The sequence below is a fragment of the Jeotgalicoccus coquinae genome (assembly GCF_014207425.1).
Taxonomy (GTDB): domain Bacteria; phylum Bacillota; class Bacilli; order Staphylococcales; family Salinicoccaceae; genus Jeotgalicoccus; species Jeotgalicoccus coquinae.
The window spans coordinates 1-57,671 of sequence record NZ_JACHFF010000001.1 but is presented as its reverse complement, the minus strand read 5'-3'; the positions used below and the strand labels follow the sequence as shown (position 1 = coordinate 57,671).

General features: G+C 42.3%; 56 protein-coding genes, 6 tRNA genes, 1 rRNA gene and 1 pseudogene. 20 read left to right on the top strand and 44 right to left on the bottom strand.

Annotated features, from left to right (window positions below):
- Positions 1 to 133 precede the first annotated feature (133 nt).
- Genes argF through HNR41_RS00300 form a run of 5 tightly spaced genes read left to right on the top strand, consistent with a single transcriptional unit; the run spans position 134 to position 5,569 of the window.
- Positions 134 to 1,141, top strand: a complete 1,008-nt coding sequence (gene argF, locus HNR41_RS00320) for an ornithine carbamoyltransferase (RefSeq protein WP_184280641.1) — start codon at positions 134 to 136, stop codon at positions 1,139 to 1,141.
- Between the two features lie 22 nt (positions 1,142 to 1,163).
- Positions 1,164 to 2,204, top strand: coding sequence for an N-acetyl-gamma-glutamyl-phosphate reductase (argC, locus tag HNR41_RS00315; protein WP_184280639.1), 1,041 nt, complete (start codon positions 1,164 to 1,166; stop codon positions 2,202 to 2,204).
- A gap of 14 nt (positions 2,205 to 2,218) precedes the next feature.
- Positions 2,219 to 3,442 (top strand): bifunctional glutamate N-acetyltransferase/amino-acid acetyltransferase ArgJ, encoded by a 1,224-nt coding sequence (argJ, locus tag HNR41_RS00310; RefSeq protein ID WP_184280637.1) that lies wholly within the window; start codon positions 2,219 to 2,221, stop codon positions 3,440 to 3,442.
- A 10-nt stretch (positions 3,443 to 3,452) separates the two neighbouring features.
- Positions 3,453 to 4,358: an acetylglutamate kinase gene (gene argB, locus HNR41_RS00305; RefSeq protein ID WP_184280635.1), complete on the top strand. Its 906-nt coding sequence runs from the start codon at positions 3,453 to 3,455 to the stop codon at positions 4,356 to 4,358.
- A complete protein-coding gene (locus HNR41_RS00300; RefSeq protein WP_184280633.1) occupies positions 4,355 to 5,569 on the top strand; it encodes an aspartate aminotransferase family protein in 1,215 nt (404 codons plus the stop codon). The genes argB and HNR41_RS00300 overlap by 4 nt, the downstream gene beginning before the upstream one ends.
- 65 nt (positions 5,570 to 5,634) lie before the next feature.
- Here the strand turns inward: HNR41_RS00300 and HNR41_RS00295 are convergent, their stop codons facing one another.
- The 6 genes from HNR41_RS00295 to HNR41_RS00270 all read right to left on the bottom strand — a co-directional run bounded on the left by HNR41_RS00295 (position 5,635) and on the right by HNR41_RS00270 (position 11,156).
- Positions 5,635 to 6,408, bottom strand: coding sequence for an SDR family NAD(P)-dependent oxidoreductase (locus HNR41_RS00295; RefSeq protein WP_184282787.1), 774 nt, complete (start codon positions 6,406 to 6,408; stop codon positions 5,635 to 5,637).
- Between the two features lie 33 nt (positions 6,409 to 6,441).
- The gene (locus HNR41_RS00290; protein WP_184280631.1) at positions 6,442 to 7,161 is read right to left on the bottom strand and encodes a YebC/PmpR family DNA-binding transcriptional regulator; all 720 of its coding nucleotides are present in this window, start codon (positions 7,159 to 7,161) and stop codon (positions 6,442 to 6,444) included.
- A 48-nt stretch (positions 7,162 to 7,209) separates the two neighbouring features.
- A complete protein-coding gene (locus tag HNR41_RS00285; protein ID WP_184280629.1) occupies positions 7,210 to 8,124 on the bottom strand; it encodes a Rossmann-fold NAD(P)-binding domain-containing protein in 915 nt (304 codons plus the stop codon).
- A gap of 10 nt (positions 8,125 to 8,134) precedes the next feature.
- A complete protein-coding gene (locus tag HNR41_RS00280) occupies positions 8,135 to 9,286 on the bottom strand; it encodes an MFS transporter (RefSeq protein ID WP_229714942.1) in 1,152 nt (383 codons plus the stop codon).
- Between the two features lie 106 nt (positions 9,287 to 9,392).
- Positions 9,393 to 10,583 (bottom strand): dicarboxylate/amino acid:cation symporter, encoded by a 1,191-nt coding sequence (locus HNR41_RS00275; RefSeq protein ID WP_184280627.1) that lies wholly within the window; start codon positions 10,581 to 10,583, stop codon positions 9,393 to 9,395.
- Between the two features lie 69 nt (positions 10,584 to 10,652).
- On the bottom strand, positions 10,653 to 11,156 hold the full coding sequence (locus tag HNR41_RS00270) for a GNAT family N-acetyltransferase (protein WP_184280625.1): 504 nt from the start codon (positions 11,154 to 11,156) through the stop codon (positions 10,653 to 10,655).
- Positions 11,157 to 11,269: 113 nt separating this feature from the next.
- Here HNR41_RS00270 and HNR41_RS00265 point away from each other — a divergent pair, with 113 nt between their 5' ends.
- Positions 11,270 to 11,554 (top strand): hypothetical protein, encoded by a 285-nt coding sequence (locus HNR41_RS00265; protein ID WP_235964632.1) that lies wholly within the window; start codon positions 11,270 to 11,272, stop codon positions 11,552 to 11,554.
- Between the two features lie 60 nt (positions 11,555 to 11,614).
- Here the strand turns inward: HNR41_RS00265 and HNR41_RS00260 are convergent, their stop codons facing one another.
- Positions 11,615 to 12,256, bottom strand: a complete 642-nt coding sequence (locus HNR41_RS00260) for a DsbA family oxidoreductase (RefSeq protein WP_184280623.1) — start codon at positions 12,254 to 12,256, stop codon at positions 11,615 to 11,617.
- Positions 12,257 to 12,427: 171 nt separating this feature from the next.
- Here HNR41_RS00260 and trhO point away from each other — a divergent pair, with 171 nt between their 5' ends.
- From trhO to HNR41_RS00240, 4 genes are all read left to right on the top strand, one after another.
- Positions 12,428 to 13,411 (top strand): oxygen-dependent tRNA uridine(34) hydroxylase TrhO, encoded by a 984-nt coding sequence (trhO, locus tag HNR41_RS00255; protein WP_184280621.1) that lies wholly within the window; start codon positions 12,428 to 12,430, stop codon positions 13,409 to 13,411.
- Between the two features lie 258 nt (positions 13,412 to 13,669).
- Positions 13,670 to 14,671: an MsnO8 family LLM class oxidoreductase gene (locus HNR41_RS00250; protein WP_184280619.1), complete on the top strand. Its 1,002-nt coding sequence runs from the start codon at positions 13,670 to 13,672 to the stop codon at positions 14,669 to 14,671.
- Complete coding sequence (locus tag HNR41_RS00245) at positions 14,668 to 15,978, top strand: LLM class flavin-dependent oxidoreductase (RefSeq protein WP_184280617.1); 1,311 nt, start codon at positions 14,668 to 14,670, stop codon at positions 15,976 to 15,978. The genes HNR41_RS00250 and HNR41_RS00245 overlap by 4 nt, the downstream gene beginning before the upstream one ends.
- 199 nt (positions 15,979 to 16,177) lie before the next feature.
- Positions 16,178 to 17,617, top strand: coding sequence for a carbon starvation CstA family protein (locus HNR41_RS00240; protein WP_184280615.1), 1,440 nt, complete (start codon positions 16,178 to 16,180; stop codon positions 17,615 to 17,617).
- A 70-nt stretch (positions 17,618 to 17,687) separates the two neighbouring features.
- Here the strand turns inward: HNR41_RS00240 and HNR41_RS00235 are convergent.
- From HNR41_RS00235 to HNR41_RS00200, 8 genes are all read right to left on the bottom strand, one after another.
- A protein-coding gene (locus tag HNR41_RS00235; protein WP_184280613.1) for an IS3 family transposase occupies positions 17,688 to 19,015 on the bottom strand; the annotation gives its coding sequence in 2 pieces (ribosomal slippage) (positions 17,688 to 18,649 and positions 18,649 to 19,015; 1,329 coding nt in all).
- 151 nt (positions 19,016 to 19,166) lie between these two features.
- Entirely contained in the window at positions 19,167 to 20,120 is a 954-nt protein-coding gene (locus tag HNR41_RS00230; protein ID WP_184280611.1) for a C40 family peptidase, read from the bottom strand.
- A gap of 280 nt (positions 20,121 to 20,400) precedes the next feature.
- Complete coding sequence (locus HNR41_RS00225) at positions 20,401 to 21,798, bottom strand: GntP family permease (RefSeq protein ID WP_184280609.1); 1,398 nt, start codon at positions 21,796 to 21,798, stop codon at positions 20,401 to 20,403.
- A 70-nt stretch (positions 21,799 to 21,868) separates the two neighbouring features.
- Entirely contained in the window at positions 21,869 to 22,867 is a 999-nt protein-coding gene (pdxA, locus tag HNR41_RS00220; protein ID WP_184280608.1) for a 4-hydroxythreonine-4-phosphate dehydrogenase PdxA, read from the bottom strand.
- Between the two features lie 12 nt (positions 22,868 to 22,879).
- Entirely contained in the window at positions 22,880 to 24,163 is a 1,284-nt protein-coding gene (locus HNR41_RS11460) for a four-carbon acid sugar kinase family protein (protein WP_184280606.1), read from the bottom strand.
- A 12-nt stretch (positions 24,164 to 24,175) separates the two neighbouring features.
- Complete coding sequence (locus HNR41_RS00210) at positions 24,176 to 24,925, bottom strand: DeoR/GlpR family DNA-binding transcription regulator (protein ID WP_184280604.1); 750 nt, start codon at positions 24,923 to 24,925, stop codon at positions 24,176 to 24,178.
- Positions 24,926 to 25,500: 575 nt separating this feature from the next.
- Complete coding sequence (locus HNR41_RS00205) at positions 25,501 to 25,911, bottom strand: hypothetical protein (RefSeq protein ID WP_184280602.1); 411 nt, start codon at positions 25,909 to 25,911, stop codon at positions 25,501 to 25,503.
- Between the two features lie 109 nt (positions 25,912 to 26,020).
- On the bottom strand, positions 26,021 to 26,659 hold the full coding sequence (locus HNR41_RS00200) for an NAD(P)-dependent oxidoreductase (RefSeq protein WP_184280600.1): 639 nt from the start codon (positions 26,657 to 26,659) through the stop codon (positions 26,021 to 26,023).
- Positions 26,660 to 26,760: 101 nt separating this feature from the next.
- Here HNR41_RS00200 and ybaK point away from each other — a divergent pair, with 101 nt between their 5' ends.
- The gene (gene ybaK, locus HNR41_RS00195) at positions 26,761 to 27,246 is read left to right on the top strand and encodes a Cys-tRNA(Pro) deacylase (RefSeq protein WP_184280598.1); all 486 of its coding nucleotides are present in this window, start codon (positions 26,761 to 26,763) and stop codon (positions 27,244 to 27,246) included.
- A 41-nt stretch (positions 27,247 to 27,287) separates the two neighbouring features.
- Here ybaK and HNR41_RS00190 read toward each other — a convergent pair whose 3' ends face one another.
- The 4 genes from HNR41_RS00190 to HNR41_RS00175 all read right to left on the bottom strand — a co-directional run bounded on the left by HNR41_RS00190 (position 27,288) and on the right by HNR41_RS00175 (position 31,775).
- Complete coding sequence (locus HNR41_RS00190; protein WP_184280596.1) at positions 27,288 to 28,067, bottom strand: cytochrome c oxidase assembly protein; 780 nt, start codon at positions 28,065 to 28,067, stop codon at positions 27,288 to 27,290.
- Positions 28,068 to 28,069: 2 nt separating this feature from the next.
- Positions 28,070 to 28,531, bottom strand: coding sequence for a DUF2243 domain-containing protein (locus HNR41_RS00185; RefSeq protein ID WP_376698637.1), 462 nt, complete (start codon positions 28,529 to 28,531; stop codon positions 28,070 to 28,072).
- Positions 28,532 to 28,646: 115 nt separating this feature from the next.
- Complete coding sequence (locus tag HNR41_RS00180) at positions 28,647 to 30,779, bottom strand: ATP-dependent Clp protease ATP-binding subunit (protein ID WP_184280592.1); 2,133 nt, start codon at positions 30,777 to 30,779, stop codon at positions 28,647 to 28,649.
- Positions 30,780 to 31,025: 246 nt separating this feature from the next.
- Positions 31,026 to 31,775: an SDR family NAD(P)-dependent oxidoreductase gene (locus HNR41_RS00175; RefSeq protein WP_184280590.1), complete on the bottom strand. Its 750-nt coding sequence runs from the start codon at positions 31,773 to 31,775 to the stop codon at positions 31,026 to 31,028.
- 171 nt (positions 31,776 to 31,946) lie between these two features.
- On the opposite strand from HNR41_RS00175, the gene HNR41_RS00170 reads away from it, so the two are divergent.
- Genes HNR41_RS00170 through HNR41_RS00160 form a run of 3 tightly spaced genes read left to right on the top strand, consistent with a single transcriptional unit; the run spans position 31,947 to position 33,877 of the window.
- Positions 31,947 to 32,315 (top strand): GntR family transcriptional regulator, encoded by a 369-nt coding sequence (locus HNR41_RS00170; protein ID WP_184280588.1) that lies wholly within the window; start codon positions 31,947 to 31,949, stop codon positions 32,313 to 32,315.
- Positions 32,308 to 33,189 (top strand): ABC transporter ATP-binding protein, encoded by an 882-nt coding sequence (locus tag HNR41_RS00165; RefSeq protein WP_184280586.1) that lies wholly within the window; start codon positions 32,308 to 32,310, stop codon positions 33,187 to 33,189. Before HNR41_RS00170 ends, HNR41_RS00165 begins: the two co-directional genes overlap by 8 nt.
- Positions 33,176 to 33,877, top strand: a complete 702-nt coding sequence (locus HNR41_RS00160) for a hypothetical protein (protein WP_035807282.1) — start codon at positions 33,176 to 33,178, stop codon at positions 33,875 to 33,877. The genes HNR41_RS00165 and HNR41_RS00160 overlap by 14 nt, the downstream gene beginning before the upstream one ends.
- A 13-nt stretch (positions 33,878 to 33,890) precedes the next feature.
- On the opposite strand, the gene HNR41_RS00155 is transcribed toward HNR41_RS00160, so the two are convergent.
- From HNR41_RS00155 to HNR41_RS00125, 7 genes are all read right to left on the bottom strand, one after another.
- Positions 33,891 to 34,994 carry a PDDEXK-like family protein gene (locus HNR41_RS00155; RefSeq protein WP_184280584.1) on the bottom strand — a complete coding sequence of 368 codons (1,104 nt, stop codon included), beginning with the start codon at positions 34,992 to 34,994 and terminating at the stop codon, positions 33,891 to 33,893.
- Positions 34,995 to 35,206: 212 nt separating this feature from the next.
- Positions 35,207 to 35,356: a hypothetical protein gene (locus HNR41_RS00150; RefSeq protein ID WP_184280582.1), complete on the bottom strand. Its 150-nt coding sequence runs from the start codon at positions 35,354 to 35,356 to the stop codon at positions 35,207 to 35,209.
- A 189-nt stretch (positions 35,357 to 35,545) separates the two neighbouring features.
- Positions 35,546 to 36,505 (bottom strand): VOC family protein, encoded by a 960-nt coding sequence (locus HNR41_RS00145; RefSeq protein ID WP_184280580.1) that lies wholly within the window; start codon positions 36,503 to 36,505, stop codon positions 35,546 to 35,548.
- Positions 36,506 to 36,542: 37 nt separating this feature from the next.
- Positions 36,543 to 37,484: a DMT family transporter gene (locus HNR41_RS00140; RefSeq protein ID WP_184280578.1), complete on the bottom strand. Its 942-nt coding sequence runs from the start codon at positions 37,482 to 37,484 to the stop codon at positions 36,543 to 36,545.
- A gap of 89 nt (positions 37,485 to 37,573) precedes the next feature.
- The gene (locus tag HNR41_RS00135) at positions 37,574 to 38,548 is read right to left on the bottom strand and encodes a tRNA dihydrouridine synthase (protein WP_184280576.1); all 975 of its coding nucleotides are present in this window, start codon (positions 38,546 to 38,548) and stop codon (positions 37,574 to 37,576) included.
- A gap of 112 nt (positions 38,549 to 38,660) precedes the next feature.
- The gene (locus HNR41_RS00130; protein ID WP_184280574.1) at positions 38,661 to 38,990 is read right to left on the bottom strand and encodes a GRAM domain-containing protein; all 330 of its coding nucleotides are present in this window, start codon (positions 38,988 to 38,990) and stop codon (positions 38,661 to 38,663) included.
- Between the two features lie 214 nt (positions 38,991 to 39,204).
- The gene (locus HNR41_RS00125) at positions 39,205 to 40,695 is read right to left on the bottom strand and encodes an MDR family MFS transporter (RefSeq protein ID WP_184280572.1); all 1,491 of its coding nucleotides are present in this window, start codon (positions 40,693 to 40,695) and stop codon (positions 39,205 to 39,207) included.
- 115 nt (positions 40,696 to 40,810) lie between these two features.
- Between HNR41_RS00125 and HNR41_RS00120 the strand changes: the two genes are divergently transcribed.
- From HNR41_RS00120 to HNR41_RS00110, 3 genes are all read left to right on the top strand, one after another.
- The gene (locus HNR41_RS00120) at positions 40,811 to 41,626 is read left to right on the top strand and encodes a MerR family transcriptional regulator (protein WP_184280570.1); all 816 of its coding nucleotides are present in this window, start codon (positions 40,811 to 40,813) and stop codon (positions 41,624 to 41,626) included.
- A 106-nt stretch (positions 41,627 to 41,732) separates the two neighbouring features.
- The gene (locus HNR41_RS00115) at positions 41,733 to 41,888 is read left to right on the top strand and encodes a hypothetical protein (protein ID WP_184280568.1); all 156 of its coding nucleotides are present in this window, start codon (positions 41,733 to 41,735) and stop codon (positions 41,886 to 41,888) included.
- Between the two features lie 71 nt (positions 41,889 to 41,959).
- Positions 41,960 to 42,379: a hypothetical protein gene (locus HNR41_RS00110; RefSeq protein WP_184280566.1), complete on the top strand. Its 420-nt coding sequence runs from the start codon at positions 41,960 to 41,962 to the stop codon at positions 42,377 to 42,379.
- 48 nt (positions 42,380 to 42,427) lie between these two features.
- Here the strand turns inward: HNR41_RS00110 and HNR41_RS00105 are convergent, their stop codons facing one another.
- From HNR41_RS00105 to gcvPA, 3 genes are all read right to left on the bottom strand, one after another.
- The gene (locus HNR41_RS00105; RefSeq protein WP_184280564.1) at positions 42,428 to 43,231 is read right to left on the bottom strand and encodes a SurA N-terminal domain-containing protein; all 804 of its coding nucleotides are present in this window, start codon (positions 43,229 to 43,231) and stop codon (positions 42,428 to 42,430) included.
- Positions 43,232 to 43,466: 235 nt separating this feature from the next.
- On the bottom strand, positions 43,467 to 44,933 hold the full coding sequence (gene gcvPB / locus HNR41_RS00100) for an aminomethyl-transferring glycine dehydrogenase subunit GcvPB (protein WP_184280563.1): 1,467 nt from the start codon (positions 44,931 to 44,933) through the stop codon (positions 43,467 to 43,469).
- The gene (gene gcvPA, locus HNR41_RS00095; RefSeq protein WP_184280561.1) at positions 44,926 to 46,278 is read right to left on the bottom strand and encodes an aminomethyl-transferring glycine dehydrogenase subunit GcvPA; all 1,353 of its coding nucleotides are present in this window, start codon (positions 46,276 to 46,278) and stop codon (positions 44,926 to 44,928) included. The genes gcvPB and gcvPA overlap by 8 nt, the downstream gene beginning before the upstream one ends.
- Positions 46,279 to 46,759: 481 nt before the next feature.
- Between gcvPA and HNR41_RS00090 the strand changes: the two genes are divergently transcribed.
- Positions 46,760 to 47,380: an NAD(P)-dependent oxidoreductase gene (locus HNR41_RS00090; protein ID WP_184280559.1), complete on the top strand. Its 621-nt coding sequence runs from the start codon at positions 46,760 to 46,762 to the stop codon at positions 47,378 to 47,380.
- A gap of 35 nt (positions 47,381 to 47,415) precedes the next feature.
- Here the strand turns inward: HNR41_RS00090 and glmS are convergent, their stop codons facing one another.
- Both glmS and HNR41_RS00080 read right to left on the bottom strand, forming a co-directional pair.
- Entirely contained in the window at positions 47,416 to 49,218 is a 1,803-nt protein-coding gene (gene glmS / locus HNR41_RS00085) for a glutamine--fructose-6-phosphate transaminase (isomerizing) (protein WP_184280557.1), read from the bottom strand.
- Positions 49,219 to 49,737: 519 nt separating this feature from the next.
- The gene (locus tag HNR41_RS00080; protein ID WP_184280555.1) at positions 49,738 to 49,932 is read right to left on the bottom strand and encodes a YwbE family protein; all 195 of its coding nucleotides are present in this window, start codon (positions 49,930 to 49,932) and stop codon (positions 49,738 to 49,740) included.
- 170 nt (positions 49,933 to 50,102) lie between these two features.
- Between HNR41_RS00080 and HNR41_RS00075 the strand changes: the two genes are divergently transcribed.
- The gene (locus tag HNR41_RS00075; protein WP_184280553.1) at positions 50,103 to 50,636 is read left to right on the top strand and encodes a metal-dependent hydrolase; all 534 of its coding nucleotides are present in this window, start codon (positions 50,103 to 50,105) and stop codon (positions 50,634 to 50,636) included.
- 57 nt (positions 50,637 to 50,693) lie between these two features.
- On the opposite strand, the pseudogene HNR41_RS00070 reads toward HNR41_RS00075, so the two are convergent.
- From HNR41_RS00070 to HNR41_RS00050, 5 genes and pseudogenes are all read right to left on the bottom strand, one after another.
- Positions 50,694 to 51,182 (bottom strand): annotated as a pseudogene (locus HNR41_RS00070) (MDR/zinc-dependent alcohol dehydrogenase-like family protein); the annotation flags it as partial.
- A gap of 89 nt (positions 51,183 to 51,271) precedes the next feature.
- Positions 51,272 to 52,624 carry a phosphoglucosamine mutase gene (gene glmM, locus HNR41_RS00065; protein ID WP_184280551.1) on the bottom strand — a complete coding sequence of 451 codons (1,353 nt, stop codon included), beginning with the start codon at positions 52,622 to 52,624 and terminating at the stop codon, positions 51,272 to 51,274.
- A 24-nt stretch (positions 52,625 to 52,648) separates the two neighbouring features.
- Positions 52,649 to 53,596, bottom strand: coding sequence for a CdaR family protein (locus HNR41_RS00060; RefSeq protein WP_184280549.1), 948 nt, complete (start codon positions 53,594 to 53,596; stop codon positions 52,649 to 52,651).
- Complete coding sequence (gene cdaA / locus HNR41_RS00055) at positions 53,583 to 54,404, bottom strand: diadenylate cyclase CdaA (RefSeq protein ID WP_184280547.1); 822 nt, start codon at positions 54,402 to 54,404, stop codon at positions 53,583 to 53,585. Before cdaA ends, HNR41_RS00060 begins: the two co-directional genes overlap by 14 nt.
- Before the next feature lie 22 nt (positions 54,405 to 54,426).
- The gene (locus HNR41_RS00050) at positions 54,427 to 55,374 is read right to left on the bottom strand and encodes a helix-turn-helix domain-containing protein (protein WP_184280545.1); all 948 of its coding nucleotides are present in this window, start codon (positions 55,372 to 55,374) and stop codon (positions 54,427 to 54,429) included.
- Positions 55,375 to 55,515: 141 nt separating this feature from the next.
- On the opposite strand from HNR41_RS00050, the gene HNR41_RS00045 reads away from it, so the two are divergent.
- On the top strand, positions 55,516 to 55,974 hold the full coding sequence (locus HNR41_RS00045; protein WP_184280543.1) for an ArsR/SmtB family transcription factor: 459 nt from the start codon (positions 55,516 to 55,518) through the stop codon (positions 55,972 to 55,974).
- Between the two features lie 11 nt (positions 55,975 to 55,985).
- On the opposite strand, the gene rocF is transcribed toward HNR41_RS00045, so the two are convergent.
- From rocF to rrf, 8 genes are all read right to left on the bottom strand, one after another.
- Positions 55,986 to 56,897, bottom strand: a complete 912-nt coding sequence (gene rocF, locus HNR41_RS00040; RefSeq protein ID WP_184280541.1) for an arginase — start codon at positions 56,895 to 56,897, stop codon at positions 55,986 to 55,988.
- A gap of 134 nt (positions 56,898 to 57,031) precedes the next feature.
- Positions 57,032 to 57,104: transfer RNA gene (locus HNR41_RS00035), tRNA-Lys, on the bottom strand.
- Positions 57,105 to 57,117: 13 nt separating this feature from the next.
- Positions 57,118 to 57,189: transfer RNA gene (locus tag HNR41_RS00030), tRNA-Gln, on the bottom strand.
- 7 nt (positions 57,190 to 57,196) lie between these two features.
- Positions 57,197 to 57,280, bottom strand: a tRNA-Tyr gene (locus HNR41_RS00025).
- 10 nt (positions 57,281 to 57,290) lie between these two features.
- A tRNA-Val gene (locus HNR41_RS00020) sits at positions 57,291 to 57,363 on the bottom strand.
- A gap of 25 nt (positions 57,364 to 57,388) precedes the next feature.
- Positions 57,389 to 57,463, bottom strand: a tRNA-Glu gene (locus tag HNR41_RS00015).
- Positions 57,464 to 57,476: 13 nt separating this feature from the next.
- Positions 57,477 to 57,551: transfer RNA gene (locus tag HNR41_RS00010), tRNA-Asn, on the bottom strand.
- Positions 57,552 to 57,577: 26 nt separating this feature from the next.
- Positions 57,578 to 57,671 (bottom strand): 5S ribosomal RNA (gene rrf / locus HNR41_RS00005); the annotation flags it as partial.

Here is a 57,671-nt window from a genome sequence, read left to right as displayed (position 1 = left end):
GTCTGCGGGAATTCATACGATAAAAGACTTGATTTATGAATTTATTTTGTATATTATAAAAAACAACCATTAATTATATTTATACAGTATATCGAATATTAATTAGCTAAATGGACTAAAAAGGAGTGTTTTGATGCATTTTCAGGGTAAAAGCTTTTTAAAAATAAGTGATTTTAACAAGAAGGAAATCGAGTATCTGATTGATTTCGCTATTCACTTAAAACAATTAAAGAAAAATAATATTTCCCACCAGTACTTAAAGGGACAAAATATAGCGCTGCTGTTTGAGAAATCTTCGACGCGTACACGAGCTGCTTTTACAGTCGCAGCTAATGATCTTGGAGCGTCACCTGAGTTTTTAGGTTCAGGCGATATCCAGCTCGGTAAAAAAGAATCGGTATCCGATACAGCAAAAATTCTCGGCAGTATGTTCGACGGCCTTGAGTTCAGAGGCGCAAGCCAGGCAGTCGTTGAAGAACTTGCAGAACATTCCGGTGTTCCTGTATGGAACGGTCTGACAAATGACTGGCATCCGACACAGATGATCGGTGACTTCATGACGATTAAAGAAGAGTTCGGCACATTCGACGGTATTAAACTTGTTTATGCTGGTGACGGACGCAACAACGTGGCGAATTCACTGCTCGTAACAGCGGCGCTCCTTGGTGCTGACATCACAATAGCAGCTCCGGAATCACTTTTCCCTGAAGATGCATATGTGAATCTTGCACGGGAGTATGCAAATGAATCAGGTTCATCAGTTGAAATTACATCGGACATCAAAGCAGCTGCAGAAAACGCCAACGTTATTTATACAGACGTCTGGGTGTCGATGGGTGAAGAAGAACACTTTGAGGAACGGGTTAACACACTGCTCCCCTATCAGGTAAACAAAGAACTTCTTTCAAACGTCAGCGCGAACTTTATCTTCATGCACTGTCTGCCGGCATTCCACGATACAAACACGGTATACGGTAAAAACGTTGCCGAAGAGTTCGGCATTGAAGAAATGGAAGTGACATCCGATGTATTTAATGCAGATTACGCGAAGCAGTTTGAGCAGGGTGAAAACCGCATGCATTCTATTAAAGCAATTATGGCAGCAACGAACGGTCACTTATTCATACCGGATTTAAATTGATAAATAATCAGGAGGTCATTATATGATCAAAGTCAGTATTATCGGTGCAACAGGTTACACAGGAAGCGAGCTCTTACGTTATTTAATTCCACACCCTGAAGTTGAACTCGTGCATTTAACATCACGCAGCCATGTTGATACGAAGGTGGACAGCTATTATCCGTTCTTAAAAGGCAGCATCGACAAACAGTTTTCAGAACTTAAACCGGAAACAGTATTCGGCGAGAGCGATGCAGTATTTATCTGTCTGCCCCACGGCCATTCAATGGAACTTGCGGCAGCTGCCTCAGCGTATGATGTAAAGGTGATTGATTTGGGCGCAGATTTCCGCCTGAAAAATATCGATGTCTATGAAGCGACGTATAACGTTGAACAGGCTGCACCAAACTTACTGAAAGACTTTGTTTACGGGCTTCCTGAAAAATACAGAGATGATATTAAAAATGCGAAGTACATTGCCAATCCGGGCTGCTTCGTCACCAGTGCACTGCTCGGCATGCTCCCGGCAGTCAATAATGCACTGGTCGATGAACAGTCGATTATTATCGACAGCAAAACAGGTGTCAGCGGTGCCGGACGCAGTGCTTCGGTGGATAAACTGCTGACGGAGCTGATGGGCAGCTTTAAAGCATACAATCCCCTCGCCCACCGTCACATTCCGGAAATCGAGCAGGAACTGAACAGCGCTTCTGAGAATGCGGTGCAGGTGCAGTTTACGCCTCACTTAATCCCTGCAGAACGCGGGATATTCTCTACTATTTACGCCACTGTTAAAGACGGTATTACCGAAGCAGATATTATTGAGAGCTACACGAGAGCATATGAACATGAACCGTTTGTTCACGTCCTTCGACCGGGTGAACTTCCGCAAATGAAACACGTTGCAGGCACTAACAGCTGTCAGCTTGCAGTACAGCTGGACGAGCGTACAGGCCGTCTCATTGTTTTATCGATTATTGATAACTTAGGAAAAGGCGCAGCGGGACAAGCGGTACAAAATATGAACATCATGTTTGGATTACCTGAAAAATCAGGCCTCAATACCATTGCCATGATGCCTTAGAGAGGGTTTTTGATATGCAGATTACAGAGAAAAAAGTATCGGTAATATCAGGCGGACTGTGTGCAGTTGAAGGTGTTGAAGCGAACGGTATACATACCGGCTTTAAAGCGCAGGATAAAGATCTTGCGCTCATTTATTTCCCGGACGGCGCAACCGTCACAGGAGTGTTCACAAGAAATAAAGTAAAAGCCCACTCGGTGCTTTACGATATGAAAATGATTAAAGCCTATACGGACTTTAAAGCTATCCTGGTCAACAGCGGCAATGCGAATGCATGCAACGGGCTGAACGGCGAAGAAGATGTACAGTCGATGACTTCGGCTGTTGCACAAAAGCTTAATATTGACGCACATGAAGTGCTCGTCAGTTCAACAGGAGTGATCGGTGAACCGATGAATTTAAAACCGTTCTATGCAGGCCTTGAATCACTTGTCGGCGGACTTAATACAGCCGGCTCCACGTCGGCTGCAGAAGCAATTATGACGACGGATACTGTGCCGAAAGAGTTATCATTCGAAACTGAAATCGGCGGAGAGACAATTCATTTCGGTGCCATCATTAAAGGTGCGGGTATGATTCACCCGAATATGGGAACGATGCTCAGTTATATTGTGACTGATGCAGGACTGTCTCAAAATGCATTGAATACTGCTCTGAAATCGGCAGCTGATGACAGCTTTAACGTGATGACAATCGATGGGGATACAAGCACGAACGATACAGTACTTCTTGCTTCTACGAATAAAGTCATGCTGGATGAGTCTTATTTAGATGAGTTCACGGCAGTACTGACGGCGATGTGCCAACAGCTATCACAGATGATTGCACGCGACGCTGAAGGTGCGACAAAGTTCGTCACAGTAAAAGTTGTTAATGCAGCAACGAAGAGCGATGCTGTCAGCGTTGCTAAAACTGTCGCAACTTCAAGCCTCGTTAAAACCGCTGTCTACGGTCAGGATGCAAACTGGGGCCGCGTCATTATGGCAATCGGCAACAGCGACGCTGAAACACTTAATCCGAATGCGATTACGATTAAGTTCGCTTCAGGTGAAGGTGAAGTGCTCGTCTGCCATGAAGGACTTGCCGTCCCTTTCGATGAAGGTCGCGCATTCAATATTTTAAGCAATACAGATGTTGAGATCTTTATCGATTTAAATACAGGTGATTATTCCGGTGAAGTATGGACCTGCGATATGTCGGTCGATTACGTAAAAATCAATGCGGACTACAGAAGTTAGGATGATAACTATGAATGATACACAGAAAATAGATACACTCATCGAAGCCCTCCCCTACATTAACGTGTTTCAAAATAATATTATCGTGTTAAAATACGGCGGCAATGCCATGGTCAGCGACAGCTTAAAAGAGTCCGTAATGCAGGATGTTCTGCTGATGAAATCGGTCGGCATTAAACCGCTTATCGTGCACGGCGGCGGTCCGTTCATCAATGATATGCTTTCCAGTCTCAATATCGAATCGGAATTTAAAAAAGGACTCCGTGTAACTGATGATGCGGTTATGGAAGTTGCTGAAATGGTACTCTCGGGCCAGGTGAATAAGGATATCGTTAAACACTACAATAAGATTGGCGGCAATGCGGTCGGCATTTCCGGTAAGGACGGCAATCTGATTAAAGTGACGAAGAAGTTTATTGAAGAGACTGATGATAACGGTGAGGTTAAGCACGTTGATATCGGGCTTGTCGGTGAGATTGAATCGATCGATACGACACTCTTAACGATGCTGATTAATAATGACTTCGTTCCTGTTATTTCACCGGTCGGTGTGGATATGAACGGCGACACGCATAACATTAATGCAGATTATGTCGCGGGAGAAATCGCCGGTGCCATCGGTGCTGATAAATTTATTCTTTTAACGGATACTAAAGGGGTATACAAAGATAAAGACGACGACACAACGCTGCTGTCGGAACTGACACTTGCACAGGTCGATGAACATATCGAATCCGGTGTCATTTCAGACGGTATGATTCCCAAAGTGGAATGCTGCTCGCATGCAATTAAAAAAGGCGTTAAACAGGCGCATATCGTCGACGGACGCATTAAACATTCATTATTACTGGAACTGTTCTTTGACGCAGGAATCGGCACGATGATTATACCGCATGAAGGAGGAAGAGTTTTATGACTGCAAAAGATTTGATTGAACTCGGAAACTCGGCACTGTTTAATACGTATAACCGCGGCGATAAATTATTCGTCTCCGGTAAAGGGGTATACCTTACTAATAGCGACGGCGAAGAATATCTGGATTTTGTCTCCGGTATTGCGACGAATATTTTAGGTCATTCCAATGAAAAAATTATTGCTGCAGTATCAAAACAGGCTGCGACGCTGATGCATATTTCAAACATATACTGGAACAAACCGTCGATTGAACTTGCTGATAAGCTTGTGAATTATAAAGGTGCAGGCAGCCTGGAAAAAGTGTTCTTCTCGAACTCCGGTGCCGAAGCGAATGAAGGGGCGCTCAAACTTGCCCGTAAATACGGCAGGGAAGTTAACGGGGAACAATGCAGCGAAGTCATTACACTGACGGATTCATTCCACGGCCGGACGATGGCGACACTGTCTGCGACAGGACAGCCGGATATGCATAAAGATTTCCAGCCGCTGCTGCCCGGATCAAAGTACGTTGCGCTGAATGATTCGGATGCACTGAAAGCAGCTGTTAATGATAATACATGCGCAGTGCTCGTTGAAACGATTCAGGGTGAAGGCGGTATTAATCCGCTGAGTGACGAATTCGTGCAGACACTGAAAGAACTGCAGGCTGACGGGCTGCTGTTAATTATCGATGAAGTGCAGACCGGCATTGGCCGTACGGGCACTCTTTACTCGTTTGAACAATTCGGACTCGGACCGGATATCGTGACACTCGCCAAAGGACTTGGCGGCGGCTTCCCGATCGGTGCGTTTATGGCGACTGACAAAGTTGCAGCACACTTCAATCCGGGAGACCACGGCACAACGCTCGGCGGTAATCCTCTCGGCACGGCAGTCGGCAATGTAATCTTTGATGAGATTATAGATGCCGGGCTGCTGGATAATGTTGCGGCACGGGCAGAACAGCTGAATGCAGGATTGCAGAAAATTGCGGATAAGACAGGTGCCATTGCAGAACTTAAAGGCCTTGGATTACTGGTTGGTATTGAGTTTAAAGATGGAGTACAGGCTGCCGATGTTATTACGGCATGCTATGACGAGAAGATGCTCGTCGTTGGTGCCAAGCACAACGTCGTGCGTCTTCTACCCCCGCTTAATGTAACTGCCGCGGAAATTGATGAAGCTCTGGAGAAGTTCGGGGCGGCAGTTGGTAAAGCTGGTAAACAATATTAAAAAAACATCAAATCCGTGTTGGATTTGATGTTTCTTTGTGTAATGACTCCTGCAAATATTATTCCTTACCACGCGTGGCCGCTGCCGCCGTCTATGTTCACTGCGGTACCGCTCACGTATGATGCCAGGTCCGAACACAGGAATGTAATCACATTCGCGGCTTCAGCTGTATCGCCGATGCGCCCGAGCGGAATATTTCCTGCGCTTTTCACGGAGAATTCTTCCCATGATAATTCCGGCGCCTGTTTCTGCCAGCGTTTTTCTATCTGGTCGCTGCGGATTAATCCGATACACACAGCGTTGACACGGATATTGTACTTACCGAGGTCTTTACTCATCGCTTTCGTCAGCGCAAGTCCTGCACTTCGCGATACTGTTGTCGGCAATGAATTCGCCTGGGGTGTTTTACCCATGACTGCTGTTAAGTTTAAAATTGCGCCGCCCTGCTGCTTCAAATGTGGCAGTGCTGCTTTAGACATCTTCACTGCAGCCATGACTTTAAGATCAAGGTCCTGTTCCCAGTCTGCCAGTTCAACATCTTCAAAGCTTTTCGCAAATGAACTGCCTGCATTATTTACAAGTACGTCCAGACGGCCGAATTTTTCCACAGCCGCTTCAACGATTTTCTCACCCGCACCAGTTTCGGTAATATCCTGTGCAATGTAGTCTGCTTCACCGAATTCACTCAGTTCAGAAACCGCTTCTTTCAGTGCATCTTCGCCGCGTGCTACCAATAATACTTTCGCACCAAGCTTCACCATCTGCTCTGCGGTTTCACGTCCGATACCTTTACTTGAACCTGTAATGACCGCAACTTTACCTTCATAGCCGAAATTCATTAACTCTGACACAGTACCACTCCCTCATATTGTTTACTCACCTAAGTTTACATTATGAAACACGTTTGATACATCTTCCAGATCCTCTAAAGCGTCAATGAGCTTCTCAAACTGCTCAAGGTCTTCGTCGTCTAAAGTTACTTCGTTCTGTGCAAGCATCGCGTGCTCTGCAACTTCGAACTCTTCAACACCAAGTTCATCCAGCGCCGTTTTAATGTCGTTATATGCCTGCGGCTCGCCGTATACTACTGTCATACCGTTTTCTTCTGCCACATCTTTAACATCTACTTCCGCTTCCATTAAGTGCATCAGCACTGTTTCATCGTCGTAGCCGTTAAATACAAAGACGGATACACTGTCGAACATGTAGCTGACTGCACCGCTGACACCCATGTTCCCGCCGTTTTTACCGAATGCTGCACGGACGTCGGATACTGTACGGTTCACATTATTTGTCAGTGCGTCGACGATAATCATTGAACCGCCAGGTCCGAATCCTTCGTAACGGAGTTCGTCGAATGCCTCGTCGTCTCCGCCTTTAGCTTTTTCAATTGCTTTGTCGATAATGTGCTTCGGCACTGAGTAGGTTTTAGCACGTTCCAGTACAACTTTAAGCGCCTGGTTTGATTCCGGATCGGGGTCGCCCTTACGCGCTGCAACGTAAATCTCTCTGCCGAATTTCGCATAGATACGGCTCGTGTTCTGGTCTTTCTGTGCTTTTTTCTCTTTAATGTTATTCCATTTTCTTCCCATCGGTCATCTTCCTTATTCCAGTATAATTTCTATTATATTTTACCACTTTTATTTATTGTTGTGCGGACGGTGTTCAGGTACGTCCTTATTAATAATCATTTCGACCTGATAAATTCTGCTTACCAGTGAGTGTACCGGTGCCTGAGTCATTTTAAATACCGGCCACGGCAGTGACGGTTCAAAGTCATGCAGTGCCATAATGAACTCATCGCGTCCCGGCAGTTTTCTGAATTCAAAACGCTGTTCTTTATTCGTCGTGCGTTTTTTCAGACTGCCTCCTGTAATTTCAAAAATTACAATATCATCTTCCGAACGTTGCTGATTAAACGTCAGCTCGAGCACGGGTTTCGGTTTATCGAGCACTCTGATATATACTGTATTATTTTCTATTGTCGTATTCACCAGTCCGTAGACAATTTCATCAAGCCACGTGAAGTAGTACCATGCAACATCCTCAACCGACCATCCCGGCGGCAGCGGCGCGCGCTGCACACTGCGTACATTATTATAGTCTTTCGTTTTGTATGTCAGATTTTTACCATAGCGGCGTATCGGTGTTTCTGTATTCTTAACGTCTGCACCGTACGCACCAAGTATTTCTATAATACTGCCGTCCGACAGCTCATCAGCAATATAGATAATCTGTCCGACATTATTCGTTTTAGCTGCACGTGCAATATTATCGGCAATCAGCGTATACAAATCGTCGAATTTTCCCTGCGTCAGTCTGTTGAGACGCATAATCGGATCTTCAAAAAAGATGACTGTGTCGATGCCTTCAAGCGCCTCTTCGACTTCAGGCAGAATGAATAAGTCTTTCTTAATAAATGTAATATTATCGAAGTCCGGTTCCTGATTCGGACTCGAGAAAGCGAACAGATTCGCCGCTTCATTCAGCTCCAGATACAGATGCTCCCCGATTCTTCCGTGAACACCCATGAGCAGTACGTTTTTATTTATCATGACAATCCTCCTATGAACGGTTCAGTTCCAGTCTGTAACGGATAAACAGTAAAGCCATCAGCATTATGAGCGTCACGATACCGATACCGAGAAACGGCAGATTAAACACTGTTGCAAGGTATCCTGAAATTACGGAACCTGCCACGGACCCGAGTGAAAAGTACGAGTAGAAAATCCCGTTGGCCTTGCCCCGCTCGTTCATTTCGGAATGCTCCGCAACGATTTTATTCATCGAAGGGAAAATAAAGCCGAAACCGAAACCGTAAATTACCATTACGATAAAGATAAAGGCCGCTGACGGTGCGAAGTGCAGCAGCATCATGCTTCCGCTTAAAATCAGTATGCCGATTGCAACAAGACTCTCGCTTTTATAAACTGAATAGATTTTATTAATCGGTGACGCAAAGACGATAATCGCAGTAATTCCGAAGACGCTCAGCATCATTCCTGTCATGGATGCTTCAAGTCCGAGGAGACCGGTTTTTATCGGCAGACCGAATGCCAGTGTCCCCTGTGCAATCATCAGTGTAAATGATGAAATATACGCAACGTTTAACGCCGGACGGAGCAGCAGCTCTTTAAACGGTGTTGCCGCATGATGTGTTCTGCTGTCGTCTGTCGAGCTTTCTTTAATTCCGAAGAATGTCAATATCGTTCCGAATACATATACCCCGGATAAAATGTAGTACACCATTTCGTAGCTGACCGCACTTGAAATAATCCCGCCTGCAGCAGGTCCGAGTATTGCAGCAGTACCGATTGCGACACCTGTCAGCGCCATCGATTTCCCGATTGCAGACTTCCGTGAAATATCAGCGATTAAACTGAATGCCGCCGGTGTCAGGAGTCCGCTTGAGAATCCGTGGATTGCTCTGACTGCGAGCAGAATGCCAATTGATGGTGCCGTCGTATATATCAGCACGAAGAATATCTGCATAATCATACCGAACAGCAGTGTGTTTCTCCGGCCAAACTTATCAGACATATAGCCGCCCGCAATGTTTCCGACCATATTAAACAGCGAATACATCGCAACGACGATACCCGCCATAAATTCAGATGCGCCGAGTTCAAGAGCAAACGGCGTAATGATCGGGAGCTGTATAAATAAATCCAAAAAACAGATTACGATAACTAAGTATAAAATAATTTTTGATTTCACATTATTCCCTCAATCTTAAATTCACATTTTCTTTCCCTTTAATTATAACGAAAAAAAGACAGCAGGGCACGTATGCCAGGCTGTCTTTCCATTTATAGTTCAGACTTTAAGATTTTTTGTTCAATTTTTGTTCATAAGCATCGATAATACCTGCAACAGCACCGTCACCGGTAACGTTAGTTGCAGTTCCGAAGCTGTCTTGTGCGACGTAAAGTGCAATCATAAATGCAACCGCCGCTTCGTTGAAGCCGAGGTTTGCCATAAGCACTCCGCTCGCTGCCATAATCGCACCGCCCGGTACACCCGGAGCTGCAATCATTACAACACCTAACAGCAGAATAACACCAAGCATTTCCCATAATCCCGGCATATCGTAGCCAGGCAGGATTGACATTACTGCGATTGAACAGCTGACGATTGTAATCGTACTCCCCGACAGATGAATCGTCGCTCCGAGAGGAATGACAAAGTCTGCGATACGTTCCCGTATGCCGTTTTCTTTCGCACGTGCAAGCGTTACCGGAATTGTTGCTGCACTCGACATTGTTCCGAGCGCTGTAAAGTATGCCGGAAGCATTGTTTTAAGCATTTTGAACGGGTTCTGTTTTAACAGTGAACCTGCGATTGTGTACTGAAGTGTAAGCCATACCCAGTGAAGGATAATTGCTACAAGCAGTACGACCCCGAATACAAGAAGCGTATCAAATACTGTACCTGTTGCCGCCATACCTGCGAATACACCCGCTATGTAGAATGGTAAAATACGGATAATGACTTTTTCAATAATGAACTCTGTAATGTCTTTACCCTGATCAAAGAACTTAATCATTAAGTCCAGTTTAAGTATGTTCATTACAATACCGACCGCGAAAGCCAGTACAAGTGCCGGTAAAATATCCATTACAGGCGGAATATCAAATTCCAGGAAAGGTGCCATTTCGGCGCCCTCAGCCGGGACCTGGCTGTCCCCTGTAATACGCGGCATGATAAAGCTTGCCACTGCATATGCCAGCAGTCCGGCACCAAGTGTTGATAAGTATGCAATACCTAAAGTTGCCCCGACAACTTTACCTGAACCCGAACCGATTTTTGAAATACCCGATGCAATGAAAAATAGAATAATAAATGGAATCGTAAAGAAGATAAACGCTCCTAAAACTGATTGCATCGTCACGAATACTCTAACAACAAACTCCATAACAGAGCCCATTGCTCCGCCGTCACCAACGAGGTAATAAATGCCCCCGACTGCGATACCAGCGATGATACCCGCGATTAATTTTGCTAATAATTTCACTCTGAAATCCCCCTTGATTTTATCATCTCAATAAACATATCTTTTTACACTATAGATTGCAACCGTTTTCTAAAAAACTTTCTCGTATGCTGCATACCAGTTATCCAGATTGTCATCCAGGTTTAAGTGGCCTTTATAATCGAAGCCGAGCTTCTGGAATAACTGCTGCATCGGCTTATTTTCCTGTGAAGTATCTGTATGTATTCCCAGATATGATTTTTCCTGTCCAATCCCGATAATGCCCCGTAAAATCTTCTGTGCAATTCCCTGTCCCTGGAACGTTGGATCAACAGCAAGTCTGTGCAGTGCAAGACAGTCCATTCGTGCAAGTTCCCACGGAATATCATCATAGGCAAATGCGTGGTTATCGTCCGCAACGATACATCCTTTAATTTCACTGTCCTCTTCATACACATAAAGAGTACTGTTCTTTATATCTTTTTTGAATGTCGCGTCTGTCGGATAATATTCATCCCACTGATAATTTCCTGCTGCGTGCATTCCTGGTATGACCTTTCTAATAATTTCCATTATATAAGGTACATCATCGCTCTCTGCTAAACGTAAAGACATTTAATTTCCTCCATTATTTGCTAATAATTTTATTAAAATACCTTCGATAAGCTGTGCATTCAATTATACATTGTTGTATACTATGTTAAAAGACTAAAAATGTAAGGGGTTTTATGATGTTCAAGTTTGATAAAAACACTGTTCCGTACCATATTTCAAATATGATATTTTACGTCGTTACACTCGCAGTTGTCGGACTTATTTATTATTTCGCATTTTTACCGCCGTTATTGGAAGTAACGACAGATGAGTTCTTTGCGAACTTCGGCCTTGGTGAATTCATCGGCGCACTGTTTTTCCTGATCTTAATCGCTATGCCGATTCTTCTTATCATCGGTATTGTTTACCACTTAATCAAACTGATTAAGCCGAACAAAAACGTTCCGGTACAAAACTGATTTCCATGGGGATGGAAGTTTTAAAAAGCTCCGCAGTCACGTGACTGCAGAGCTTTTTATTTATTTTTCCGGCTGCAGTGTTTTGTTTAGAGCAATTGTGTAGTGACGCGGTTCGCGTGCACCGCTGATTGCAAACTTGTCATCGAATATATAATACGGCAGCGTGCGGACTTTGTTTACTTTTGCCATATTAAAATCGCCGATTACATTTTCCAGGAACAGGCTTGGATCATTAATTACTTCAAGTGCGGGTACTTCAGGTATCCCGTTCGCTTTCGCCACTTCAAGAAGAACGTCTTTGTCGCTGACATTTTTACCTTCTGTAAAATATGCTTTATGCAGAGACTCAAGAACGGAATCCCCGAGATCGAACTCATACGCCAGTTTTAATAATCTGTGCGCATCTCTCGTATTCGCAGGGATTACTTTATCCATATTGAATTCAATGCCGGCAATCTTGCCCTGTTCGACGATATGGCCGACCATCTCATTGATTTCCTCCATCGGCTGTTCGTGCTTCTCAGCCAGTACTTCATAAATATTTTTCTCAGGCATTTTCGGCGCCTGGTTATCCAGTTCATAACTTGCGTATTCTATATTAACTTTCGCATCTGTTTCATATTCAGCAAGTGCTTTTTCAAAGTTCTTCTTGCCGATATAACAAAACGGACATGCGATATCAGTATAAATTTTAACGTCCATCAGACCACTCCTTATCTTCTTTAAATTTTAACACATTTATCGGTAAAAATAGCAGTCTGTCACTATCTTGTAGATTTTTTTCGTATTAAATAGTGTCAAAATCTGATACAATAATCTCTGTAAAACTATCAGGATTTATCCTGCAAATAAATTTGATAGGTGGAAAATATAATGAAATATCGAGTTTTACTTTACTATTACTATGTGGATGTAGAAGATCCGGAAACATTTGCCGCAGATCACTTAAGATTCTGTAAGGACTTAGGTCTGAAAGGCCGTATTCTTATTGCTTCTGAAGGTATTAACGGAACAGTTTCAGGTGACTACGAGCAGACTGAACGCTATATGGAATACATGAAAGCACATCCGTTATTTAAAGACATCGTCTTTAAAATCGACGAAGCAGAAGAACATGCATTTAAAAAAATGTTCGTCCGTCCCCGTCCCGAGCTTGTTAACTTAAGCCTGGACGCTGACATTGACCCGCGCGAGCAGACAGGTGAATACTTGTCACCTGCAGAGTTCTATGAACAGATGCAGCGCGAAGATACAGTCGTACTGGATGTACGCAACATTTATGAATATGATGTAGGCCACTTCCGCGGTGCAATTAAACCTGAAGTGGAAACATTCAGAGACACGCCGCAATGGGTACGTGACAACAGGCATTTATTTGAAGGCAAGAAAATCCTGACATACTGCACAGGCGGAATCCGCTGTGAAAAATTCTCAGGATGGCTGAAAAACGAAGGCTTTGATAATGTAGCTCAGCTCCACGGCGGCGTTGCAACATACTCTAAAGACCCGGTTGCCAAAGGTCAGCTTTGGGACGGTCAGATGTACGTCTTCGATGAAAGACTTACAGTACCAATCAACCAGGTGGAACACGTAGTTGTCGGGCGCGACCACTTTGACGGTGAGCCATGCGAACGTTACATCAATTGTGCGAATCCTGAATGTAATGCGCAGATTTTATCATCTGAAGAAAACCAGCATTACCACCTCGGCGGATGCTCAATCGAATGTGCCGAGCACTCACGCAACAGATTCATCGTTGAGCACAACATGACGGCTGAATTTGTTCAAGAACGCATTGAAGAATTAAAACAGACAGACTTTGCTAAAACAGAACCTGTACTGAGCCATAAAGGCTAATATATTATATAGAAGAAACCGGTCTCCCTGGAGACCGGTTTTTTTGTGTTTTATGGAGACAGTGCGGAGCTTTGGGATTGGTAAACAGCACCCTGTTTTTCTTTCGATTTTTTTAATTCATAGTAAATAAGTAAGTTTTCAGCCGTAACTTATTGAATTATTAGAAATAAGTGATATCATTAATTTTAATTCATAGTTATTAAGTAGGAGAATACGGCTTACATATCTGGAAAACATATATATCGGAAGGAGAATTTCATGGAGTTCAATATTTTAAATCAAAGTCCAGTTCTTGACGGGCTTTCTGTCTCGAAGTCACTCAGTCATACAGTGGAGCTTGCAAAGCTCGCAGATACACTTGGCTACAAACGTTATTTCGTATCGGAGCATCACAATATGGAAAATCTTATCGGTACGGCACCGGAGGTTTTAGTGACACATCTTATTAATCATACGAAAAATATCAGTATCGGTGCGGGCGGTGTGATGCTGTCGCATCATAATCCGTTCCACGTTGCGGAACAGTTCCAGCTGATCAGCCATCTTGCACCGGACCGTGTAAATCTTGGTGTCGGCAAGGCTCCGGGCGGTACACCGCTCTCGACTGCTGCACTGCAGCATGAACTCCGTCCTGATATCGATTCTTTTAATGACAGATTCCTGAGTCTGAAATCATATATCGACGGCACACATGAGAACAATAAATCGCTTAAAATATCGGTGGACACTGTTTCTTCGAAACCTGACCTTTTCCTGCTCGGCGGCAGTTTACCGTCTGCTTTGTTCGCAGCAGAAAATGGCGTGAACTTTATATTCGCCCACTTCATTAAAAACGATGAAGTACTGCTGAAAGAAGTTTCAGCCGCATACAAAGAATTGAATCCGGATGGTAAATTCATTACAGCGTTATCAGTACTGTCAGCAGAAACCGAAGCCGATAAGAAAGCTGCAGCAAAAAAGAACTCAGTATACTCTCTGAAATTTAAAGATGGTAAAACATTGCGTGTCACGACTGAAAAACAAGTGAATGATTTTATTAAAAATACTGACGAAAAAATTGAAGTCGAGAAAAAACAGCTGGATATGATTCTCGGCACCAGAGATGAAATTATCTCGAAACTGGATAAGCTTGCTGAGGAAAGTCCGATTGACGAGTTCATGTTCCACATTCCGTCATTCGATCCGGCTCTTCGCAATCATACAATTGAAACACTCGCACCGATTCACACCATACACAAAGAAAAGGCTGGGATATTATGAGTAAAAAAGTACAATTCGGAGTAATGCTGCACGGTCCGGGCGGACATATGAACGCCTGGAGAAGCGCTGACGTACCAAGCGATGCGAGCGTTAATTTCGAGCACTATAAAAACATTACGTTAAAAGCTGAAGATGCAGGATTTTCATTTATCTTCGTCGCGGACGGTCTTTTTATTAATGATAAATCAATTCCGCACTTTTTAAGCCGTTTTGAACCGCTGACTTTACTTGGTGCACTTGCTCCAATTACATCTCATATCGGCCTGGTGGCAACTGTATCCACTTCGTACAGCGAACCGTTTACGATTGCACGCCAGCTTGCAACTGTTGATATGATGAGTGGCGGACGTGCCGGCTGGAACGTTGTTACCTCACCTCTTGAAGGCAGTGCAAAAAACTTCAGCAAAGACAAACACCCGGAGCACAGCCTCCGTTACGATATCGCAGACGAACACCTTTCAGTTGTACAGGGTCTGTGGGATTCATGGGAAGATGATGCATTTATCCGTAATAAAGAAAGCGGACAGTACTTCGATAAAGATAAAATGCATGAGCTGAATTACGAAGGTGAATTTTTCAAGATTTCTGGCCCGTTGAACATCGAACGTTCACCTCAGGGTCAGCCGATTATTTTCCAGGCAGGTGCATCACCGAAAGGTTCAGCATTCGCAGCAAGAAATGCAGACGCAGTATTCACACATGCTGGCACGCTTGAAAAAGCACAGAAAACATATGCTGATCTGCGCAAACAGGCAGCTGACAATGGACGTAATCCTGACGAAATCAAAGTATTTCCGACATTGCAGCCGATTGTTGGAAAAGACGAACAGGAAGTCCGTGAACGTTACGAGTACATTAAAAACCTGGTGACTGTCGAAGAAGCCCTTGCCTATCTTGGCCGTTACTTCGATCACCATGATTTCACCCAGTATGATGTTGATGCGCCGTTCCCTGAACTTGGCGACATCGGGAAGAACAGTTTCCAGTCAACAACGGATGACATCAAAGCACGTGCGAAAGAAAACAATATGACACTCCGTGAAGTAGCGCTGGAGGAAACAACACGTGAAAGTCCATTTATGGGTACGTACGAAGAAGTTGCCGATCAGATAATAGAATGGATTGAAAACAACGGTGCAGACGGATTCGTTCTGACACCTCACATCCTCGGAGATTTCTTCCACGACTTCATCGACAAAGTAGTTCCGATTCTGGTAGAAAAAGGATACTACGACACATCATACGAAGGTAAAACATTACGCGATGAACTTGGACTGCCTTTTAAAGAAAACAGATACAGTAAATAAATGATTATATTGAGCACCTGACTCCATTCGGATCAGGTGCTTTTTTATTGTGCCGGCACCCATTTTTTTCCTCATTTCACAATGTAAACGCTTTAATTTTCTTTTTAATCTAAATTGTCTGAATCCTCATTGACGTAACCGCTGAGCCTTGCTACACTTACAACTTCATTCATTTATTCGACTTCACAGGAGGACTGCTATGCTGACTTTATTTATTTCTCTATTCTTACTCGTAACAGGATATCTGGTTTACGGGAAGATTGTAGAACGTATTTTTGTTATTGATGATAAAAACCCGACACCTGCATACAATAATAACGATGGTGTTGACTATATGCCGATGCACCCATTTAAAGGATGGCTGATTCAGCTGTTAAATATAGCCGGGCTTGGTCCCGTATTTGGTGCTGTAGCAGGTGCTGTTTACGGACCTCCGGCTCTAATCTGGATCGTACTCGGCAGTATATTCGCCGGAGCTGTTCACGATTACTTCTCCGGTATGCTCAGCTTAAGACACGGCGGCTCACAATTCCCGGCAATTGTAGAAAAGTATCTGGGCAAAGGTGTTAAAGTGTTCATTTATATTGTTTCACTCGCACTGATGATTCTTGTGACGGCTGCATTTACTGCAGGTCCTGCAGAGTTAATTGAACTTAAATCAGGCGGCGCGATTCCATTCTTTGTCGCTTTAATTATTATCTTCACATATTTTGTGATCGCAGCTGTTTTACCAATCGATAAAATTATCGGAAAAATTTATCCGTTCTTCGGCGCGGTACTGATTATAATGGCAGTTTCGGTGTTACTCGGATTAATATTCTCAAGTACACCGATTCCGAACCTGACTTTTGAAAACCAGCATCCTGAAGGGCTTCCCGTATGGCCTCTTATTATGGTTACCATCTCATGCGGTGCCATCAGCGGATTCCATTCAACACAGAGCCCTATCATTGCCCGTACTGTTAAAAAAGAATCAGACGGACGCAGAGTGTTTTTTGGTGCAATGATTGCAGAAGGTGTGATTGCCTTAATCTGGGCAACTGCGGGTATGACGTTTTTCCACGGTACAAGCGGACTTGCTGAAGCACTTGCAGTCGGCGGACCGGCTGGCGTAATCGACACAATCTCTATTGAAATGCTCGGTTCAGCCGGTGCAATATTAGCATTCCTTGGTGCGATTATTTTACCAATCACAACTGGTGATACAGCACTCCGTTCTTCACGCATGATGCTTACTGAAGCAGTAGCAGGCATGAGAAAGAGCAAGAGAGCACCTAAGATGTTCTGGATGACAGTATGCGTCGGCATTCCGGCATTTCTGCTGTCTACGATTGATTATATGTTCTTATGGCGTTATCTTGGCTTTACGAACCAGATGGTGGCAGCGACAATGTTATGGGTTGCGACAGTTTACCTGTTAAGAGAAGCTAAATTCCATTACATTGCAGGTATTCCGGCACTATTCATGACAGGTGTAGTCGGAACATACTTCCTGTACGCACCTGAGACGCTGAACCTCGGTTATAACATCTCCATCATCGGCGGACTGATTCCGGTCGCTGTGACAGGCTATCTGTACGTTAAAGCGATTCTGAAACTACGAACTGCCGAAGTTAAAGATCCTGCATATGAACACTAGTATCGTATAAACAAAAAGAACGCCCAATCTTTGAACTGTAACCTATAAAATAGACAATTGAATAAAAGCGTTACGCTGTGAGTAGATGACCCCGGTATTGTACCGGGGTCATCTTATTTATTCCCCATTGATAGCGCTCATTATTATACTTATTAATATATTCATTTGTTTGATGTTTGAGTTCGTCTAAGGATTCACAAGATTTATGGTCGACCCAATCTTTGAAAGTCCCAAAAAATGATTCCATTGAAGCATTGTCCCAACAGTTCCCACGACGTGACATTGATTGTACTAATCCCATTTGTTTCACTTTAGCTTGGAACTCTGGATGCGTATAGTGAAAGCCTTGATCGGAATGAATGAGTGCTTCTGGATGGAATTCACCCACCGCATCCGAAAGTTGTTTTAAAGTCCGGTACACGATGTTCATTTTTAATGATGTTGTGATCACGTGCGCAACAATCTCTCGAGTCGCACCATCTTTCACGCAGGACAAATATGCTTTCTGACCTTTACCGTAATACAGGTAGGTGATATCAGTTAATAGAACCTTGCCTGGCTCTCCCTGGTCAAACTCACGTTTCAATAAGTTTTTACACGTTTTATGCTCCTGTGTTGCCTTCATCATTAATTTATAAGGATTCGCTCTACGAATCTGTGCGATTAGATTATATTTTTTCATCAGTCGTCTAATCTTTTTATGATTCATAATAATATGATAATCATTGGCTAAGATGATCTTCATTTGTAAGGCCCCGACTTTACCTTTCTCAGTGTCATAAATTTTCTTAATGAGTACAATGTCTGCTTCATCACTGATTTGTCTGATTGATCTGTTTGTTTCATTCTTTTTCCACGCATAATAACCACTCCTCGAGACCTCTCTCAGCATACAGAGGTAAGTAATCATATTTTTGAGTTGATGATTTCGACAAATCATTTCAATTAATTCATAAGTTTCACATGGTTTTAACTGCGACGGTTCTGTTTCGCCTGTCTTTCTTTCATCTCGAGCTTTTTTAGAAATTCGTTTTCGGCTTCCAAATATTTAATCCGTGCTTCGGCTTTTCTTAATTTTTCATCACTGTTCAGTGTTTTATTCGCCGGACGGCCTGTCGCACCTTTCCCGCGCTGATCTCGTTCCAGGCCGCTTTGGCCGTATTGCGCATATGTTTGACGCCATCGTGACAGGCATCGTCTCGGTTGTTCTTTACCGACGACAGACAAATCAAATCCATGGTCGAGGAAGATTTGTGTGGGATTAAAGCCTTGTTCCTGGGCTTCTACTGCGCGTATTTTAAATTCTGGATGATACGTAATAGATCGATCAAATACCCTCAATACATTTGGATTTTGTTCCAATTCTTTAATTTCAAAAGACGTAAAATGTCTAGCCATGATAGCCCTCCGTACAGATAGTTTATTTAAGTATAAACAAGATAATCTTTAGGGCATAGAAAAACCCGAATAAGAGACGCTTTTTATAAGCTGTCTATTATTCGGGTTACAGTTCACTTCTTAGATTGGGCGTTCTTTATTGAAATAGTTATTAGAATCTGTAGTAACCGTCAACGTGACCGTGTACGTATGATACTGCGCGCTGTCCAACACCTTCAGAAGGGTTAAGAGCATCTACCATTTGGCCGTTTCCGATATAAACTCCTACGTGTGAGTAGTTGTTAAAGAATACTAAGTCACCTGGCTGAGGGTTAGATACTTGCGTACCTGCTGCTCTTTGACCGTAAGTGTCTCTAGGAATTGATTTACCGTTGAATGCTGCCATGAACTGCTGAGCGAATGATGAGCAGTCTACTGCTGTTGCAGAGTTTCCGCCGTAAACGTAATGTTTACCAGCTGCTAATGAATTAGCTACTGCTGCTGCGTTACCGCCGGTTACTGCAGGTTCAGCTGCCGGAGCTGCCTGTGGCTGTTCTGTTTCTTCAACTTCCTGTACTTCTTCTACAGCCGGTGCTGCAGTTTCCTGAGCCGGAGCCGCTTCTTCTACTTCCTGAACTTCTTCCACTTCTTCAACAGCCGGTGCTGCAGTTTCCTGTGCAGGTGACACTTCTTCTACTGCTGTAACTTCCGGTGCTGCTTCTTCAGCAACTACAAGAGTTTTACCAGCAATGATAAGATCTGAAGATAAGTTGTTCCATGCTTTAAGTTCGTTCATAGATACATCAAATTTGTCAGCGATAGCGAATAAAGTGTCGCCAGCTTCGATAGTGTATGTAGCAGCATTTTCTTCTGTGTCTGCTTCTACTTCTTCAGCAGGTGCTGCACTTGGTGTTTCAGCATCTACTTTAAGAACATCGCCGGGGAAAATAAGTTCTGAAGTTAAGTTGTTTAATGACTTAATTTCATTTACCGATTGTGATGAACCTTCAGAAATACTCCAAAGAGTGTCGCCAGATTCTACTGTAACTTCTGATGCTGATATATTAGCTGCTGCTATTGCTGATAATGCTGTAAGCGATGCTGCAGAGATAATTGTTTTTTTCATGTTTAAATCCTCCATAATTTGGGAATATATTTATTGAACTCTGTCCGAGTCATTTCCACGAGTCTTACTATAGCATATGAGTCAACGGATTTGGCGTTTGTAATTTACTTGTAATCAAATAGATAAATTAATGATATTAGAGTTATATAAAGTAAGCGGCTTCATAATTGTAAATTTCATATAAAACACCCGTAACCCTTGATATAAAAGGTTTACGGGTGTTTTATCGTATATTTTAAATTCAAAGTTATCAAACATTTGTAATATAATTGTAATGTTATTAATAGAACACTAAATCGATTAAAACCAGTGTGACACCGGCAACAAACCAGCCGATTGTAGTCGGAATTGACCAGACCATGATTTGTTCTTTTACTTTAGTAATACCGAGCATTCTGTTTACTACCCAGAATAAGCTGTCATTGAAGTAAGAGAAACACATTGCTCCAAAGGCTGCTGCCTGAGCTGCAAGAACCGGATCAAGACCCATGTTCGATACGATTGGTGCTGCGATTGAAGCTGCTGTAATCATTGCCACTGTTCCGCTTCCCTGCACCAGACGTACGAATGTCGCAATAAAGAACGGGATAAGAATTGCCGGCACACTCCATGTTGCAACGTATTCCGCAATAACTTCTCCTGTTCCGCTGGCACGCAGTACTTCTCCAAGCGCTCCGCCTGCACCAGTAACAAGCAGGATAATACCCGCACTTTTAATTCCGCTTTCCAGTTCTTCAAGTGTCGCATCTTTTGAATATCCTTTAGTCAGAAATAAAAGCGAGTATAAAAGACCGAGTCCGACAGCGATAATAGGGTTTCCTATAAACGTAATGTACGATAATACTGTCTCTGAAAGATTTATAATTCCGCTCTCCTGCAAAGCATTAATTCCCGTATTACCGAAAATTAAAATTAGCGGGATTGCAATAGGCAATACAGATAAAATAAATGATGGCAGTTCTTTTTCACGTACTGTAACAGCATCTTCAAATTCTTCAAAAGCTTCTTTTGCAGAAGGACGGTAATATCCTTCACCTTCTGCTTCAGGCAGCTGGTAAATTCTGCGTCCTATCCATTGTGCGTATAATACTCCCGAAATAACTACAGGCACAGAAACGATTAAACCTACAATTACCATTTTTCCAACATCAGCACCGAAAATCCCTGCGACACCTAACGGTCCCGGAGTTGGCGGCACTGCATGGTGTGTTGCCGCAAGACCTACTGCAAGCGCAACGCCAAGTGTAATAACAGATTTTCCTGTCTGACGTGATAATGCTTTAACCAGCGGATGTAATATAACAAATGCCGAGTCAACAAAAATTGGTATCGCAACGATATAACCACTTACCGCGATTGCCCATTCTTCTTTTTTACGACCAATCAATTTAATCATTGTGTAAGCCAGTTTCTCGGCTGCACCGGAAATTTCCATAATTTTACCCATCATAATTCCAAGACCGATGATAATACCTATTGAGGCAAGTGTTGAACCGAATCCGGATGAAATAGTACCGATTGTATCTTCCGGTGACATACCTCCGATAATTCCTGTTATTACAGCGGCGATAATCAATGCGAGAAATACGTGAATGCGTGTTTTAAGTACTAAAAAAATAAGCAGTGCAATACCAATAACTAATCCGACTATCATTTGTGTCGTTGAAACATCTGCCATGTTGTTTTCCCTCCAGCAAAAGCGTTTTCATTTTATATTAATTAAAAGGGCGGTTTAACCGCCCGGTAAATTAGTTTCTGAATGTTAATGCGTATTCTCCTGCGAGTTTGATACATTCTTCCATACTTTCACTTGATGCAATGTTTTGTCCTGCAATATCGAATGCTGTTCCGTGGTCCACAGAGCTTCTCAGGAATGGTAAACCGTTTGTGATTGAGATTGTTTTATGGAAATCTGTCATTTTAGCTGCGATATGTCCCTGATCGTGATACAGGGAAATTACCGCATCGTAACGTCCGTTAAGTGCCTGGAAGAATACAGAGTCTGCCGGAACCGGACCTGCAACTTCATAGCCTTCTTCACGGGCTCTCTCAATCCCCGGAGTAATTTCGTCAATTTCCTCATTACCGAACAGTCCACCTTCACCGCTGTGAGGATTTAATCCTGCAACTGCCAGTTTCGGTTCTTTCACCCCAAGTTTGATCAGTGCATCATATGAACGTTTAATATAGTCGTGAACACGTTCAGCAGTCATCTGATCAATTGCTGCTTTCACTGAAAGGTGACGTGTCAGGAAGAATATACGAAGACTTCTTACCTGGAACATTGTTAACGGATCATGTGAGTTTGTAAGTTCTTCAAGCATTTCAGTGTGTCCGATAAACGGAACTTCAGCTGCTTTAAGTGATTCTTTGTTAATTGGAGTTGTTGCCAGTGCATCAACTTTCCCATCCATCGCAAGTTTAATTGCATGCTCAATGTATTCAAATGCCGCTTTGCCGCATTGCTTCTGTACTTCACCGAATTTAAATGTTTCTGTATCGACGTTATTTAAATCGATTAAGTTAATTACACTACTTGAGAAGTCAGCTTCTTCAACTTCTTTAATTACGTTGACCTGTAAATCAGTGCCTGTAATTTCAAGTGCTTTGTCGATAATCTTTTTATCGCCGACAACGATTGAATTCGCTGCTTCAAGTACCTCACTGTTTAAAAATGATTTCACTGTAATTTCAGGGCCGATTCCTGCCGGATCTCCCATTGGTACTGCAATAATTGCTTTAGTCATTTATATTTCCTCCTATTTTGATTTTAAATATTGTACAGCTTCATACAATGTATATCTGTTGCCAATCATGCCGCCTTTAGTTACGAGAGGCAGTCCCTCATATTTACCGCCCAGCAGATGCCCGTATGCGATCAGCGGTCCAACCTCATCAATCAGCTTAATACCGCTGGCAAGTGTAATACTCGCAAGTGATGCTGTGACATCCCCGCCGCTGACATAACATCCTTTAATCTCGTGCACTGATTCATCAAGAAGGCGTTTAGTAATTGTAGCCAGCCCGTCTGTAATTCTTTTAGCTACACGGTCCGGTGTAACGCCATGCGAAGCTGCTATTTTTTTAATATCGATAATTACGAGGTTTTCTTCGTTTGTAGTAATAACTACAACTTCATTTTCTTCCATACGCGCCTTGGCGAGCTCCACGCTTCTGTCAACTTCGTCGTGCCAGTTTTCATCGAAAGTCGCAAGCTTATTTATGTCAGGTATAACAGGTGTTAGTTTTAATCTGTCGATTAGATATACCAATTGTCTTTCCGACACTTTCGTCGCACTGCCAACGGTAACGATAATTTTTCTATCATCACCGACCTGGTCTGCACGATATTTTGAATACAGCGAAGTAAATGGCCCCGGATCAATTGGTACAATTTTTTTATCAGTATAATCGCAGAGTGTTTCAGCGATAAACTCGATATCATTGTTAGTTACTGCATCCAGCACGATAATCTTATTACCTTCGTCTATCAGCTTTGTAAAACTTCGGATAAATATATCCTTGTCATCTGTCATATCGTTAATTGTCAGCACACCGACTTTATGTTCAGTCTGTGATGAGATAATTTCCGGTACATAAGACGTTGTAATTGGTGTGATCGGATCATTTGCTGCATCGGTTTTATGTAATGGAAGATTGTCGACTAAAAGATAACCGCCTACTGTCACTCTCCCCGAGTCCGGGAATGATGGGACAACGACGCCAATTGAATCTTCACCGACAGTATCAAGTATCATATCTATTTCAACACCGACATTGCCGCGCAGTGTTGAGTCAACGCGTTTGCACAAAATATCCGCACCCCAGCTTTTCAGCCTGTTTAGCGAACCGCCCACTCTGTAATCGAGTACTTTCTTCGAAGCGTAGCGGCTGTCTGTATCAACTATAATTGCATCGGTTTTATCGTCCTGAATTAAATCGTTGTAATGGAAATATGTTGCCGGATGAAAACCATTTTTACTGAGACGGACACCGGTAGCATTCGCCCCCGTCAAATCGTCCGCAATAATTCCTATTTTCACGATTCACCCTCCTTATATTACAGTCGTGTGTTCAGCAAGCTGTTTGAGCTCTTCTTCTCCAACGTTGTTATCTGTAATAATTCCTGTAAAATCCTTCAAATCACAAATTTTAGAAAATGCAGTGTGGTTCAATTTGCTTGAATCCACAATCAGATATGCAGTCTGACCGCACTTCATCATTAAACGCTTTACTTTTGCTTTCTCAATCGTAGGAGCGAAAATACCTTCATCTATTTTCATTGCCTGTGTCCCGACGAAAGATACGTTAACTTTAATATCATTGAGTACATCAATTGTCTGCGGCCCGTAGATTGAGCCCACATTCTGCTGAACCGTACCGCCTAGAATAATTACTTCATGACGACTGTCGATTAACTCTGCCGCCGCCTTAATATCATTCGTTACAACGCGGACTGTAAAATCCTCATTTTTTAAAAGTTTGCAAATTTCAAGAGTAGTTGTCCCGGCATCAAGCAGAATCGTTTCATCCGGCTTGATAAACTTCATCGCTTTTTTAGCAATCAATCGCTTCTCTTCTATATTAACCAGCTGTTTCTTAACGAACGGCACTTCGTTTAGGAAGGAATCCTTTAATAAAATAGAATTCGATGTTCTGATAATCTGTTCATCATCTTCAAGTTCCTTCAAATCCCGGCGCACTGTCATTTCAGAAACATTGAGTTCGTCAGCAAGTTGCTCAATCGTTACACTGCTGTCCCCCGCTACCCGGTTTATAATATATTTCTGTCTTTTACTCTTCATATTTATCACCTTGAGATTCATTATATTGTTTGTTTTTCACATTGTAAAGGTAAATGTGTGATTTTTTAACATTATTAATGTTAATTTGTTACTTTTTAACATTTAGAGATTATGTATGTGGAGCTGGGGGTGGGGAGCTCTATGAGAGCTGTTCATAGAACTTCTAAACTGTTGGGATTTCTATGAGAGCTGTTCATAGAGCTTCTAAAACGCTCGGAGCTCTATGAGAACCGTTCATAGAACTTCTAAATACCTCGGAGCTCTATGAGAGTTGCTCATAGAGCTTCTAAACTGCTCGGAGCTCTATGAGAGCTGTTCATTGAACTTCTAAACTGCTCGGAGCTCTATGAGAGCTGTTCATTGAACTTCTAAACTGCTCGGATCTCTATGAGAGTTGCTCATAGAACTTCTAAACTGCTCGGAGCTCTATGAGAACCGTTCATAGAACTTCTAACAGGTCATGATAGTTATTGTTCCGGTCCGATGAATACTCGTCACACGACCGCTGCACATATCATCGCAAAAACAAAAAGTAAAACCCGGCTTACCGGATTTTACTTCCCGCTTCATCTATTCTATTTCTTTATAATAACACCGTGTTCTTTCAGCCATACAGCAATTTCTTTCATTTTCCCGGTGTCACCGGCTTCTTTCGCTGCATGGTATTCGCTCAGCATATCTGTAATCTCATTCTGCTCGCCGCGAATTTTTTGACCATCGTCACTATCCGATGTTTCATCGTTATAAATCATCTCAACTTTGAATGTTACGAACAGCATAATAATCCCGAAGATAATCGCAAGGCCGATGCTCGATACTCCGGCGATGTTTTCCAGCGTATTGTTTCCAATTACATTTTCGGATAAAAACCGCGCTATTTCCGGGATAATAAATCCGACTGCCGTTCCAATCAGCACCTTCGTTGGATCGAAATGGTATTTCTTACGGTCCGGACGTCTGTCGTCTTCTTCTGATTTTAAAAACATATTAAGCTCCTCATCAATCTCTTTATCATGAATTATACTAGATAAAATCCTCCGGAGCGAAAAATAATGCCGTTATTTATACAAAATAATGGCATCTTATATAACAAGTTTACTCTTTCTCCCCAACGACTGTAAATCGTGCATTAACATGGTCTGCATTTTCAGCTTCATCGATTACCGCAATCGCGAAGTCGGCATAGCTGATATAACTTTCGCCTGCGTTATTCACCAGCAGCACGTCTTCACCTTTTTCATATGTGCCTGTGCGTTTTCCTTCCGCATCAAAGTCTGCTGACGGACTGATAAATGTCCATTTCACATTGGTCGTCTGCTCAAGTTCTTCCAGGTTTTCACTTTGTCCGCCCGCTGTCGGTTTAAATATATCCGGGAAGTTTGGCGTATCGATAACTGTCATCGTTTTGCTGTCATCAATATATAAGCTGCCTGCCCCGCCGACTACAATCAGACGTATGCCGGTTCCTGCCAGTGCGTTAATCAACGCGCGTCCCGCTTCAACGTGTGCATCTTTCTCACCGAGCGGTGCACCGAATGCGTTGATCACAACTTCCAGTCCGCGGAAGTCTTCTTCATTTGTATCATGTACATCCTTTTCTATGACACTGACATTATCGCTAGTTAATTTCGCAGCGTTTCTGACAATCGCTGTGACTTCATGTCCTCTGCTTACTGCTTCATCTAATATTAAACTGCCGGCTTTACCCGTTGCACCTACGATTCCAATTTTCATTTAAAATCCTCCAATTATGATATGATTTTAACTACTATATTATATACCCGACACTTACTTTTTGAAACTAAGTCTATTTACTGAGCAGGAGTGCAGATACTATGAAGAAAAAGAAAATCCAGAAGACCAATGCAATGCGCGTGCTGGAGAACTACAGGATAAACTACGACGTCCATGAGTACGCATGGAACGAAGAGCATACAGATGCGAAAACAGCGGCTGATAAAGTTGCTATGCCGTTTCAAAAAGTTTATAAAACACTGGTTGCTGTCGGTAATATCACAGGTGTTATCGTTGCCTGTATTCCCGCGTCCAATGAACTCGACTTAAAGAAGTTTGCCAAAGCGAGCGGCAACAAAAAAGTCGATATGCTTCATATGAAAGATCTTGAAAAGACAACCGGCTATATCCGCGGCGGCTGTTCACCTGTCGGCATGAAGAAACTCTTTCCCACTTATATTGCAGCTGAAGCTGAAGCGATGGAAACTATTATTGTATCCGCAGGCAAACGCGGCATGCAGATGGAGCTGCCGACTGGTGATTTAATCGAAGTTACCAGCGGTGATTTTGCTGATATAACAGAATAAATAAAGCTCTGATCCCAATTCGGATCAGAGCTCTTTATCTATTAAGTCAGTTTTTGGATGTAACCTCTTCCGGCAGCTTTATACCATTCGAGGCAGAGTATAATAATCAGTGCGATGTCCGCAATATCTCCACCGTAATACATCAGCATCGCACCCGTTTCGCCATCAGGACGGGCAATACCTTCCGGTGGTGAAGCGTATATCAGTTTCGATAATATTTTATGAAATCCAAGGGCAGCGACAAGCACTGAGGCGCGATATAAAAAGCTGTAACGGTGCGTAACGATATCGATATATATAATCGACATTGTAAAAAGGTATCCCGCAAGGAAAACATGCAGATGTACCAGAGCAAACCACAGGACGGATGTATGCATAAATTCAAACAACCCGGCTTTATAAATGAGGAATAGTCCGCCGATATTAAGTATAGAAGCGATCAGAGGATTGCTGATAAATTTTACATATTTTATATTCAGTATTTTACTCAATTTTCTCGCATAGGAAACATTCAGCGTCCGCATTATAAGAGTCATCGGTTTACCGTGAAGTATAAAGAGCGGTCCGAACATTCCAAGCAGCAGATGACCGAGCATATGGACAGTAAAGTCTGTATGTGACAGACGCGCCATTGGTCCTGTCAGCGCAGAAGCTGCAATGATTACACCGGCTGCAAACAGAAAATATCGTCCCCAATGCCAGCTGCGATTTTTCTTTTTCGAATAATACATTGCCGCCGGATAAAGTATTAATGCAGCAATTGCGATTAAACCTGCAATAACTTCCAGTATTAAAAAATGTGTGATATTCGTATGATGCATGCTTAAGAACCTGCTCTTTCCTGTTTAGACTTAAAAAGCAGCACGATGCCGATGATCAAAAGAAGAGCTCCTGAAATATTCCATGCTAAATCATACGGCAGCACGTTAACATCATACCGTACCTGATGAATACGCAGAAGCTTATGATTAATAATTCCGTCAAACAGCTGGAAGCCTCCTAAACCTGTAAAAATCCCGCCTGTCCATTTACGTTTCTGAACTGATTGTTTCCGCTGTAAATCTGCAAACATAAATAATCCGATAACAAGTGCAAACAGCGCAAATGCATTGAGCAGCCCGTCAGATAAAATACCGATAAACGTCGTAGAAAGATCATAGAAATGATGCCACTGCAGCAGCTGATGGAAAATGATTTCGTCGACAAGTGCCATTAAACCAATGCCGAAAAGTATTCCCGACCATATGTTTTTCCTGCGCTGCGAATCAATATTTTCAGATTCCATAGACATTCCTCTTCCGCATAAATTTATATATAAAATACCTTTGTTCTGTATGTAATAATCTGTGTAAAGCAAAAAAACCTTAAATCCACTGCGGATTTAAGGTTTACCTCTATATCTAAGCTTTTACAACAACGATTTCTCCGTCTTTGATGTGAGCTTTTACAGTTTCAAGGTTTTCTTCTTCTAAAATTAAGTCTGTCAGCTGGTCTTCAATCTTATCCTGAATGACTCTGCGCAGCGGTCTTGCACCGAAGCGTTTGTCGTAGCCCAGGCTGACGAGTTTTTTCTTAGCGTCATCTGTAATTGATATCTTAATTTCGTTTTCTTCCAGTGCGTCCTGTAATTCAGTCAGCATCAGATCGACGATTTCCATTAAGTTTTCTTCTGACAGCTCGTTGAAGTTAATAATAGCATCAAATCTGTTTAAGAATTCCGGTTTGAAATAATCGCTTAAGTTTTCAAGTGTGCTGACTGATTCGTGCTGGTCTGCGTTAAAGCCGACGCTCGCGTTATTATCTCCTGTACCGGCGTTACTTGTCATAATGACAACTGTTTCTTTAAAGCTGACTGTTCTGCCGTGGGAATCCGTTAACTGACCGTCTTCCATAATTTGCAGGAACATGTTCTGCACGTCAGGGTGCGCTTTTTCAATTTCATCTAAAAGAATAATTGAATAAGGGTTGTGACGTACTTTCTCTGTCAGCTGTCCAGCCTCTTCGTGGCCAACATAACCCGGAGGCGACCCGATAATTTTAGAGATTGAATGTTTCTCCATGTACTCACTCATATCGAGTCTGATCATTGAATCTCTTGAACCGAATAACTCTTCAGCAAGTGCTTTCGTTAATTCAGTTTTACCGACACCAGTCGGACCGACGAACAGGAATGAACCAATTGGACGGTATTTAGATTTAAGACCGGCGCGGCTTCTTCTGACTGCCTTCGCGATCTTTTCGACTGCTTCCTGCTGGCCGATCACTTTACTGCTCAGGTTCGTACCGAGATCTCTCATCTGTGCCTGTTCTTCAGACTGGAGTTTCGTTACAGGAATACCTGTTTTCTCTTCGACAATCAGCTGAATATCAGCGATATCTACATCCATGACCTGTTTGTCGTCTGCTGCAGCCTCCAGCTGTTTTTCAAGCTGCAGTTCCTGATATTTCAGGCGTGCTGCCGTTTCGTAATCTTCCTGCTCTGCTGCTGCATCTTTTTCTTCAGCAATTTTTTCGAGCTTCTGTTTAATGGATTCAGTATCGTTCTCCGCATTCGCAAGATTTAATCGTGCACCGACTTCATCCATTAAGTCGATTGCTTTATCCGGCAGGAAACGGTCCTGAATATATCTGTGCGATAAATTCACAAACGCCTCAACCACTTCGTCGGAATAACTGACTTCGTGGAATTTTTCATAGCGGTCTTTAATACCTTTAAGGATTAAAACCGATTCCTCGAGCGTCGGCTCTTTAACGATAATCGGCTGCAGACGGCGTTCAAGGGCTGCGTCTTTCTCGATTTGACGATACTCTTTCAGTGTTGTTGCACCGATAATCTGCAGTTCACCGCGTGCTAATGCCGGTTTAAGAATGTTACCCGCATCCATCTGTGAACTTTCAGCAGAACCTGCGCCGACAATCTGGTGAATCTCATCGATGAAAAGAATGACATCCTGACGTTCTTTAAGTTCTGCAATAAGCTGTTTCATACGTTCTTCAAACTGGCCGCGCATTGAAGTGTTCGCAACGAGTGATGCGACATCCAGAACATAAATTTCTTTATCCATCAGTTTCGTTGGCACATTGCCTTCTACGATTTTCAGTGCCAGCCCTTCAGCAATTGCTGTTTTACCGACACCCGGCTCACCGATTAATACCGGATTGTTCTTATTGCGTCTGTTTAATGTTTCAACGACGCGTTTTACTTCTTTGTCCCGTCCGATAACCGGATCGATATTACCCGCTCTTGCCTCGTCCGAGATGTTATTGCCGAGCTGGTCTAAGAGACCGTCGCGTTTATTTTCACGTTCTTTAGTTTGTGTACTCGTTCCTTTGTTTCCTTGTCCATTGAAATATTTATTGTTCATATTATTATTTTGGAAAGATGATCCTTTAAAGAAGTCATTTGAATTCATCATTTGACCCTGGATATCCTGGAAACAGCTGTCACATAAATGAACCTGCATTTTTTGATTGTTAAAATTCATTGCAAGGTTTACATTCGCTTCGTTTAATCCGCAATTTTGACATTTCATATGTGTTTCCTCCTATTGATATATTCGCGTTCACAGTCAATTTGACTTTGACTATATTTGACTATGAATACAGTATAAAGGCCTCAAAAGATATTTTCAAATATGATGCTTACAAATAACTTTTCATCTGACTATCTTTGACCTTATATTTTTATTATACATTGACCTTCTTTGACTTTCAAGTATTTTATTTGTTTTTTTAATATAAAAACCGGCTTTCCAAAAAAGGAAAACCGGTCGTAATCATTACTTGGTATTTGTGAACCCGCCGTCGATACGGATAACTTCACCATTAATATATTCTGCTTTCGATGTTAACAGGAAGCTGACAAGCTCTGCCACTTCTTCCGGTGTACCGAGACGTTTTTGCGGGATGCCCGCTTCTGCGTTCTCTTTCATTTCCGGGTTATCAGCAAAGAACTGTTTCACCATAGGTGTTTCAGTTGGACCTGGAGCGATAGAGTTTACACGCAGTCCGTCTTTTGCGTATTCAGCTACAAGGCTTTTCGTCATGCCTACGATACCGTGCTTCGTTGCCGAATAAGTCACAACAGAATCCTGACCTGTTACTCCGGCACTTGAAGCTGTGTTCACAATAGAGCCGCCGCCCTGTTTCAGCATTACTTCTGCAACGTAACGGATACCGTATAAGGCACCCAGCATATTTATACCGACTATTTTATCGATTTCATTGATATCTGTTTCAAGGAAGTATTTGCCGCTTCCTGAAATACCTGCGTTATTAAAGAAGTAGTCAATCGTACCGAACTTCTCAACAGTCTGATCAACGTAATTTTTGACATCTTCTGCTTTAGATACATCCGCTTTAATGAAAATCGCATCTGCACCCGCTTCTTTTGCCTGTTTAACCGTTTCATTTCCTCCTTCTGCGTTAACATCGACGACTGCGATATTAATGCCCTGTTCAGCAAGACTCAATGCTGCCGCCTGGCCGAGACCGCTCCCGGCACCTGTAATAATAGCTGTTTTTGTCATTAAATTACCTCCTGTAATTTCTTTTCATTACCAATTGTAAACCTTTTAAATTTAAATTAAATTATTTCGCTCGCAGGAAAATTCATTATTTTTATTTACAAAATCTTTTTCACATAGTATAGTTGATTACACAACTAATCAACCGAACACCAACAGAGGAGGCGGGAATTTGTGAAAGCCGTATTAGATGACTCCAGACCAATATTTCAGCAAATATACGAAATGATAGAAGACGACATAATTGAAGGTGAACTTGCAGAAGGTGATCAGATTCCTTCTACAACAGAAATTTCGAAGTTTTATCAGGTAAACCGTGCAACTGCACAAAAAGGACTCGGGGTGCTGGTCGATGAAGGTTATGCATATAAACAGCGCGGTGTCGGTATCTTCGTCGCAGAAGGCGCGACGAAGAAATTGATAGAACAGCGTAAAAAAGAATTCCGTCTGCAATTTGTTAAACCGCTGCTTGAAGAATCAAAGCGGCTTCGCATGACGAAAGAAGAAGTAATCAAATTTATAGAGGAGGGCAATAATGATTAAAGTAAATAATTTATCTTTTGCCTATGACAAAAAGAATATCTTAAAAGATGTTAATTTAACAGAAACTGAACCGGTGATTATCGGATTGTGGGGACGTAATGGTTCCGGGAAAACAACTCTAATGAAAATTTTATCCGGTATGGAACAACCGAACGACGGCACTGTCGAAGTAGACGGTATTGAGCCATATAACAATAGTGATGCAATGAATCACGTTGCATTTATGCAGGAGGATCATCCCTATTCCGATATGTGGGATATAAACGATGCACTTAGATTCGGACGTGACTTCAATGAAAATTGGGATCAGGAGCTGGCTGATAAACTGATAGATATTTTTCAGCTGCCAAGGAAGAAAAAAATACGTACCTTCTCAAAAGGTATGAAGACGATGATTACGATTGCTATCGGTCTTGCGAGTAAAGCACCGCTGACAATTTTTGATGAGCCGTCAAATGGTCTCGATGCACATATGAGAAAGCAGTTTTATGATGTGCTGCTCGATTCCTACGATGAACACCCGCGTATGATTTTACTGTCGTCCCATCACATTGAAGAAGTAGAACCATTATGTGAAAAGATTGCAATTATCGATAACAATACACTGATGCACTATGAAGAAACTGATGTTTTGAAAAATAACGGAGTTCATATTAGCGGGACAGCAGAAGCAGTACGCGCCGTAGTTGGCAGTAAGCGGGTGCTTGAGGAACGCAAACTCGGTAAACAGCTGAATATCATGCTGGATACGCCGCTTACAGATGACTTAAAACGCGAGGCTGAACAAGCAGGCGTCATGATAGAAAAAGCACCATTCCAGGATTACCTTGTTAATTTAACTACAAAGGAGGCTGAATTAAATGAACACGCTTAAAGGACCTTTTAGTGTTGTCTTTAAAGAAATGAAACTGACATTTTATATTAATACCGGAATTACAATCGCGCTATTCGCACTTTATATTTTTCTCAGCACTCAGCTTGATGGAAATGAAATGCTCGGATTAATATTCGGACCGTTCTACATTGTGTTTCTGACATATGCGTTTATATTTTTTAAGAGCTATAAATTAATACTGTCATTCGGCGGAACACGCAAGCAATTTATGCTGTCATCGTTTATCGCGGCTTTTCTGTACATTACCGCAGGAACTATTGTTTTAACCGCTTTGCATTATATCGGTGAAGTAACATTTCAAGATGGGTATGTATTTCACATGGCAGACATACTCAATGATGCAAATCCTGCAATGTATTTCTGGGTAGATTTTCTGTGGCTGTTTATCCTATTCGGAATAGGAATGTTCGCTCAAGTTATTAACTTCAATCTCGGTGCACTACGCACACTGATTTTAGCGGCAATAATTATACTCGGCTCAGTATCAGCATACTTCTTTATAAATTTAACACCGCTGTTTGAATTTATTATCAATGAATATCTGCTGTTTCTTCATCTGCTTGCGCTCGGTTCATTAGTACTGCTGGCAGCATCTTATTTCATGATGAGAAATGCACCACTTGAACGCGGCGACAGAAAAATATTTAAAGCCAATACTGTAAACTAATAACGAAGAACACTTAATGCTTAATGCAATAAGTGTTCTTTTTAATTTCCGATATTGTTTCATCTATAACCGTTTCGATTAGTTTTACCTTCTCGTAATAATCATCAACGCTCTCTTCGAGACTGTTTTGATTAACAGGTACTGCCGCGGTTAAGAGTGAAGTTCTCTTCTGTGTCGCGTCCGGAATGACCTGCTGCAGTTTTCTGTTTAAGACTGCAGCGAAGTTATTCTTGTTCTCGATAAATTTATCGTATCCTGGAAGGTCTTTAATCTGATTGTGCGGTTTGTATGGATTCGTTTCGTAACGAATGCCGATATCTTTGACAGTATTCCCATTCTCGGAAAGCAAGTTGATGTATGTATCCACATGAATATAAAATGTATTGTCGAGCCCGGTTTCTTCAAATGACTCGTCGGACTTCCAGTTCGGCTTTGAAATTAAAAAGATAAAGTTATTGCGCCCTGCACCGCCGGCTTCTCCCCAGCTGATATTAAGTTCTGTCTCATCTTTAAATTTCTCCATTAAAATATTCTGCCAGCATATCTTCTGCTGCACTGTATCCATGGGAATTCCTTCCGTCAGAGCTTTCACAGGATCACTGACAGGTATGTAGAATTCATTGAGCTTCTCTTTAAAATCTTCAAGCAGCCGATTCAAGGCAGCGTTATTCACACTTGAGCCTTCATTTAGAAACGAACTGTAATGTACACTCTTAAATTTCGAACTGCCGGGCAGCACCGTCGTATCAAGTGTTAAAAAGATAAAATGAAACTCAGCCGCTTCAAGATTCAGTTTTCCTAAAATTCTTTGCTGGGCCAGTTCCGATTCATAGCGGAGCGTCTGCCGAATCCCTTCACCCGTGCCCAATTTATTTTCAATGATGATAATCTTCGGCACCTGTTTTTCTGTTTCATATATAACCATGTCAGGTGTACCGATTGGTTTGCCAAGTCCCAGTCGGTTGATCACTTTGTAGTTATAATTTTTATCCATTTTAAGATCTGCCGATTTTAAAAATTGATTTAGAAAATGTCTTGAATCCTCAAAGCAGTTTTTCAAAAAATCCGATATTACATCTTCCCGGTAAAAAATATTCAATGCGTCAAATGCGTTCATGCTGTTACCCTCTTTACGTTTAGTAAGATTATTTTACAATATTTTTGATGAATAGTTTTTATAAATTTGAATTAGAATTTAAATTTTTTTGGTGATAAGTTGGAAGGAAACACGGCAGATATCATCAAATCGCATCCAAAACGTCATAGGCCGGTAAAAATATCGAGAATTAGCGCATTTTTACTTTCAAAATAAGATAACTCCTCATAAATTTAATGACTTAGCGCATTTTCGTCTCCATTATGAGCAAGGTCATCCAAAATAACAGCATCCTGCTCATTTCCACCTTCATAATGAGCAAGGTCATCCAAAATAACAGCATCCTGCTCATTTCCACCTTCATTATGAGCAAGGTCATCCAAAATAACAGCATCCTGCTCGTTTCACCCCTCATAATGAGCAAGGTCATCCAAAATAACAGCATCCTGCTCATTTCCACCTTCATTATGAGCAAGGTCATCCAAAATAACAGCATCTTGCTCATTTCACCCCCAACAGAAATCAAAAAAGCAAGCATCCACCAAAGGATACCTGCTCAAGCTTCACTATATTCACTTATTATTATCACCCAGCATATCAAGCGGGCTGAGTTTTGCTTCAATCTCGGCTCTGTCTGCTTCCATAAACGGCGGCAGGTCTAATTTTTCTCCTGCTTCGATGCCAGGTGTCGTATCAACCAGCCCCGGACCATTCGTAGCAATTTCAAACATGATGCCGTTGGATTCCCGGAAGTATAAACTTTTAAAGAAGTGTCTGTCGACTACGCCTGTTGAACGGAATCCTCTTTCCGTCACCTTCTCGTCCCAGTACTGAAGTGTTTCTTCATTCTCTACATTAATCGCAAGGTGATGCACGCTCCCGCGTCCCGGCCGTTCGCGGTCGCCGTCTTTAAATTTAACTAGGATTTCGCTGTGCCCGTCACTCCCCGAAGGGCGGTACAATCGCTTAGTCTCATCGCCCGACACTTTCACGTAATCGAACAGCGTCGTCAGCGTTCTTTCCATCTTCTCAATTCTGCGGACGGTCATCTCCACAGTCCCCATGCTCATAATCTGATATTCTTCCGGCACATCTGAGCCGTCCCAGCTTTCGAATCTGCTGACCGCTTCATCATCCACCACCTGCAGTGCAAGTCTCAGTCCGTCGCCATCTTCAAAAAGCAGCGATTTTCTGCCGCCGTAGTTTGTTACATCACTGTACTCCACGCTGTACTCATCAAACCGCTTCTGCCAATAGGATAAACTGCTCTCACCTCTGACGAACAATCCTATCCGTGTAATAGCATTCGTTCCGCGTCTGGTGTTCGCCGCCATCGGCATCTCAAAAAACGACAGTTCTGTTCCCGGGCGCCCTTTATTATCACCATAAAATAAATGATACATTGACGGATCATCCTGATTTACCGTCACTTTAACTCTGCGCATGCCGAGCAGTTTATTATAAAATGTATTATTTCCTTGCGCATTTTTCGTCAGCATTGAAATATGGTGGTGTCCTAAAATTGTTGCCATTATATTGACCTCCGTATATTTTCACTGTAATTACATCTTAAAATAAATTAATCAGCACAACACCTGTCAGCATTATAACGAGTCCAATCAGCTGCACCGGTACAATTGTTTGTTTTGCCGAACGAAACATGCCGAACTGCTGTACAAGAATACTGCCGGTAATCTGGCCGAATAATACAAGTACAATCGTCGGGCCTGTACCGATTTCTCCGACAAGGAAGATATTAATCAATACGTAAAACCCGCCGAATATTCCTCCAAGCCAAACCCAGAACGGTGCCTTTTGTGTAATCGGATATTTCACCGGCACAAATGTTTTATCTCTTAAAGCAACAATTATAACCAGCGCTGCCGCACCGACAAAGAATGAAATAAATGCTGCAGTAAATGGCGAGTTCACCGCACTGCCTAGTTCTCCATTAATCGCTGCCTGGATTGATAACAGTGCACCGCCGGTAAAGCCTGCTGCGCGCCATGGCCACTTATTAATATTTTCATTCGCCTGTTCGAGTTTATAACGGCGCATCTTCATAATGTCCTGCAGCACAACCGCCAGAAAGACTCCCGCAAAAATCAATACGACCCCAAAAAAGCGTGTAATCCCAAACGGTTGAATCATCGAGTTAAACCAGCCGAAGTTATCGATAATCATACCTGTGATAATCATCCCGATAATCGGCATAATTGCAGTTTCGACACTGCCTATTTTTGGAAATATAAATATGTTCGTCGTCAGCGCAATAACACCGCATACTCCGCCAAGCCATATCCAGGCCGGCTGATTTGTAAATGCATCTGCCGGCGGCGTCAGCGGCAGGCCGTTGATCAGCACGATAATACTTAAAAATACGGTGCCGATGACAAATGAAATCATCGATGCGGTAAACGGAGATTTCACATAACTCCGGAGCCCTGAGTTAATCGCAGACTGCATTGACATCCCCGTTCCAATCGCAGCACCGAGCAGTGTAGTAAACATCGCGCTCACTTCCTCTGTATATTTGAATATCATCGTATCACTTATTAACGCAAAAATCCCTTTTGATAAATTATCAAAAGGGATTGCTGTTATTCTGCCGGTTCCATCTGCGCTTCAAATTCATCAAGCAGTCCACGGACTTCATCTGTTGTGTTCGTGCTCATCAGCTGGTGTCTCAGTTCACCTGCGCCTCTGATGCCGCGTACGTAAATTTTAAAGAATCTGCGTAATGGTTTAAACAAACGTGATTCTTCTTTTGAATATTTATCGAACAGGTCAAGATGCAGGCGCAGGAGACCTAAGAGCTCTTCGCTCGTATGTTCTCTCGGCTCTTTTTCAAATGCATACGGATTGTGGAAAATTCCGCGTCCGATCATGACACCGTCAATGCCGTACTTCTCTGCGAGTTCAAGCCCTGTTTTTCTATCAGGAATATCGCCGTTAATTGTTAACAATGTATCCGGGGCGATCTCATCGCGGAGCTTTTTAATTTCTCCGATTAATTCCCAGTGCGCATCGGCTTTACTCATTTCTCTCCGCGTACGAAGGTGAATCGACAGATTCGCAATATCCTGCTCGAATACATGCGTCAGCCAATCTCTCCACTCGTCGATTTCAGAATAGCCGAGACGTGTTTTAACACTTACCGGCAGGCCGCCGGCTTTAGCTGCCTGAATGATTTCTGCTGCCGTTTCAGGTCTCTGAATTAATCCGGCACCCTTACCTTTTGCTGCAACGTTCGGTACCGGACAACCCATGTTTAAGTCGATTCCTTTAAAACCCATCTCAGCCATACCGATACTCATTTCACGGAAGTGATCCGGTTTGTCTCCCCAGATGTGCGCTACAATCGGCTGCTCATCTTCAGTAAACGTTAAGCGTCCACGTACACTATGCACCCCTTCAGGGTGGCAAAAGCTTTCTGTATTCGTAAACTCCGTGAAGAATACGTCGGGTCTGCCCGCTTCACTGACAACGTGACGGAATACGACGTCTGTAACATCTTCCATCGGTGCCAAAACAAAAAATGGACGCGGTAATTCACGCCAAAAGTTTTCTTTCATATATATTTAAACCTTCTTATCTATTAGTATCTCGAATTTTTATCCATGACGATATTACCACAAAAAGTCAATTTACACAAAAGTATTACGACCAGTAAAAAGCCTGCAGAGACTAATCTTCTGCAGGTGCATATAAATTGTTGCGCATTTGATTTATCGCTGTAATCCAGTCTTCTCTTTTGAAGACACTGAACTTGAATACGTCATTATTATGCGTAATTATTTTAATGACGTTCGGGATGACTCCCATGCTGTTTTTCGTTTTGATTTCCTTAATATCTTTTAAATCAATAATCGTTTCAACCGATTCTATATACGGTCCAACCGAACCTTCGTGAAACAATGTTGTTTTCGTTAAATATAAAGGGCCTTCGACACCTCTCATCGGGCGTCTCATGTGTGCATGCCCTGCGCGGACAATATCACCTTTATTTAACCTCATAATGCATCACCTCAATTATATATTTTTAAAAGTATTATACTCCGCCTAATGCTATCACAATTGTGAATATTAGCAATCCTGCCAGTACAAGAATCAGGAAGCCCATAAACCACTTATTCATAAATCTCCGCTCCTTTAAAAATCACCATATATACATTATACACGTAAAAAAATCACTTCATTTCGAAAATGAAGTGATTTCATAAATTATTCATTAATTCTCATCTTTTTTAACCCGTGCAGGTACAAGATCTTCAATCGGTTTCGCACGGTAAACGAAGAACGACATTACTGCCGCAATTAACGTAATGACGAATATTACGAAGTAAACAAACTCTACTCCGGATACCATCGCTGCTGTCATTGCTTCCTGTGATTCAGGATTCGCAGCACCTTCCAGGTAACTCGCCTGTTTCGAGTTCAGCATGCCGATAAACACCGACACACCGATCGCTCCGGCTAATGGCTGCAGTGTCGATACGACCGCAGTACCATGAGGATATAAATGTTTAGGCAGCTGGTTTAAACCGTTTGTCTCTGCCGGCATCATCGTCGCTGAGACACTAAGCATAATCAGCATAAAACCGACAATGATTACCCACTGCGGCGTATCTGCATTAAGATTGCTGAACATGAACATCGTTACTGCCAGCACAATCGTTGCTGGAATCATCATGATTTTAGGGCCGACTTTATCGAATAAAGCACCCATAAACGGACTCATTGCACCGTTCAGCAGACTGCCCGGCAGAAGTAAAAGACCTGCTGCAGCTGCAGTCAGCCCCATCGGCCCCTGCATAAATACGGGCAGAATCAGTTCCGATGCGAACATCACCATAATAATAATGACGAACAGCACAACGGCATGTGTGAACATCGGGAATTTAAATACGCGTAAATCCATCAGCGGCTCATCTAGTTTCAGCTGGCGGAAAACAAATAACGTTATTGCAATTACACCGATAATTATCGGTGTAAATACAGACGCTGTCATAAAGCCGTTTGCACTTTCACCTGCGTGACTGAACCCGTAAATTGTTGCACCCAGACCGACAGTCGAATACACAATCGAAATCCAGTCGATTTTGGGTTTTGTTATTTCTGTAATATTTACCAGATATTTCAGCGCGAATAAAATTGAGAAAATCGTAAACGGCATGACGAAGATAAATAAAAATCTCCAGCCGAAGTATTCTACAATAACACCTGACAGCGTCGGACCGATTGCAGGTGCGAACATAATCACGAGTCCGACAATTCCCATAATTTTCCCTCTTTTATGCGGCGGATAAATCAAGAGAAACACATTAAACATAATCGGCATAATTAAGCCGGTGCCTATTGCCTGAATCATGCGTCCGAAAAGAAGTACACCAAATGACGGTGCGAGGGCTGCGATAACCGTACCGATGAAAAATGTGACCATCGTACCGATGAACAGCTGTCTGGTCGTAAACCAGCCCATTAAGAGCGGCGATACCGGAATTACAATTGCCATGACCAGCATAAAGCCTGTAGCTATCCACTGAACTGTTGAAAGAGTGATATCGAATTCCGCCATCAGTGTCGTTAATGCGATATTGAGCAATGTTTCATTTAAAATAGCGAAGAATGCACCGATAATTAATGCAATCATAATCGGCATTGTTTTAGCGTTTGGATCCTCCGATAAAAATTCATACTTTATATTTTTAGTTTCTGTCATTCTGCACCTCTTATATTTTTTCATACCGGAACGTGAGTGTATCCGGTACACATCGAAATGATGACCTAGTATAATATAAGCTATATGGTTACCATACAGTCAAGAGGTGAGTTTTATGAAATCGGAAATATATTTTACGACAGGTGACTTTGCGAAGCTTTGTGAAGTCACAAAGCAGACACTGTTCCACTACGATCATATCGGCCTGCTGCATCCCGCGCATAAGGATGACAAGGGGTACCGCTATTACTCGTACACGCAATTCGACGCGATGTACGTTATTGAGTCGTTGAAACAAATGGAAATGCCGCTCAGGGAAATTAAGGATTTTATCAGTGTAACGACCCCGGATACGATGATTGAATTGTTTAAGGAAAAATCCCGCAAAATTTCAGAAAAAATCGATCATCTTGCGAGTATTCAAAATACAATTGAAAAGAAAATAGCAATTACAGAGCAGGCGGTAAATACAAACTTCGATGAAATCGCGCTGACTGAAACCGACGTGGAATATTTATATTTAAGTGCGCCGCTCTCCAATCATGATGACGACGACAACCGGGCTGCGATATCCGATTTTTATAAAGTATGTATGCGGGAACTCCATGAAAAATATTCAATCGGTGCGATGATTAAAATAGATGATATTGTGCACAATGATTATGAAAGTTTTGAATACCTGTTTGCAAAAACAGACTACACCGTTAAGCTGCCGCTCATAAAGCATGAAAAAACACTGCAGGTAATCGGTTATCATACCGGACAGTATGAAAATGTATCTGGTACATACGATGCAATCTTTAAATTTATAGACGACAATCATCTGAAAGCAGTCGACTACTTATATGCAGAACCGGTACTCGACCGTATTTCCGTAAACGACAGCGATAAATACGTGACAAAGATAACGATACCCGTCGTTCGGCCATAGGATCACACGTTCATGGCGAGCAGACCGGCAATCCATTGCTTATTCAAAGGCAATGTTATATATTCGAATCAAATTAACGACTAATCATTTAAAAAGGAGCACACATATGAGCAAATCAACTTCTGTTGTTAAAACCGGTGTCGGATTCGGTACCGTACTTGCTATCACTATTTCATGGAGCGTCAATCAGTCAATTCTCTGGGCAATCATCCACGGAATATTCAGCTGGTTCTACGTTATTTACTACATGCTCGTCAGATAAACCGGCTATTCATGATGAAAAATTCCATTAACCGGGTATATAAAAGGTAAATAACCATATGGAGTGTTTCGATGATCACTTTAATAAAATTAATAATAACAGGTTTCATCTCCGGAGCAATTCTTGCGGCAACAGGAAAAACCATCCGTCTCGTCACAGGAAATAAAGCTGAAATTCTTCTGTATAACATGGATTATATGCCTGTTTTTAAAAGATGGAGCGATAAATGGATTACGGGAATTATCTTTCATTACATGACCTGTATCGTCAGTGCCGCTGCACTATTTTATATGCTCATTCCGTTCGGCTGGGAGCTGAATATATGGCCGTATATTCTCGTTTACACTGCAGGGAGTGCCGGATTATATTTCCTGAGCATGCTTACTGATAAACCGCCCGCTTCAAACAGTTTTTCATCATGGTTTTACTGGACGTTCAGCCACGCGATTTTCGGTTTTGCGGTCGGTGCTTTAATCAAATGGTGGGTATAATAAAAAAAGGCTGATGGAATTTAAATTCCATCAGCCTCTTTTAACGTTTTAAAGATGTACTTTCACATCTGAACTTTCCTTAAGGTCTGCAACTAATGCCTGTGCTGCTTCGCCTTCTTTTTGTGCTACTACCTGTTCTTTAAGCTGAGGCTCTATTTCTTCAAATGAAGGCGGTTCTTCTTCAGTTTCCATCTGCTTCATCTGTTCTATCTGAGCATCGTATACTTCCTGCAGTTCTTCTTTGGAAGGATCAATATCTCCCGCTTCTTCCGCGATCAGTTTATCGATTTTAACCTGCATTTCAACCTGAGACATGACTTCGTCTTTAGGCATATCCTGTTCTTCAAATGCTGCGAACAGATCGTCCTGTGATTCCATCTGGTTCTGCTCTACTAAATCATCAAGTACAGCATTTGTATCTTCTTCAGTCACTTCAAGCTTACGGTTGTCCGCTTCCTGATTTAACAGTTCCTGTGATACAAGTCCGTCCGCCACCTGTTTTTTAAGATCGTCCTGGTTCAGTTCTTCACCTGACATCTGTGACATCATCGCCATCTGCTGGAATTGCATGTTATATGCTTCTTCGAATGCCGGTTTCTCGATTTTAGTATCATTTACTTCCGCAACTACATCAGGTACACCTTCTAAATCAGGCTCGGGTGCTTTTGGCTGTTCTGCTGTTTCGCCTTCTTTTCCTGCAGCTTCTTCACCTTCTGCTGCAGCGCCTGCTTCAGGCTGAGCCTGCTCTTCTGTTTTGTCTGTTTCTTCGGTAGCTGCTTCTTCATCGCCATTACATGCACCGAGAAGCAGTAATGATCCTATTATTGTTACACTTGATAACCATTTCTTCATTTTTGTGACTCTCCTTTGATTACTTACTTGTCCGTCATTCTAACGCAGATTAGCGGCAGAGGCATTTAAAAAGCGGCTCAAAAGAAAATTCTTTTCAAAGTTTATGACTATTTAATGACAATCTATTTCCGATAAAACCCTCACGTCCCTTGCGTATCAGTGTATCTATCAGTTTCAAACATAAAAAAATACAGCAGATACTTAAAGTATCTGCTGCATCATATATTAACTAAAATTACTTCTCTTCTTTGTTCCAGCGGAACACAGGTTTACGTGAAGCTCTTGTTTCGTCTAAACGTTTAACCGGTGTTTTGTGTGGAGCTTCGTGGATGATATCCGGATTATTTTCCGCTTCATCTGCGATTTGAAGCATTGTGTTGATGAAGTGATCAAGCGTTTCTTTAGACTCTGTCTCAGTCGGTTCAATCATAAGTGCTTCTTCTACGATTAACGGGAAGTAAACAGTTGGCGGGTGGATGTCAAAGTCCATCAGACGCTTAGCGATATCTGACGTTCTGACCCCAAGTGCTTTCTGTTTGTTACCAGAGATAACGAATTCGTGTTTACAGTGCTGCGTGAACGGAAGTTCGTATTTCTCCTGTAAGCTTCTCATAATGTAGTTAGCGTTAAGTACTGCAAGCTCACTTGCTTTCTTAAGTCCTTCAGCACCAAGCGTACGGATGTACGTGTATGAACGGACGTTAATTCCAAAGTTACCGTAGAAGTTCTTAACCATACCGATTGAGTTCGGGCGGTCGTAATCCAGGTCGTATACGCCGTCTTTTTCTACTACAACAGGTTTTGGAAGGTATGGAGCAAGCTCATCAGTTACACCAATCGGGCCTGAACCAGGTCCGCCGCCGCCGTGAGGGCCGGTGAATGTTTTGTGCAAGTTAAGGTGAACTGCGTCAAAGCCCATGTCGCCGGGACGTGCGTAACCCATAATAGCGTTAAGGTTTGCACCGTCATAGTACATTTTACCGCCCGCTTCATGGATGATCTCTGACATTTCAAGGATTTGAGTTTCAAATAAACCTAATGTGTTAGGGTTTGTCAGCATTAATGCTGCAGTGTTTTCGTTAACAACTTTCTTAAGGTCTTCAACGTCAACTAAACCTTTATCATTCGATTTAACCTCAACGATTTTGAATCCTGCGATTGCTGCAGATGCCGGGTTAGTACCGTGTGCCGAGTCAGGAACGATAACTTCATTACGGTGTGATTCCCCGTTAGCTTCGTGGAAGGCTTTGAAAATCATAAGTGCAGTCCACTCACCCTGCGAACCTGCTGCAGGCTGTAAAGTGATTTCGTCCATTCCTGTAATTTCTTCAAGATGAACCTGAAGATCGTACATTAACTCTAGTGCACCCTGGATTGTTCTAGTATCCTGGTACGGATGAATGTGGCTGAAGCCCGGTAATCTTACAACGTCTTCGTTAATTACAGGGTTGTATTTCATCGTACATGAGCCAAGTGGATAGAATCCTGTGTGGATACCGAAGTTGCGGTTCGATAATCCAGTGTAGTGACGCATTAATTCCAGTTCATCAACTTCCGGAAGGTTTGCATCTACCTTACGAACGTATGTCTCACCAATTTCTTCTTCTAAATTAACTTCCGGAACATCAAGTGCAGGAAGGTTGTAACCCACTCTGCCTTCTTTACTGCGTTCAAAAATTAATGGAAAGTTTTCATTAGCCATTGTTGATATCCCCCAATTCTTTAACAAATGCATCGATTTCTTCTTTCGAACGGATTTCTGTCGTTGCAATCAGCATGTGGTTTTCGAACTCAGGGTAAATGATACCAAGGTCAAATCCGCCGACAATTCCTTTTTCAAATAGTTTTTCGTTAACTTCTTTAACAGGTTTAGAAAGTTTAACTGCGAATTCGTTGAAGAATGATCCTTTGAATGCCGCTTCTAAACCAGCTTTTTCAAGCTGTTTCTGTGTATATCTTGCTTTTTGCATGTTCAGTTTAGACATATCTTTAACACCGTTCTTACCAAGTGCACTCATTGCAGCTGAACTTGCTACTGCGTTTAATGCCTGGTTTGAAGTGATGTTTGATGTCGCTTTTTCACGTCTGATGTGCTGCTCTCTCGTCTGAAGTGCAAGCACGAATCCGCGCTGGCCATCCTGGTCAACAGTTTCACCCACGAAACGTCCAGGTACTTTACGCATTAATTTGTCAGTTGTTGCGAAGTAACCACAGTGCGGTCCGCCAAGCTGTGCAGGGATACCGAATACCTGTGTATCACCAACAACGATGTCTGCACCAAATTCTGAAGGCGGTGTTAAATAACCTAATGATAACGGGTTACTTGAAACGATCATCATTGTTTTAGGCTGTGCTTTAATTAATTTATTAATTTCTTCAAGTGGTTCGATCTGACCCAGGAAGTTAGGGTACTGAACGATTACTGAAGCAGTATTTTCATCAATTTCTTTTTCAAGCTGCTCTAAGTCAGTCTTCCCGTCAGTTAAACCGATTTCAACAATCTCAAGGCCTTTACCTTTAGATGCAGTTTTAACTAATTGACGGTACTCAGGGTGCAATGCTTCAGATACTAAGATTTTTGTCTTCTTAGTTTGAACGTTACTTAAGTACATTGCTTCTACAACAGCAGTTCCGCCGTCATATAATGAAGAGTTTACGATAGGCATACCAGTAATTTCAGAAACCATCGTCTGGAACTCAAACATAGCTTGCAGTTCACCTTGTGTCATTTCCGGCTGGTAAGGCGTGTAAGAAGTGTAAAATTCTTGTCTTGAAATAACGTGGTCAACTACTGAAGGGATAAAGTGATCGTATACCCCGGCACCTAAAAATGAACTGTACTCCTGCAAGTTGGCATTTTTAGCAGCCATTGCAACCATTTCTTTTTTAAGCTCGTACTCGCTAGTTGGTTCTTTCAGATTTAATTTTCTGTCCAGTCTTACTTTTTCAGGAATATCTTGAAAAAGCTCGTCTGTGGATTTTGCACCGATCTTTTCTAACATCTGTGTTTTATCAGCTTCTGTAGCTGGTAAATAACGAAAATCCATTACAATTTCCTCCCTGTTCTTCACATTTATAATATAATAATTAAGTATTATTATTTTATTTCCACACTCTATACTACCATATCGAACTAAATAAATAATCAATTCAGCAGCAGAGCGAATATGGGAAAACACTGAATTTATACAGCGCTTTCAGAAATAAGATGTTATTATCTGATATTTCTCCATACAATGTTTATTATAGTGTTAATTTGGGTATATTGCCAGTCGGATCTACTATAAAGCGGTTTCTTTTGTGCAAAAGTTATAGTGTGAATACATGAAGATAAGGAAAAGTGATGTCTGAATATAAGGATGTCCCGGCTGTTGGTGCAGTACACTGCTCACACCGTTGCCTGATAATGATTTAATGGATACACTGATTATACAAGCTGCACCTGTAGATGTTCCCGTATGAGAAACAAATCAGGACGGTCAGTTTGCATAATTAGTTTTGGATGGAAAGTAAGAGAGGGTTATATAAATGAATATTTTACTATTAGGTATGACAGGCAGAACCGGCAGTGAAATTGCCAAACTTGCACTGGAAGATAAACACCAGGTGACAGCACTTGTGCGGACACCTGAAAAAATAACTGTTAACGATGAAAATCTGTCTATTATAAAAGGTAACGTTACCGTTAAAGTAGATATTGAACGTGCCGTGAAAAATGCAGATGTCGTCATCAGCGCATTAAATACAGACGGCGGTGCTGCACTGACACAGAGCATGCCGCTGATTATCGATGCGATGAACGCTGAAGGTATTAAGCGCATTGTCACAATCGGTACTGCTGGAATACTGCAAAGCAGAGTTGAATCTGACGTGCTGCGCTATCAGTCCAGCGAGTCAAAACGCAAACTGACACGCGCAGCTGAGGAGCACCATAAAACATATCTGATGCTCGAAGAATCTGAGCTCGACTGGACAGTCGTCTGTCCGACTTACTTGCCGGACGGTGAAGCAGTCGGCAAATGCCGTGAAGAACGTGACTTCCTGCCAGAAGGCGGCAAGAAGATTACAGTTGGAGACACTGCAGTGTTTGTGTATAAGCAGCTTGAAAGTGATGAGTATATTAAGTCGCGGGTTGGGATAGCGTATTAGATAAAAAAGAGACCGCAGCTGCGGTCTCTTTTTTATTATTCCACCGTAACTGACTTCGCCAGGTTACGCGGTTTATCTACATCGTTGCCTCTGTGCAGTGCTGCATAGTAAGAAATCAGCTGATATACAACAACTGATACTAACGGCGTCAGCATTTCATCAACTTTTGGAATGACATACGCGTCGCCTTCCTGCTCAAGTCCTTCCATTGCCACAACACAAACATTCGCACCTCTGGCTTGAACTTCCTGCGCATTGCTCCGGATATTTAAATCGACTTTCGCCTGAGTCGACAGTGCAAATACCGGCGTGCCGTCTTCAATTAAAGCAATCGTTCCATGCTTCAGTTCACCGCCTGCGAATCCTTCTGCCTGTATATAAGAAATTTCTTTCAGCTTCAACGCTCCTTCAAGACCAACGTAGTAATCCATTGCTCTGCCGATAAAGAATGCGTTCCTCGCAGTTTCAAGATAGTTTTTAACGATGTTTTCAATTTTGTCAGCGTCTTCGATAACAGCTGTAATAGCTGTCGTAACTTTAGCCAATTCGGACATTAAGTCCATATCCGATACTTTGTTTAATTCTCTGGCCGTCACTGCAGCTGTGATTGCCAGTACTGCAATCTGTGCAACATAGGCTTTCGTCGATGCTACAGCAATTTCCGGTCCTGCGTGAAGGATGAGTGTTTCATCCGCTTCCCGGGATAATGTTGATCCCGGAACGTTGGTAATCGTTAATGACTTATAGCCTTTTTTCTTAATATCAACAAGGACCGCACGGCTGTCCGCTGTTTCTCCTGACTGTGAGATAAAGATGAATAACGGCTTCTTCGATAATAAAGGCGTGTTATACACAAATTCCGATGCCACATGTACTTCTGTCGGCACTCCCGCCCATTTCTCAAAATACTCTTTACCTATCAGTCCCGCATGATAGCTCGTACCTGCTGCGATAATATACAATCTGTCCGCATCATTCAGCTGGCTGATGATGTTTTTATCAATTTTAAGCTCACCGTAGTCGTCCTGATATTCTTTTATAATTTTACGCATTACCTGCGGCTGCTCATTGATTTCCTTAATCATGTAATGCGGATGAGTGCCAAGCTCCGTATCGCTCGCATCTATTTCCGCAGTATAAGACTCACGTTCAATTTCCATACCTTCGATATCTCTGATAATCAGCTTGTTCTCCATCATCTGAATCACTTCACCGTCCATTAATTCAACGAACTCATTCGTTAAGTTCAACATCGCCATCGCATCGGATGTGATGACGTTGAATCCGTCCCCTTTTCCAAGCAGCAGCGGTGATTTATTTTTCGCTGCGTAAATCGTATGACTATCTTCATTATCCAGCAGACCGATTGCATAGGAACCGTGGAGCAATGATAATGTCTTTTGAAATGCCTCAAGCGTTGATGACCCTTCTGCTGCGAACTTTGCAACCAGCTGTACAATAATCTCAGTGTCCGTATCCGACACAAGCTCTTTATCATTTAAATACTCTTCTCTTAACTGCTTGTAGTTCTCGATAACACCGTTGTGTACAAGCGTAAATCTTTCATCTGCGCTCTGATGCGGATGCGAATTCGTAACACTCGGTTCCCCGTGCGTTGCCCAGCGTGTATGGCCGATGCCGATTGTCCCTTTGAAATTTTCATCCACCCGCTTACGCAGGTCGGCAATTCTGCCTTTTTCTTTAAATACTTTCGTCTGTGAGTCGCTCTTTACCGCGATACCCGCTGAATCATAGCCGCGGTATTCCAGCTTTTCAAGCCCCTTTAATAATATTTCCTTCGTATCTGATGATCCAATATAACCAACAATTCCACACATAAGATAAACTCCTTCTTCAGGTTTAAGTTTTGTGGGGCATCTGCTTTGTCAGTCCGGTTGCCCGGAAATTTTAACAGATACACTTACGAATACTTCAGTATCCGGGACAGCATCCGCCGAATTTTCGATCGCTGTCCTCCTCGTCAGCAGTACCGCTGTACTGCTCAGGCGCTATTCCGATTAAATTTACAAACTGCCCTCCTTTTTCTTCAGAATAAAAGTGTAATTTATTTTTTTCTGCATTACAAGATTTTTTTACCTTTTAATGGAAAAAGTTTTGCCTGATATATATTTGAGTGACAATGTCGTTTCTACAGTGTCAGTTAAAGTGATTTGAGTGACAATGTCATTTCCACAGTGTCAGTCAAAGTGATTTGAATGACAATGCCATTTCCACAGTGTCAGACAAAGCATCCCGAGAGACAGTATTTTCCCCATCTCCGCCCGGCAACACGATAAATTCTTCACAAAACAAAAAAACAGGAACGATATCTCTATCGTTCCTGCCCACATAATATCCTATTCAATTATTTCTTTTACTCTGCCGACTGTAGCGTCGTCCAGCTTCACTTTAATACCGTGATGATGATTTGCTGAGTTTGTCAGTATTCTTGCGACAACGCCTTCTGTGAGTTCGCCACTTCTCTGATGCTGTTTCTGCACAACTTTCACCGTGCTGCCGATTTTAATATCCGCTCTTTTTGTCCCGTCCATAATAATTCTCCTCACACATTCTCATTAGTATATTCATAATAACATTTCTGCAAAACTTTTATCGAAATCAGTCTCAAATCCTCTACTTAACATTGATCAATATTTGTTCATTAAAAGTTATATTTATGTCTAAAAAGTGTTATAATATACAGGTCAGAGGAGGTCACATCATGAAAGGTAAAACACATATCATCGGTGGTGTCGCATCCAGTCTGGCAGTCGCTCATTTTACATACGCTGATCCGGTTTTATTAATCGGCGCCGGTATTGCGGGTTCGTTAATTCCCGATATTTGCCACGGCGGCAGCAAGATTGGTAAGACGTTTCCGGTGCTTTCGAAATTAATTAATTTCGTTTTCGGTCACCGTTCTTTTACACACAGCCTGCTGTTTATCGTACTGATTGCTTTTCTTGTCGACTACTTCTTTCCTAATGACGCGTTAAAACTCGGTCTGATTACAGGCATGGTCAGTCATTACATATTAGATATGGCGACTAAAAGCGGCATTCAGTTATTTTTCCCGATCAGTTTTAAAGTGAGATTTCCAATCACTACACGAACGGGGAGTTTTGCTGAGAACATTATTTTCAGCCTGCTGTGTCTCGTTTCTTTATATTTTGGATTTCAGGTTTTAGGTGTATACATATTTAATTTTATTAACGATTTCAATATGGGAGAGCTTTTGGCGAAACCCGTCTATTAGAATCACACATAAAAAGCGAAGCCGCATTCCGGCTTCGCTTTTCTGATATTATGAGTTTTATTTCAGCATACCGTGCGGGTCTATAACAAATTTCTTGGCAACACCGCTGTCAAAGTCTTTATATCCCCCCGGTGCTTCATCCAGGCTGATGACTGTTGCATTTACTGCTTTTGCGATTTGTGCCTGTCCTGAGAGAATTGATTTCATTAAATCTCTATTATATTTCATGGCCGGTGTCTGTCCGGTATTAAATGTATGTGCCTTAGCCCAGCCTTGTCCAAATCTTACCTTCAGCGATCCTGTCTGTGCATCTTTATCAGATGCACCCGGGTCTTCCGTTACGTATAAGCCGGGTATACCCAATCCGCCGCCGGCCTGAGTAATATCCATAATCGCATTCAGTACCTGCGCCGGTTTTTCTCCCGCATCTTCCCCGTGTCCGGATGCTTCAAATCCAACTGCATCAATCGAGCAGTCTACTTCCGGCACACCGAGTATTTGCTCTATCTGTTCTCCGAGACGATCATGTTTCGATAGATTAATAGTATATTGTGCGGAATTTTCAGTCAATAAAAGCTATTTACAATACCAAAAAAGTGCTGCTCCATGATTTCAGGAACAGCACTTTTTTAATTCTATTTGTCGAGACCCATTTCAGCTTCTACTACTTCTGCAATTTCCGCACTGTAGCTCGCTGCGAGTTCTTCAGTTTCAGCTTCCACCATTACACGTACAAGCGGTTCTGTACCCGATGCACGTACGAGAATACGTCCGTTACCGGCCATACGCTCTTCTACATCGTTCATAATTGCTTTGACCGCTTCGTTGTTCGTAACGTTGTGCTTATCGCTTACACGCACGTTTACAAGCTCCTGAGGGAACGTCTCAACCATCGCTGCAAGTTCACTCATTTTCTTGCCTGATTCTTTAACGATAGCCGCTAAATGAATACCTGTTAACAGACCGTCACCAGTTGTGTTGTAGTCCATCATAACGATATGTCCTGACTGTTCGCCGCCTAATGAATACCCGCCTTTACGCATTTCAGCAACAACGTATCTGTCACCCACTTTAGTCTTATCTGATTTCATGCCGTGTGCTTCCACCGCTTTATAGAAACCGAGGTTACTCATTACTGTAGATACAACTGTATCGTCTTTCAGTTCGCCTTTTTCTTTTAATGCATGCGCAAGGATAAACATGATTTTGTCTCCGTCGACAATCTCACCTTTTTCATCCACTGCAATGATTCTGTCCCCGTCTCCGTCAAATGCCAGGCCGAAGTCGCATTTCTCTTCTTTAACGAGTTCCTGAAGTTTTTCAGGGTGTGTTGAACCAACACCTGCATTAATGTTCGTGCCGTCCGGGCTGCATCCGACTGTAGCCGTATCTGCTTCCAGATCACCAAACAGATAAGGTCCTAAGTGATACGTTGAACCATGTGCACCGTCAAGGCCGATTTTAAGTCCTTCAAAGTCAGTATCAATTGTTGATTTTAAGTAGCTTAAGTACTTCTGTCCGCCTTCAAAATAATCCGAAATTGTACCGACTTCAACGCCTGTCGGTCTTGGAAGATTATCTTCTTCGCTGTCTATCAGTGCTTCGATTTCCGCTTCTTGATCATCTGTAAGTTTAAAGCCGTCCGGACCGAAGAATTTAATACCGTTATCTTCAACCGGGTTATGCGACGCAGAGATCATTATTCCGGCATCTGCTTCCATCTCTTTAGTCAGGTAAGCAACACCAGGTGTAGAAATCACACCTAAACGCATTACTTCAGCACCGATTGATAATAGCCCTGCAATAAGTGCAGATTCAAGCATTTCTCCGGAAATACGTGTATCTCTTCCAACTAAAACGCGCGGATGCTCCGAGCCTTTATTAAGCAGTGTGTATCCGCCGAAACGTCCTAATTTAAACGCCATTTCAGGTGTTAATCCTTCGTTTGCAATACCTCTAACTCCATCTGTACCAAAATACTTTCCCATAGTAATCTCCTTTTTAAGCAGCAATTATTCGTCTTTTTCTATCGTAACATCTGCTTCCAATACAGCAGGTTCACTTTTCGTTACATTTTCAGGTAATTCCAGCCGGACATCTTTCGTGCCCGATGTTGACATGCCATCGATATCCACTTCCGCTGTTACAGAAGAAATAGACTCCAATGTCTGGCTGTTACCATATATTTCAATTGTATCATGATTTAATTCCACTTCCGACAATGTTCTGTCATCTGCAACCTGGCCGGTTGTTACGAGGTTAACCGGAACTTCCTTACTCAGTTCTTCAACCTGGATTTCAATTCTCACTGTCGATGGTTCAATCGTTACATCCAGTTTATTATACTGCGCATCAAATGCACTGACTTCAGCTTCTTCCACACGTTCATCCATAATACTGGAAGTGTCGGACATCATTGCCCGGACGTACTGTATACGGTTCATCGTACTTTCTCCGCCTCTGACAGTTACTGTCGACGGTTCAACGTTGACTGAATCAAGCTCGTAGCTTGAGCCGACGCGTCCCTCGCTGACTTCAGCCTGGACTTCAAACGTCTGCGCTACAAGATTCTGTATCGTTACATTGGCTGTTTCCGGCTGTACAGTTCCCGACACATTGTCAGGCATTCCGTTAACTGTGAAAAACACTTCATGTTCACCGGGTTCACGGTTTCTAAGATCTAAAATCACTTCAAAATTACGTGTTGCCTGCAGTCGTTTGATGTTCGAGTTTGCACCTCCGAGTTCAACAGTAACTTCCGGCGGTACACCTGAGACATAATACGACTCTTCATCATAAAGTACCTCTACTGGCACTCCTTCGATAAATTCAGTATCATTTTCTGTTTCACTGTCGTCGCTGAACAGGTTCATATCTTCAAAGACATTGTTTGCGTTAACAAACATAAACAGCGCAAGAAGCAGTGCAACTATGCTGAGGCCCCATTTATTTTCGAGCAAACAAACCGCCTCCTTCCTTGCCGCCGGCAGTTACCATCCAGTGTTTCTGGAGAAGCTCTGTCAGTTTTTCCAGAGTGATTTCCTTGGACAGTTTGCTGTCGTATGTAACTGACACATTACCTGTTTCTTCCGAGACAATTATCGTAAATGCATCGGTCACTTCTGAAATACCGACAGCGGCTCTGTGCCGTGTACCGAGGTCTTTGGCAATTTTATTGCTTTCCGACAGCGGCAAATAGCTTCCGGCTGTCGCAATTTTATCGCCCTGAATAATCATTGCACCGTCATGCAGCGGTGTATTCGGAATGAATATATTAATTAACAGCTGCGACGTAATTTCGGCGTTTAATGGTACACCCGTCTCAATATAGTCCTTCAGGCCGGTTTCTTTCTCGAGCACAATCAACGCGCCGATACGGCGCTTCGCCATATAGCGGACAGCGGTGACCATATCCTGCCGCATCTTCTCATGCTCCGAAGCATCGCTCGCAGTGCTGCTCCTGAAGAGGCTGCCGCGTCCGAGCTGTTCAAGCGCACGTCTTAATTCCGGCTGGAATATAACGATGACGGCGAGGAAACCCCATTGGAGCACCATATCGAACAATTGTGTTGTCGTTGTTAAATCTAAAAAATTACTTAATGCCCGTCCAATAATTATGAAAAATATCCCTTTGATTAACTGTACAGCTTTCGTCCCTTTAATGACCGTCAATATCAGATAAAAAACGTACCATATAATCAGGATGTCGATAATGCTGGTTATTACAAAAGATGTAGAGATATTATCAAAAAAGTTGGCTGTTTCCATAATGATTTTCCTTTCTATTATGTTATAAGCCACCTAATCTCCCGGTAAGTTCTTTATACAGACCACTTATTTGCGGTATACTGGAAATTTCCTTATCGGGCGCTGGTATCGCTTTTAATAACTGATCAGCCTCTTTAACTTTGTCCAGCTGCCACAGACTGTATGCACGCATAATACCGGCATCTGTTTCACTGCTGTCTCCTGCGAGCTCCAGTGCATCTTTATACTTGCCAAGTTTAACGAGGGTCAGCATTTCATACTTCTTAAGTTTTTCTTCTTTATAAGTAATATTCAGTCTGGATGAAATCTGTTTAATATCTGTTGTCAGTCTGTATGCAGTATAATACTGTTTAAATATAATATAACATTTTACAAGTGCAAACCGTAACTTAATATCAGAAATATTCAGTTCACCAAACTTGGTCGTCAGATAAACCGTCTCTTCAAGTATGTCTATCGCCGCGTCCGTTTCGCCATCTTCAGCAAGCAGCTCCGATTTTAACAGCACAGCGTTCACATAGTGCTGATTGACAGCAATAGTAGACAGCTTTTGCAGTGCTTTATCAGTATGCAGTTTCGTTCGTTTTAAATCCCCTTTAAATTTAAAATAACGAGCATAGATTAAATGTATTCTCCCGCTGTCCGGCAGCGGTACATCTTCAATCTGTTCATACTCTTTGTCGATAAAATGTTTCACAATCTCGTAATCTTCATTATCCACTTTAAGTTCGTAGTGTCCGATTTCACGCAGAATTTCAAAATTGTTATATTTAAAATGTGAAACTTCCGCCATGAAATCATTTACCGTGCAGTTCAGCCGTTTACTCAGTTTAACTAATACGTTAGTGGACGGCTGCACCGTACCTTTTTCAATTAAACTTAAATAAGTTCGGGAGATGATCCCGTCAGCAAGTTCTTCCTGGGTTAAATTGTTATTATTGCGTATTTCTTTAATTCTTTGACCTATCATACTCATCCCCCTAAGTACTTAACATTTTAATAATACCAAATTCACAATTGTGTAACAAATATTCTCATTTATTAAAACAGTTTAATTGACTGTATTTACACTTTACATGATAATTAAAGAAAAAGTATGTGGAGGATATTAATGGAAAAATTGCTCATCATTAATGAGTTGGATCAGCTTAAGTCAATCAGCGACCCATTTAGACTGCAGTTGCTCGGCATGATGGCGGACGAACCGAAAACCGGTCAGATGCTTGCCGACGAACTCGAACTGCCGAGAGCTAAAATACATTACCATTTAAATCAACTGCTGGCCCATAACATTATTACTCTGTCGCACACCGTTGAAAAAAGCAGTATTATTCAGAAATTTTACCGTCCTGCAGCAGAAGCAATCGTGCCTTCCATCAATATTTTTAATTTCAATAAACAGACCGGTGCTGAACCATATGCCGCCTATACTATTTCTCCGGACGATAAAGAACTCGAGATTCTCGATTCCCAATTAACCGGGCTCGAGAACGGAAAAAAGGTAAAAAAAGAAACAGCTACTGCTGATGAGTATGCTGTTTACGTGTTGAAGACTATGAGAGAAGCCTGAAGCTTCTCTTTTTATATCTGGCTCTGTCCGAATATGTACTCTGAAATTACCACTGCTTTTTCTGCAGTTTCATTACAGTTATCAATGAGTGGATTCACTTCAACCAGATCTGCTGATACAAGCAGTTCCGTCTTACTCAGTATGTTTAAACCGAGCAGCATTTCCGACAGGAAAATGCCGCCGTCAACTTTCGTTCCCGTCCCTTTAATTTCGAGAGGATCGAGGCTGTCCACATCCAGTGATAAATGAATACCGTCGCAATCCTGTAAGTGCTTCAGTGCTTTTGTAATAACAACATCGAGACCAAGTCTCCGGACATCGCTCATCGTATAGCATTTAATTCCATGTTCTTTAATATAAGCTTTTTCACCTGTATCTAAATCCCGTACACCAATCAGTACAATATTCTCATGTTTAAGTTTTGCTCCTTCATGATGAATATCAACAAGCGATCTGCTTCCTTCCCCGAGGAGCACACCGAGCGGCATACCGTGTATGTTTCCTGTAGGTGATGTATCACTGTTGTTAATATCACCGTGAGCATCTATCCACAATACACCGAGATTGTTATATTTCTTAGTTACACCGCTTACTGAACCGATTGACAGGCTATGATCGCCGCCAACGATAAATGGAAAACGGTTATTGTCCAATGAACCTTCAACAGAGGCGGCAAGTGCTTCACTGAAGTCTTTAACCTGATTGAAGTTCATAAGTCCTTCTTCGTTTCTTTCACTGTGATTACCGTACTCTGCACGGTACTTTCCGTATACATTCCCCTTGTCAGCCACGTCGTGGCCAAGCTGTGATAAATGTTCTTTCAAACCACAAAGACGCACCGCATCCGGTCCCAAAGATACCCCTAACTTTGGTTGTCCAAATGCTGTAGGCGCGCCTATGATGTCTATTTTAACCACTGACATCCCCCCACCAAACTATTCCTTTGTCTAGTTACAATATACTAAAGAAAGCGCTTTTATACAACCCTTTATAAATATTAATTTCCAGATATTTTATGCATAAAAAAACACCTGCTAAAATAGCAGGTGTTTCGTGATGAGCCATGCAGGATTCGAACCTGCGACCCTCTGATTAAAAGTCAGATGCTCTACCAACTGAGCTAATGGCTCTAAATATATTAAACTGGGCTGGAAGGATTCGAACCTTCGCGTCACGAGACCAAAACCCGTTGCCTTACCGCTTGGCTACAGCCCAAAATCTATGGTGGAAGGGGGCAGATTCGAACTGCCGAACCCGAAGGAGCGGATTTACAGTCCGCCGCGTTTAGCCACTTCGCTACCCTTCCAGACAAAAAATGGAGAATGACGGGCTCGAACCGCCGACCCTCTGCTTGTAAGGCAGATGCTCTCCCAGCTGAGCTAATTCTCCATATTGAACTATATAATTAAAAAAATGGTGACCCGTACGGGACTCGAACCCGTGTTACCGCCGTGAAAGGGCGGTGTCTTAACCGCTTGACCAACGGGCCAGACACAAAAAAATGGCTCCACAGGTAGGACTCGAACCTACGACCGATCGGTTAACAGCCGATAGCTCTACCACTGAGCTACTGTGGATTAATCAATTAATTATAAAAATATTAGCCTGGCAGCGTCCTACTCTTGCGGGACGTCAGTCCAACTACCATCGGCGCTGGAGAGCTTAACTGCTGTGTTCGACATGGGAACAGGTGTGGC

Coding starts and splice junctions, on each gene's coding strand:
- argF (WP_184280641.1), top strand. CDS start 134: ATGCATTTTCAGGGTAAAAGCTTTTTAAAAATAAGTGATTTTAACAAG.
- argC (WP_184280639.1), top strand. CDS start 1,164: ATGATCAAAGTCAGTATTATCGGTGCAACAGGTTACACAGGAAGCGAG.
- argJ (WP_184280637.1), top strand. CDS start 2,219: ATGCAGATTACAGAGAAAAAAGTATCGGTAATATCAGGCGGACTGTGT.
- argB (WP_184280635.1), top strand. CDS start 3,453: ATGAATGATACACAGAAAATAGATACACTCATCGAAGCCCTCCCCTAC.
- HNR41_RS00300 (WP_184280633.1), top strand. CDS start 4,355: ATGACTGCAAAAGATTTGATTGAACTCGGAAACTCGGCACTGTTTAAT.
- HNR41_RS00295 (WP_184282787.1), bottom strand. CDS start 6,408: ATGAATTTCGGCTATGAAGGTAAAGTTGCGGTCATTACAGGTTCAAGT.
- HNR41_RS00290 (WP_184280631.1), bottom strand. CDS start 7,161: ATGGGAAGAAAATGGAATAACATTAAAGAGAAAAAAGCACAGAAAGAC.
- HNR41_RS00285 (WP_184280629.1), bottom strand. CDS start 8,124: ATGATAAATAAAAACGTACTGCTCATGGGTGTTCACGGAAGAATCGGG.
- HNR41_RS00270 (WP_184280625.1), bottom strand. CDS start 11,156: ATGTCTTTACGTTTAGCAGAGAGCGATGATGTACCTTATATAATGGAA.
- HNR41_RS00265 (WP_235964632.1), top strand. CDS start 11,270: ATGATGTTCAAGTTTGATAAAAACACTGTTCCGTACCATATTTCAAAT.
- HNR41_RS00260 (WP_184280623.1), bottom strand. CDS start 12,256: ATGGACGTTAAAATTTATACTGATATCGCATGTCCGTTTTGTTATATC.
- trhO (WP_184280621.1), top strand. CDS start 12,428: ATGAAATATCGAGTTTTACTTTACTATTACTATGTGGATGTAGAAGAT.
- HNR41_RS00250 (WP_184280619.1), top strand. CDS start 13,670: ATGGAGTTCAATATTTTAAATCAAAGTCCAGTTCTTGACGGGCTTTCT.
- HNR41_RS00245 (WP_184280617.1), top strand. CDS start 14,668: ATGAGTAAAAAAGTACAATTCGGAGTAATGCTGCACGGTCCGGGCGGA.
- HNR41_RS00240 (WP_184280615.1), top strand. CDS start 16,178: ATGCTGACTTTATTTATTTCTCTATTCTTACTCGTAACAGGATATCTG.
- HNR41_RS00230 (WP_184280611.1), bottom strand. CDS start 20,120: ATGAAAAAAACAATTATCTCTGCAGCATCGCTTACAGCATTATCAGCA.
- HNR41_RS00225 (WP_184280609.1), bottom strand. CDS start 21,798: ATGGCAGATGTTTCAACGACACAAATGATAGTCGGATTAGTTATTGGT.
- pdxA (WP_184280608.1), bottom strand. CDS start 22,867: ATGACTAAAGCAATTATTGCAGTACCAATGGGAGATCCGGCAGGAATC.
- HNR41_RS00210 (WP_184280604.1), bottom strand. CDS start 24,925: ATGAAGAGTAAAAGACAGAAATATATTATAAACCGGGTAGCGGGGGAC.
- HNR41_RS00205 (WP_184280602.1), bottom strand. CDS start 25,911: ATGTTTTTAAAATCAGAAGAAGACGACAGACGTCCGGACCGTAAGAAA.
- HNR41_RS00200 (WP_184280600.1), bottom strand. CDS start 26,659: ATGAAAATTGGAATCGTAGGTGCAACGGGTAAAGCCGGCAGTTTAATA.
- ybaK (WP_184280598.1), top strand. CDS start 26,761: ATGAAGAAAAAGAAAATCCAGAAGACCAATGCAATGCGCGTGCTGGAG.
- HNR41_RS00190 (WP_184280596.1), bottom strand. CDS start 28,067: ATGCATCATACGAATATCACACATTTTTTAATACTGGAAGTTATTGCA.
- HNR41_RS00185 (WP_376698637.1), bottom strand. CDS start 28,531: ATGGAATCTGAAAATATTGATTCGCAGCGCAGGAAAAACATATGGTCG.
- HNR41_RS00180 (WP_184280592.1), bottom strand. CDS start 30,779: ATGAAATGTCAAAATTGCGGATTAAACGAAGCGAATGTAAACCTTGCA.
- HNR41_RS00175 (WP_184280590.1), bottom strand. CDS start 31,775: ATGACAAAAACAGCTATTATTACAGGTGCCGGGAGCGGTCTCGGCCAG.
- HNR41_RS00165 (WP_184280586.1), top strand. CDS start 32,308: ATGATTAAAGTAAATAATTTATCTTTTGCCTATGACAAAAAGAATATC.
- HNR41_RS00160 (WP_035807282.1), top strand. CDS start 33,176: ATGAACACGCTTAAAGGACCTTTTAGTGTTGTCTTTAAAGAAATGAAA.
- HNR41_RS00155 (WP_184280584.1), bottom strand. CDS start 34,994: ATGAACGCATTTGACGCATTGAATATTTTTTACCGGGAAGATGTAATA.
- HNR41_RS00145 (WP_184280580.1), bottom strand. CDS start 36,505: ATGGCAACAATTTTAGGACACCACCATATTTCAATGCTGACGAAAAAT.
- HNR41_RS00140 (WP_184280578.1), bottom strand. CDS start 37,484: ATGTTTACTACACTGCTCGGTGCTGCGATTGGAACGGGGATGTCAATG.
- HNR41_RS00135 (WP_184280576.1), bottom strand. CDS start 38,548: ATGAAAGAAAACTTTTGGCGTGAATTACCGCGTCCATTTTTTGTTTTG.
- HNR41_RS00130 (WP_184280574.1), bottom strand. CDS start 38,990: ATGAGGTTAAATAAAGGTGATATTGTCCGCGCAGGGCATGCACACATG.
- HNR41_RS00125 (WP_184280572.1), bottom strand. CDS start 40,695: ATGACAGAAACTAAAAATATAAAGTATGAATTTTTATCGGAGGATCCA.
- HNR41_RS00120 (WP_184280570.1), top strand. CDS start 40,811: ATGAAATCGGAAATATATTTTACGACAGGTGACTTTGCGAAGCTTTGT.
- HNR41_RS00115 (WP_184280568.1), top strand. CDS start 41,733: ATGAGCAAATCAACTTCTGTTGTTAAAACCGGTGTCGGATTCGGTACC.
- HNR41_RS00110 (WP_184280566.1), top strand. CDS start 41,960: ATGATCACTTTAATAAAATTAATAATAACAGGTTTCATCTCCGGAGCA.
- HNR41_RS00105 (WP_184280564.1), bottom strand. CDS start 43,231: ATGAAGAAATGGTTATCAAGTGTAACAATAATAGGATCATTACTGCTT.
- gcvPB (WP_184280563.1), bottom strand. CDS start 44,933: ATGGCTAATGAAAACTTTCCATTAATTTTTGAACGCAGTAAAGAAGGC.
- gcvPA (WP_184280561.1), bottom strand. CDS start 46,278: ATGGATTTTCGTTATTTACCAGCTACAGAAGCTGATAAAACACAGATG.
- HNR41_RS00090 (WP_184280559.1), top strand. CDS start 46,760: ATGAATATTTTACTATTAGGTATGACAGGCAGAACCGGCAGTGAAATT.
- glmS (WP_184280557.1), bottom strand. CDS start 49,218: ATGTGTGGAATTGTTGGTTATATTGGATCATCAGATACGAAGGAAATA.
- HNR41_RS00080 (WP_184280555.1), bottom strand. CDS start 49,932: ATGGACGGGACAAAAAGAGCGGATATTAAAATCGGCAGCACGGTGAAA.
- HNR41_RS00075 (WP_184280553.1), top strand. CDS start 50,103: ATGAAAGGTAAAACACATATCATCGGTGGTGTCGCATCCAGTCTGGCA.
- glmM (WP_184280551.1), bottom strand. CDS start 52,624: ATGGGAAAGTATTTTGGTACAGATGGAGTTAGAGGTATTGCAAACGAA.
- cdaA (WP_184280547.1), bottom strand. CDS start 54,404: ATGGAAACAGCCAACTTTTTTGATAATATCTCTACATCTTTTGTAATA.
- HNR41_RS00050 (WP_184280545.1), bottom strand. CDS start 55,374: ATGATAGGTCAAAGAATTAAAGAAATACGCAATAATAACAATTTAACC.
- HNR41_RS00045 (WP_184280543.1), top strand. CDS start 55,516: ATGGAAAAATTGCTCATCATTAATGAGTTGGATCAGCTTAAGTCAATC.
- rocF (WP_184280541.1), bottom strand. CDS start 56,897: ATGTCAGTGGTTAAAATAGACATCATAGGCGCGCCTACAGCATTTGGA.